The following is a 57,671-nucleotide window of genomic DNA, read 5'->3' as shown; positions in this document are numbered from 1 at the left end:
AAATTTAGTTATTTATGCACTGCAGCTGTTGGTTTAGCTATTTTAAGTAGCGGCGCAGCTTGGCTGGCCATTTTACTTGCCTTTGGATTTTGTTTTCATTTATGGCAAGCATTTGAGCGCAATAATTGGAGTATGATAATTACTAGCTCTACGGCTGGGCTTTTATTTGTTGTGTTATTTTCAGCTCATTTATTATTAGAAGTTCCGTTATTTTGGGTTGTGTTAGCAATACTGTTATTGGCCATTGTAGGTTTTTTAAATGATGAAAGCGCCGATGCACAAGTTGTTATAGAGGCAGAACCTGCAGATGACGCATTTATTGAAGAATCTCCGCTTTCGGTTTTTGCAGATAGAAAACAGTTACGCCAAGGTTACTACGCATGGTGCAATAACAAACAAGTAAGCGCCGCATTAGTCGTTATTCGTCTTGAAGGATTTGAGCAAGTTAACCAGCATATTGGACGCGACTTTGGCGATATACTTTTAGCGCAATCGGCTAACAGAATAAAAGAGCTACTTTCAAGTGACGAAATAGTAACTTTAGTAGGGCAAGAAAAGCTAGCCCACTTAGGGGGACTCAACTTTGCATTTATTTGTAGCTTTGCAAATCAAAAGCACTTACATGAGCTGGTTATAGATCAAATACTTAGCGCGACACTTAAGCCGTTTAATGTTGCTAATTGCACTGTAGAGGTTAAGGCTAGGGCGAGTTATGTTGATTGTAATGAGCAAGATAATAACTTTGATAATTTAATATCGTACGCATACTTAGCACTCGATAGCCATCCAGATCGTAGAGTTGTGCCTTACCATCAACAGATGATGATTGAACTGCGAGAGCAACAAGCACGCTTAAAAGAGCTTGCTAACATTGATTTTGCTAGCGAATTAGAGCTTTATTTTCAACCTATTATCTGTAATGAAAGCGGTCAAATTGAGTTTTTAGAATTACTTCTGCGTTGGCAACATCCTAAACAAGGGATTTTATCGGCTAATCGTTTTATTGATGATATTAGAATTGCAGGGCTTGGTTATCCGCTTGCTAAATTTGTAATAGAGCGAGCCGCTGAGCTTGCAATGGCGCTTAGAGTAGAAGGTATTTCTATACCGCTTAGCATTAACGTATTTGGCCCTGAAATGCTAAATGAAGAGTTTGTAGAATTTGTAGATGTTGTTATAAGCGAGCACCATTTAGAAGCAGGCGACTTAATTGTTGAATGTCCTTTGCATATTTTTGCTGGTTTAGATGACAAAGGCAGAGGTATGATCGCAAGGCTTAATAATATTGGCTTGAAAGTGTGTGTTGATGGACTGGGCGATAATCCTGTATTGCTCTCTAAACTGCCTAGTTTAGCGGTTGAATATATTAAGGTTTCACCTTCACTTACGGCTGATTTTAGTAATCAAAATAATATACGTAGTTTAGTTGGCGGAATGGTCGAAATGCATAACCAACAAAAAACAAAAGTGATTTTTGAAGGGGTAGAAACGCTTGAGCAACTTAAGTTTGTAAAAAGCTTAAAAGGTTATGCAGCCCAGGGTTATTACTTTGGTCACCCGCTAAGTAGCATTGGTTTGATGAGCTGGCTAAAAGAGTGGCGACAAGCGCAGCAGCGTTAGGTGTTTTCTTTGGCTTGTAGGTAACTATTTACAAGCGCACTGATTACTTGCCCTACATGCGTAATACCAGTTTCTACTCCATTAGGATGCTGGCTGGGAGCGGCTTCACACAAGTGTAAATACTTAGCGTGGCGGTTACTTGCAGCTAAATGCACAAAGTGCTCGGTGTCGCTTACACTAAATCCACAGCATGTGTACGCACTAACAGGCATGTAAGTAATACTATCTAAGTCAACTTCAATACCCAGTGGTAAATCGTTAAAATTATTCAGTGCGTTTTCAATTGCCTGCGTAAGCGTTACTTTTCGCTTAACGTGTATTGATTGATAGCTATCAAACTTAAAGTCAGCGTCTTTCATTGCATCTATAATTGCTTGATTGTTTTTTAATTCATGCAAGCCAATAACATGGTAATTACTTAGATGTTGCTCGTTATATGCGTAGCGAAACCCATTACCACTATGGCGCCCTTCACATTCTCTAAAGTCTGCATGGGGGTCAAAGTTAATGGCATTAATAGGCGTGTTTTTTGACTTACTTAGCGCACGAATAATTCCCAAGCAATTATTATGACCCCCGCCAATAACTATTGGCTCAAGGCCTGCTTTAAAAATAAGGCTTAATACTGACTCTACGCGTTCATCAAGTTGTTGGCATAAATCTCGTAGTTGAGTTAACTGCTGGGCTTGTTGATTATCGAGCTGGCTACTTTGGGCCATTAAATCATCAGTATCTACTTCACCCAATAAAAGTACTTTTTGAGTGGCAATAAATTGATTGTGAGGTTGGTTTAAAAAGCGTTTTAAAAAAGCCGACCATGCTTCGTTTGCACCGCCATTCCCTAAGTTTGCCTTGGGGCCAATATCTTCGCAAATACCGAGGAGTACGTAGCGAATACCAAATTGAGCAGCGTCAATGAGTGCTTGTTGCAGGTTTACTTGAGTGTCGAGCAAGGCCATTGCTTGCCATGCTTTTTTCTCATTTGCGCGGGTAGAACAAAGTGCTCTAACCGCGCTTTCATCATATACTTTTAAGTGGGAGGTCACGTTATACTTCTACAACTTCCAACTCTAATTCTTCTGCAGATAAAACAATGCCTGTGCTGTCGGCATAAATAAAGTCGTCATCAAAAAATGATACGCCTGCAAAGTTAACACCTATAGCATCTTCGCCAGCACCTTCGCTGTCGGCTGCAACAGGAATAGAAGCAATTGCTTGAATGCCTAAATCAAGCTCTTCAAGCTCATCAACATGGCGTACTGCGCCATAAACAACAATACCATTCCAGTTGTTTTCAAGGGCTAATTCGGCCAGTTCAATATCGATTAGTGCGCGACGAGTTGAGCCACCACCATCAATAAGAAGTACCAATCCTGTACCATCTTGAGAAAGTAATTCGCGGATCAGTTCATTATTTTCAAAACATTTAACCGTTTTAATGCGGCCACCAAAGCTGTGTCGACCACCAAAGTTGATGAACATTGGTTCTAGCACGTCAACCACGTCAGCAAAGTGGTCGCATAAATCAGAAGTGCTGTAATCCATTATTTTATCCTCAAAAGGTACATTAATTTATAACTCAGTATACCCTCCTTATAAGCAATAACAACGACTTAATCGCAGTAAATTTGGTCAAAACAAGCGTTAGATCATCAATCGCAATAATAGTGTATTAAAAGCGTCACTCAATTGTTATTTACAACACATAAGCTAAATCGGTGTTCATATATTATGCAATAAGGGTAGATGATGGATAATAATATGCTTAAAAAGGTAACTCAGATAGATGAGCAATTATTTTTAACTTTGTTTAATTGCAATTCACCTAGATGGTTTAAAACAATGGCGTTTGGATTATCTAAAAGTGGTGATGGTGGATTGTATGTATTGGTGTGCTTAGCTGTATGGTGGCTTAGTAATAATGAGCAACATCAATTATTGCCAGCAACGATATTAATTGGTTTTGTTATAGAGAGACCTATTTACTTACTGGCCAAAAATAGATTTGCTCGAATTCGTCCATGCGACTGTTTGGTAACAAACGCCTATATAGTTCCCAGTGATAAGTTTAGTTTGCCATCAGGTCACAGTGCAGCTGCTTTTTTAGTCGCTATTATATTAAGCCATTTTTTTCCAGAATATGCATGGCTACTACTTAGTTGGGCAGCCGGTGTGGCTATTTCTCGTGTGGTATTGGGCGTGCACTTTCCTGCAGATATTATTATAGGTTCAACTATTGGTAGTTGTTGTGGCCTATTTGCGTTAGCGATCGTGGTGCCTGCATGAAAATACTGTACGGAGTACAAGGCACTGGTAATGGACATATAACGCGAGCTCGTGTTATGGCAAGTTGTTTTACTAAACTCGGTATTGAGGTTGATTATGTTTTTTCAGGGCGTGCAAATAAAGATTACTTTGATATGCACGAATTTTCAGATTATAAAGCGTTTCGTGGTTTATCGTTTAGTACTGAATGTGGGCAAGTTAAAAATTTAAAAACACTTAAAAATGTACGAGTTTGTAAGCTGGTGAGTGATATAAAATCGCTTGATGTAAAACAGTACGACTTTGTACTTAATGATTTTGAGCCCATTACTGCATGGGCTGCAAAAAAAGCAGACATACCCGTTATTGGCATTAGTCATCAAGCTGCATTTTTGTCAGATAATGTGCCTATGTTTGGTCGTGGTATATTCAGAAAATCGCTCATTAAGCATTACGCACCAGCATCCACTTACTTAGGTGTGCACTGGCAACCATTTGCAAATAACATAATACCGCCTTTTATTGCTCATCATAATCATGAAAACCCTGTTGCAGTAATGAATAAGGTATTGGTGTATTTACCTTTTGAAAACTTAGATAGCGTTGTTGATTATTTAAAAGACTTTCCCGAAAAAGAGTTTTATTGTTATCACCCACATGCCAAAAATCAATCTTTTGGGCATATACATTTGCGAACCCCCTCACGTTCTGATTTTTTAAATGACTTAGCAAATACCAGTGGCGTTATTGGTAATGCAGGGTTTGAGCTTGCCAGTGAAGCGCTAAAGTTAGGTAAAAAGTTACTATTAAAGCCCTTGTATGGGCAGTTTGAGCAAACAGCAAATGCACAAACTTTGTTTGCCATGGGTATGGCGCATGTTATGAACTATTTAAACCCGCAAGCTCTTGATGACTGGAATAGTGCTCCGCAAAATAAGCAAATAAATTACCCAAGCGATCCTGCACCATTAATTAATTGGTTGGTTAAAAAACAATGGAATAATACAGAGTCGTTACACAAAGGCTTATGGAAAAGCGTGAAAAATTAAAGACCTGGCATTATTAATGATTTTTCAGCTTAGTAGGCTCGCTGAAAATTACCAATAAGGTTAAGGAATAAACTTTATTGGTACACTATTTTTGTTTTGTTCGTGCTCAGCCACGCGCGCTAAATACTCATCCCACAATCTATTTTGCTGCTCTTGGAGTTTTGTAAAATACTGCCAACTAAATAATCCGCTGTTATGCGCATCATCAAAATCTAAACGCAGTGCATAGTGCCCAACGGGTACTATGTTTTTAATACTAACTGACTGCTTATTTAAAACCAGTTTCATAGGGCCAGAGCCGTGGCCTTGTACTTCTGCAGAAGGGGAGTGAACGCGTAAAAATTCACAGCTAAAAGTGGCTTGGCTGTCGTCGTCAAAAAAAACGTCTAAGTTTTTACTCACGCTGTGGTAATGCACTTTTGTAACGTGTTTCATTTAATATGTCCCATAAAAAAGCCCCCGTACGGAGGCTTTTAGTATAAAGGGTATCAATTAAAGAATGAAGCGACTTAAGTCTTCATCTTCAACAAGTGCACCTAGATGTTTTTCAACATAAGCGGCGTCAATGACAAGTGACGAACCTGCTTTTTCAGAGGCGTCGTATGAAATTTCTTCCATCAATCTTTCCATCACTGTGTGCAAGCGGCGGGCACCAATGTTTTCGGTCTTCTCGTTAACTTGCCACGCAGCTTTAGCAATACGCTCAATAGCATCATCACTAAACTCAATAGTTACTTGCTCAGTTTTAAGTAGCTCTCGTTGTTGCTCAGTAAGCGATGCATGCGGCTCTGTAAGGATGCGTTTAAAGTCATCTGCAGTTAGTGGCTCAAGTTCTACTCGAATCGGTAAACGACCTTGCAGCTCAGGTATCATGTCTGATGGCTTAGACATTTGGAACGCACCTGAGGCAATAAACAACATGTGGTCAGTTTTAACCATGCCATGTTTAGTATTTACCGTTGAGCCTTCAATTAGCGGTAGTAAATCGCGTTGAACGCCTTCGCGGCTCACATCTGGACCTGAGCTGTCACCGCGTTTACAAATTTTGTCTATTTCATCAATAAACACAATACCGTTTTGTTCTACTGCAAAAATAGCCTGTTCTTTTAGCTCTTCAGGGTTTACTAATTTAGCGGCTTCTTCTTCCGTTAATAGTCTGAAGGCTTCTTTAATTTTTAACTTACGTTTAGTACGTTTATCGCCGCCCATGTTTTGAAACATGCTTTGTAACTGGTTGGTCATATCTTCCATACCAGGAGGGGCCATAATTTCTACGTTTGGTTGAGCCTGTGCTAAGTCTATTTCGATTTCTTTATCGTCTAATTGACCTTCACGTAATTTTTTACGGAATGTTTGGCGAGTAGATGAAGTATCGTCGCGTTGGCTTTCGCCATATTGATCTTTAACAGGTGGTAAAAGTGCATCTAAAATACGCTCTTCTGCTGCTTCCTCGGCGCGATGTTTAAACTTTTTAGTTTGTTGCTCACGTGTCATTTTAATTGAAACATCAACGAGATCACGTATGATCGTATCTACTTCTTTACCAACATAACCAACTTCAGTGAACTTAGTCGCTTCTACTTTAATGAATGGTGCGTTAGCAAGTTTTGCTAAACGGCGGGCAATTTCTGTTTTACCTACACCGGTTGGACCAATCATTAAAATATTTTTTGGTGTTACTTCGCTACGCAAATCTTCATTTAATTGCATGCGGCGCCAGCGATTACGAAGCGCAATAGCGACTGCTTTTTTAGCCTTAGCTTGACCAATAATATGCTGATCTAGTTCGTGAACAATTTCTCTTGGAGTCATATCAGACATAACGGTTCCTATTATAATTCTTCGATTGTTTGGAAGTTATTAGTAAATACGCAGATGTTGCCTGCAATAGTTAAGCTTTTCTCTACTATTTCACGAGCGCTTAAATCTGTATTTTCTAAAAGGGCGGTTGCAGCTGATTGCGCAAAGTTGCCACCACTGCCAATTGCAATTAGGTCGTTTTCTGGCTGAACTACATCACCATTACCGGTAATAATTAAAGAAGCGGTTTCGTCTGCAACAGCGAGTAACGCTTCGAGTTTTCGAAGTGCACGGTCACTTCGCCAATCTTTAGCCATTTCTACTGCGGCTTTAGTTAGGTTACCTTGGTGCATTTCTAATTTGCTTTCAAAACGTTCGAAAAGAGTGAAGGCATCAGCAGTACCGCCGGCAAAACCAGCGATTACTTTGCCATTATAAAGACGTCTAACTTTACGGGCGTTGCCCTTCATTACGGTGTTACCAAGCGAAACTTGGCCATCGCCGCCAATTACAACTTTGTCGCCGCGGCGAACACTTACGATAGTAGTCATGTTATTCCTCATCATCGAGCTGCAGAGGCAACTCGTAAAAAACGATTATGATGAGGTTATATGGGTGAATGGTTTATTTTCAAGTCCAGCCCCAAATTCCGCAGCCGACTATTTTTACACGTTTAAGTTTGTTTTTATCGCTTTCGGCCTGGCGTTTGGTTTTATAAGGGCCTAAACGTACTTTATACCAAGTACCATTGCTGCCTTCAGCCTGTTTTATTTCAGAAATTAGCCCTGCAAATGCGATTTTAGCTTTTAACGATTCAGCTTGTGCATGAGTTCTGAACGAACCGCACTGCATAACATAAGGACCTTTTTGCTCAAGTTCTTTTACTTCAACTTGAATTTCGTGGTTTCTGATTTCTTTAATAAATTCCGGTGTACGTGGAATAACAACTTCTACTTTTGCGGGTGCTGTTGGGTTAGCTTGTTTTTCGACAAGTTTTGGATCGGCATTACTTTTTATAAACCATAATGTGTAGGCAAAACCACCTACGAGTAAGATGGCTATAACGGCTAAAAGAATAGGAAATGGTTTTTTAGCGGGTACGTTTTTTTTACTGTTTCTGCCTGCAGGCTTTTTATTAATATAATCGTGCTGTGCCATGGTGTTATTTTGGCCTTAACCTAAATCATGTCTATAGGGTCTACGTCTAAGCTCCAGCGTACTTTTTGTGCAAGTTTACTGGTACTTAAATAATCAACCATTTGCGCAAGGTACTGATGTAATATGCGACGATCTTGCGCTTGAATATGCAATTGAAAACGATACATACCTGCGACTCTTTCAAGTGGAGCAGGGATCGGACCAAGCAATTGTATACCAGATACCCCATTCACAGGAACCAAATCCGTCAAAAAATCGACGACTAACTTAATACTATGCCCTTGTGCACGGACAATGGCCATATTTGTAATAGGTGGCAAGTCTGCATCATCGCGCTCACTAAGGGCAAAACGGGCAAAATCTTGGTAACCATTATTAACTAAGTCTTGTAAAAGAGGGTGTTCTGGAAAGTGCGTTTGTAATAACACTTGGCCAGGCTCTCCTGAACGCCCAGCACGACCCGCTACTTGGGTAACTAATTGCGCTAAGTGCTCTGTCGCTCTAAAGTCGCACGAGTATAAGCCGCTATCAACGTCCAAAATTATAACAAGGCTTACATCTGCAAAATGATGGCCTTTGGCAAGCATTTGTGTTCCCACTAAAATACGTGCGCCACCTAGGTTTATTTCATCAAGTGCTTTTTCAAGGCTACCTTTACGACGGGTTGAATCGCGGTCTATGCGAGTAACGGGTGTATCAGGGAATTCGGTTGATAAAAACTCTTCAATTTGCTCCGTGCCTTTACCGTTAGGAAATATTTGCGTACTCCCACAGTCAGGGCATTGGTGAGGGACAGGGTACTGGTCGCCACAGTGATGACAGATCATTTGCCCAATCGCTTTATGAAATGTAGCGCTGGTACTGCATCGTTTACACTCGCTCAACCAACCGCACTCATGGCAAATAAGGGTGGGTGAGAAACCTCGGCGATTTAAAAATACCATAACCTGTTTACCGCGATTTAAGTGCTGACGCATAGTAGCAAGGCTTGCATGTGCAATACCTGCTTGGTCGGGCTGACCTTTCATATCGAGTAACTTAAACTGATTGTCAGTCGCTGTTTGCGCACGCTCGGTTAAACTTAATAGCTGGTATTTGTTATTAATTGCTTTGTGAAGTGTTTCAAGCGCGGGTGTGGCGCTGCCTAATATAAGCGGGATTTTATGCTGAAAAGCTCTGTAAGCGGCTAAATCACGAGCATGGTAACGAAGAGTATCTTGTTGTTTAAATGACGAGTCGTGTTCTTCATCAACAACAATCATACCGAGTTTTAAAAATGGTAGAAAAATACTCGAACGCGTGCCAATAACTATCGCGCAACTGCCTTTTTCGCAAAAACGCCATGTTTGTAAACGTTCGTTGTCGGTAAGTGCTGAGTGCCAAAGCATAATGGGTGTATCAGGAAAGCGGCGACGAAAACGATTCACTGTTTGTGGTGTTAGGCCGATTTCGGGCACGAGTACGAGGGCTTGCTCGCCACGTTTGAGTACTTCTTCTAGGCACTGTAAATACACTTCGGTTTTACCGCTGCCCGTTACGCCTTCTAATAAAAAGCTGCTAAAGCCAGTACTTTGATTGATAGCTGTACAGGCAACCGCTTGTTCTTTATTAAGCACTGGTTTACTACCAACCGTTGGCGCAACACTTTGCCATTGGTTATCGTGTTCAATAGTTTGTGTTATGAGTTCTTTATCTATTAGGCTATCTATTGTTTTTTTACTAAAGCCCAATGCTTTTAACTCAGTTAATGATGACTTACCTGATTGCGATAACTGCTTTAATAGGTTGAGCTGTGTTTTAGCTTTTAATGACGGTACTTTTGCACCTTTTTCTGTCAGAGCAACCATATTAATGCTGGTTTTATCTGGTGATTCACCTTGGCGAAGTACAGCGGGTAGCGCTATATGAATCGTTTCGCCTAAGGGGTAGCAGTAGTAGCGAGCAGTAAAGCTAAGTAAGTCTAAATGTTGGGAACTTAAAATAGGGGTATCGTCGATGACTTCTATAATACTTTTTATTTTATTTTCTGGGACATCAGTACTATTTTTGATACTGAGAATTACGGCTACTTTTTTTTGATTACCAAAAGGTACCAAAACCCGCATGCCAGGTAGTAAAGGGCTTGATAAGCCACTGAGCTGTTCTTCTATTTTATAATCAAAGGTGCGTGGAAGCGGAACTTTAATAGCAACTTCAACAAAACTCATAACAACTCAACCCGTAAAATTAATGCTGTAATGTACTAAAAATAACGCTAAAAACCTACTAGCAATAGTACTTGAGAGCGAGATTGTTCACTTTTTTGGCAAAAACATAAATAAATACTTGTGTAGGGGGAGGTTGTTGGATAAAATCCGCCACCAACAAATTTGTTTTAACGACGTATGGTGCCAAACTCCGGGTTTGGAGAGCGATGCGGCCTTAACTAGAGGTTCCTATGAAAGAAGGTATTCACCCTAAGTACGAAGTAATTTCTGCAACATGTTCATGCGGAAACCAATTCGAAACTAGCTCAACTCTTTGTAAAGACATTCACTTAGACGTATGTTCTGCGTGTCACCCGTTTTACACTGGTAAGCAAAAAGTTTTAGACACTGGCGGACGTGTTGATCGTTTCAACAAACGCTTCGGTGCACTTGCCAGCAAGAAATAATTATTGCTGTTTAGTTAAAAAAAGCACTTTAGGGTGCTTTTTTTGTGCCTAAAATTTGTTATTTATTATTTTATTTCGTTGATTTTAGCTATACCCCCTTTTGCATAACTATTTCCTATTCTTATTCTGAGTATGCATAAACCTTTACAGACAAATCGATAGATATTCTCTATATTTTAAATAGTATAATTTTTAACTAGGTTGATAAAAGTAGCTAACGTGGGCTTATCTGTTTTTAAAGTAGAGTAGTAGGCTGTTATTTTAAGTTTATGCTGATACTTTATACATACATTTTATTAATATTTTAATAAGTATAAAAGCACCTCAACACTTACTTTTTAGGTGAATTTCTATTTATGAAATGTTGATATAATCCTGCAAAGTTACTGAAAAACCTCTTAAAATCAAAGGATATAGCATATAACAGGATAGACCTGATATTGCTTGGAATTTAAAAATAATAAGGGTATCGTATCCCAAGACTCCACCTCTCACTTTAACTTAAATTGCAGGATACCATCGCGTTATGTCTGACTTTCGTGAACAAGCACTACATTATCACTCACATCCCGTACCTGGTAAAATTAGCATTGAGCTAACAAAGCCCGCTGAAACGGTTCATGATCTCGCACTTGCGTATAGCCCAGGTGTTGCCGAACCTGTACGTGAAATTGCTGCAGATCCTGCAAATGCATATAAATATACCGGTAAAGGTAATATGGTTGCGGTTATCACTAACGGTACTGCAATTTTAGGACTTGGTAATTTAGGTCCTTTAGCGTCTAAACCAGTGATGGAAGGTAAAGCGTTATTGTTTAAACGTTTTGCAGGACTTGATTCTATCGATATTGAAGTTAAGCACAAAACAACAGAAGACTTTATTAATACGGTTGCCAACATTGCCGACACATTCGGCGGTATCAACCTTGAAGATATTAAAGCCCCAGAGTGTTTCGAAATTGAAAAGGCATTGATTGAACGTTGTAGTATTCCGGTTTTTCATGATGATCAACACGGTACTGCAATTGTAACGGCTGCTGGTATGCTCAACGCGCTAGAAGTACAAGGTAAATCAATTGAAGATGCAATTATTGTATGTTTAGGGGCTGGCGCTGCAGCAGTTGCGTGTATGGAGCTGTTAATTAAGTGTGGTGCACTGCGTGAGCACATTTACATGCTTGACCGTAAAGGTGTTATTCATACTCGTCGCGATGACTTAAACGAATATAAACAGCTTTTTGCTAACAATACGGATAAACGTACGCTGCAAGATGTAATTGCAGATGCGGATGTATTTGTAGGCGTTTCTGGCCCTAACTTATTAGCGGCTGAAGATTTAAAGCTAATGGCAGCAAAACCGGTTGTGTTTGCGTGTTCAAATCCAGATCCTGAGATTGATCCTGCACTTGCGCACGGCGCACGCAACGATTTAATTATGGCAACAGGGCGCTCTGATTACCCTAACCAAGTTAATAATGTTTTATGCTTCCCGTTTATTTTCCGTGGTGCACTTGATGTACGTGCAAGCGCTATTAACGATGAAATGAAAATTGCTGCAGTAGAGGCTATTCGTAGTATTGCCAAAGAACCTGTACCAGCAGAGGTTTTAAAAGCCGCTGGTGTTGATAAACTAGAATTTGGTGCGCAGTATATTATTCCAAAACCAATGGATCCACGTTTACTACCGCGTATAGCAAGAGCTGTTGCACTTGCTGCTGTTGAGTCGGGTGTAGCACAAATTGATTTACCAGAAAATTATATGCAATAAATCTACACAGTAGAGCTATGCAATAAAATTTAGACATAAAAAAACCTCAGTATTAACTGAGGTTTTTTTATGTCTTTGTAATATTTATACCAATTCCAATAAATAGCTGATCTATTTTACTTGCTAAAACAACCCATTTCTTTGTTGTAAATTTCGCAAAGGGAATAACCATTTACATCAATTTACGCCTAGAACTGAATTATTTTTTCGGCGTAAAATTTAGATCACATACTTAATGGAATTGGTATTATTCTTCGTTTAAAACAGGTACTTCTAGACCCATTTCTTGCATTATTTTTTTAACTTCTTCAGGTACTTTTTCTGCGTTATCTTTACGTAGGTCGTCGTCATTTGGTAAAGGTTGGCCAGTAAAAGCATGCAAAAACGCTTCGCATAGCAATTCACTATTTGTAGCATGGCGAAGGTTGTTGATTTGACGACGTGTACGTTCGTCAGTTAATACCTTTAATACATTTAGCGGGATCGAAACGGTGATCTTTTTAACTTGCTCTGATTTTTTCCCGTGTTCTGCGTATGGGTGAATATACTCACCATTCCATTTAGCCATAAGATGTATCGTTGCCTCAGATTATTAATTTCTCACACGGCATAAAAAGCGTGTAAATATGCGTGAAATTCTATCGATTTAAAAAAGATAGTCAAATAATAGATACAGATCTACCTTAATAAGCCTATTGTGAATGTAAATATAGGCGCACTTTAACAAACTTAATTGTGGCGTTAGTTATGGCTATCTTTATTTTTAGCCATCTAGAGCTTTAAAATACTTTGACTTATCAAAATGGATAACTTACTCTTTTAGACGTCTAAACATCCAAATTAATCAGGTGACGAATATGAGCGAAGAAAATAAAGCAACCATTGCTGTGCGTAACGGCGTTGATGCTGATAAACATCATGGAGCGGTAGTACCGCCAATCTATTTATCGACTACGTATTCGTTTGCCGACTTTGATACTAAACGCGAGTATGACTATGGTCGTAGCGGCAATCCTAATCGGGATATTTTAGCTGAAACGCTTGCTAAGCTTGAAGGTGGTGCTCGCGGCATAATTACTGCTACAGGCATGGCTGCCGTACATTTAGCTACTCAGCTACTTAACAGTGACGATACGCTAGTAATTCCACATGATTGTTATGGTGGTAGTTATCGTTTATTTACATCGCTGCAAAAACGCGGCTTACTAAAGCTCGAAATACTCGATTTAACAAAAGCAGAAAGCCTGCAACAAATTTTAGCAATTAAACCTAAGCTTATTTGGATAGAAACCCCAAGTAACCCAGTACTTCGTTTAACTGACATTAAAGCGGTTACCGATGTTGCAAAAAAATGCGGTGCATTGGTGGCTGCAGATAACACGTTTTTGTCACCGGCCTTACAAAATCCTATTAAGTTTGGTGTTGATATTGTGGTGCATTCAACTACTAAATACATTAACGGACACTCAGATGTTGTGGGCGGCGCTGTTATTGCCGCAACACAAGAGCTAGGCGATGAGCTTGCTTGGTGGGCTAATAACATTGGTATTACGGGTGCGCCTTTTGATAGCTATTTAACGCTGCGTGGTTTACGTACTTTAAATGTGCGCCTAAGGCAGCATCAAGAAAATGCACTGGCAATAGCTGAGTACTTAGAAAACTCTGAATTTGTAAGCCAAGTTTATTACCCTGGTCTTAAGTCACATCCTCAACATCAGCTGGCTAAAGCACAACAACTTGGTTTTGGTGGCATGGTTAGTTTTGATATTAAAGGCGATATAAACGACGCTGCGGCATTTTTAACTAGCCTTAAAACGTTTAGTTTAGCTGAGTCACTAGGTGGCGTAGAGAGCTTAATTTGTCATCCTGCAACCATGACGCACGCAGGCATGGATGCAACAGCACGTTTAGAGGCGGGTGTTGGCGATACGCTTATTCGTATTTCGGTAGGTATTGAAGATATACACGATTTAGTCGCTGATTTTGAGCGCGTGTTTGAACTTGTAAAACCAGGGCAAAATAAAAATGTTGGCCGTGTTGGCAAAGGTGCAGGCACTTCTGGTGGTAACGTTAAATTAAGTGCAGCCCGTCCGGCGCTTTGGTAAGTAATACCAATCCACAATAATACCTAATCAATTTGAGGGATTAAACCGGACGCTAACGTCGTTAAAAATTTCTGATATACGACTGCATGGATGCAGGAGGTAGAGCAATGCAGGAGCAATTAGTGATAACAACTAAATAACGAAATTTTTGCCTTGTTATCGGCACGGTTTTCTTACCTCAAAATAGACTACTTAATTAAGCGAATTGGTATAAATATGGTCAATTGTATACATAAATTTGGTGGCTCGAGTTTAAGCTCGAGCGATCGCTATCAAAGTGTAGCAAAAATAATAATTACGCATACTCAACCAGGTGATTGTGTGGTGGTATCGGCTGCGGGTAAGACAACCGATACGCTAGTATTACTTTGGCAAAGTTATCAAAAAGAAGATACTCAAGCAGTCGCCGATATTTTATTGCAGTTAAATAACCATCAAAGTGATTTAATAGAGCAGCTATTAGAAGCCGATTTAAAGCGAATTGCACTTAAAACACTAAGTATCGAGCTTAGCTATATTGCAGAACTTACTCAGGCTGAGCAGCTAAAAGAGGCTGCGTTACTTGCACATGGCGAACTGTGGTCAGCTCGTTTACTAGCCACTTATTTGCAGCAGCTAAATATTGAGGCATGTGCTCAAGATGCTCGCACTCTTTTTACCTTAAGTGATGGCGAATTAATGCACGCAGAAAATGTGCAGCAATGTGGGCAGTTAATTTTACCTAATAAAATAAATGTTGTTACTGGGTTTATTGCCGCTGATATTAAAGGCGAGACAGTAACGCTTGGACGCAATGGTAGTGATTACAGTGCAACACTGCTTGCAAATTATTGTAATGCTAAGCAAGTATGTATTTGGACTGATACGCAAGGAGTGTTTAGTACTGATCCACGTAAAGTGCAAAAAGCGATTAAATACGGCAAAATTTGCCGTGGACAAGCTAATTTACTGGCTCGTTTAGGTAATCCTGTTTTACATGCTAAAACGCTATCGCCTTTAAAAAACACTAATATAAAGCTAGCTGTACGCAGTAGTTTTGACGTTCAAGCAAGTCCAACTCATATTGTTAAAGAAGGCCTGGCTAAGAAAAAACGATTTATAACGACACTACAAAATGTTGACCTATTAATGGTTGAAGGATTAAGTGAGGGAGAAGTTGCAAGTGTTAGTCAGCTTATTCAGCATAGCCTTCATCACTTTAATCACAATGGTGAAGTGTATTTAGTTGTACCGGCAGCACAAACTTATCTGGTTATTAATTATTTTGCGGGTAGGGCAAATATTAGTGAGTCAAATTTAAACGGCTGTGCAATTGTAGCGCCTGAGCAAGACGTTAATATATTAAGCTTACAAGCATTAGATTTATTAAAACTTCACAGTATAAAACCTCGTTTTGTCCATCAAGATACTGAATATGCTTTATTACTTACCGATCAATTTATAGATAGCGATATACAAAGTGCTTTACATGATAAGCTAATTAATAAAGGCCAAGAAATAGCAATTATAGTTGCGGGGCTTGGTAACGTAGGTGATGCTTTTATTAAGCAGTTATCGGCGCAATTTGAGCGTTTATCAGATGACTTTAGCATTAAATTAGTTGCATTAGTACGCTCTCAAGAGATGTTGTTTAATCCAAGTGGAGTTAATCCTCAAACATGGAAAAAACAATGGCAGCTTGAGGCAAAAAAATACCAAAGTAGTGATTTATTAAATGCAATTAGCGAGCTTGATTACGAGCGTAAAGTAGTCATTGATATTACTGCTAGCGAGCAATTTAGCCAGCTTTATACTGGTTTTGTCCAAAGCGATTGTCATTTAATTAGTGCAAATAAATATGCGGGTACAGCGCCTACGCTCTGGTATCAAACTCTTAGAAATAATTTGGCAGAGCGCAACTTACATTGGCGATATAATACAAGTGTCGGCGCTGGTTTGCCTATTAACTTTGCCTTGGCAGATTTGCAAAATAGTGGCGATAAAATAACACGTATAGAAGGCGTATTTTCAGGTACGCTTTCGTGGTTATGTAGTAAATATGATGGTTCTACCGCATTTTCTGAGTTGGTACTAGAAGCACAGAAAATGGGATTCACAGAGCCAGACCCTCGCGAAGATTTATCTGGGCGAGATATGCAGCGTAAGCTACTTATTTTAGCTCGAGAGCTAGGTGTAGAGCTTGAACTTGAACTTGATGATATTAGCTTGTCGGCATTGATGCCAGATGAACTTACGCTGGGAAATTGGGATGACTTTTTAAATAAAAAAGCACAGCTAGATGCGTTCATTGAAGAGCATGCAGCCGCAGCAAAAGTTAAAAATTCAGTACTTAGGTACACTGGGTTATTAGAAATTACAAACGATAAAGTAATTGCTAAAGTGGGAATCGCGTATGTGCCAAATGGTAATGCGTTAGTGAATTTAACACCGGGCGATAATATTTTTGTAATTAATAGTAAGTGGTACAACGACAACGCATTAGTGATTCAAGGACCTGGGGCAGGCAGGGAAGTAACCGCAGCAGGTATTCATTCAGATTTATATTGGCTTGTTCAAAACTTAAAATAGATTTTATATTTACACGAAATAAAACGGCCGCTTAAATAAGCGGCCGTTTTTGTATTACATACATATTATTAAAATAGTTCTTCTTCAGTTTTTGTGTCTTCTTCAAATATATCGTTAGGCTGAGATAGCACATACTTTGTAGGGGCGGTGCCTTTTTCAAAATATTCAAAGCGACTTGTGTAGTCGTTTTTATGACTCAACAGGCCAGTAGCTAAATCAATGCGGATTGAAACAAGCCCTTCAGGCGGTTCAATTGGCGCTTCAGGTGTTCCCTCAAGTGCGGCTTTCATAAACTCAATCCATGCAGGTTGTGCTGTTTTAGCACCCGATTCAGCGCCTGATATTTGGCTACTATCAAGGTTGTTATTGTAAGTTGAGCGACCAAGAGAGTTGCCAGGGTTATCAAACCCAACCCATACAGAAGTCATCACTTTACTGTTAAAACCACTAAACCAAGTATCTACAGAATCGTTTGTTGTGCCTGTTTTCCCCGAAAGGTCGCGACGTTCCAAGGCTTGCGCGCGCCAACCTGTACCACTCCAACCTGTTTTATGAGCCCAGCTTCCGCCGCCCCAAATACCACTGTGCATTGCATCAGCTATTAAAAATGCATTCTGCTTAGATATAATTCTCGGTGCACACTTTTTTGGTTGATCCACTTCAACGTTACTATTGTGTATTGAGAGTTCATTGTATGTTGGTAAAGACTCTTCGTCACAGGCAAGAGCAGGGTTTGCTTCAAATAATACATTGCCGTAGGCATCTTGAATCTCTGAAATAAAGTAAGGTTCAATTAAGTGACCACCATTGGCAAATGTACTCATACCCCTGGCAAGTTCAAGAGGGGTGATAGAAGCACTACCAAGCGCTAGTGATTCACTGCGATTAATGTCAGCGTTTTTAAAGCCAAATTTCAGTAAGTGATCGGCTGTACGTTGTAATCCTACACCGCGTAGCAAACGCACCGAAATAACATTTTTAGACTGTGCTAAAGCACGGCGAATTCGAATAGGTCCATTGTATACAGCAGGGCTGTTTTTAGGGCGCCATGCTACGCCTTGGCTTTTATCCCATTGGTTTATAGGTGCGTCGTTTAATATAGACGCAAGCGTATAACCTTTTTCAAGTGCTGCTGAGTATATAAACGGTTTTATATTAGAACCAACTTGACGCTTAGCTTGTACCGCGCGGTTGTATTGGCTTTGCTCAAAGCTGTAACCCCCTACAATAGCTCTAATTCTACCGTCCTGTGGATCGAGTGAAACAATGGCACTTGATGCTTCTGGTATTTGGCTTAGTAAGTAGCTGTCATCATCATTTTTACGCACCCATATTTGCATTCCTGGCGTTAAAATATCAGTCGCAGCTTTTGGAGCAAAGCTTTGGCGGTAGCGAGTAATATATTTACGCGCCCATTTTAAGCTATCCCAAGTCAGCGTTGTTTGCTCACCGTTTTTAAGCAGTACCGTTGCTGTTTTATCATTAACGCTAAGCACAGCAGCTGCTTTTAAAGTGCCTAACTCATTTGCGCTCTGTAATTTATTGAGTATTTGCTCTTTGGTTAAAGCCGGTTGTGTTTCAGGATTCCATAAAACATCAGTAGGCCCTCTAAAACCGTGGCGCATATCATAATTATGTAAGTTATTTACAAGTGCGTTTTGCGCTGCTTTTTGAACCTTTGACTCTACTGAGGTGAATATTTTAAAACCTGAGTTATATGCTTTATCAATTCCATAACGCGAAACCATTTCGGCGCGTACCATTTCAGAAATATACGGTGCGTATAAGTTTATTTCTGCACCATGAAAATAAGCGGTTATAGGTTGGCTTGTTGCTTCGTTATATTGTTCTTGTGTTATGTAATCTTCGGTTAGTAAGCGGCCTAAAACAACATTTCGACGTGCTTTTGCACGAGTCGGGTTACGAATTGGATTTAAAGCCGAAGGTGCCTTAGGCAAACCTGCAATCATCGCCATTTGGGCAAGTGTTAAATCTTTTAATTCTTTGCCGTAATATACTTGCGCTGCCGCACCAATACCAAAAGCACGATTACCTAATTCTATTTTATTAAGATAAAGCTCTAAAATTTCGTCTTTTGTTAATACATCTTCGATATGCAGTGCTATAAATATTTCTTTAACTTTACGAATATAGGCTTTTTCGCGTGTCAAAAAGAAATTACGAGCAAGCTGCATGGTAATAGTACTTGCGCCTTGTTTTTTCTCGCCGGTAGATATAAGAACAAGGGCTGAGCGTACAATACCTATAGGGTCTATGCCTATGTGGTCGTAAAAACGATTATCTTCCGTCGCTAAGAACGCATTAATTAACGTTTGAGGAATTTCATCAATAGTCACAGGAATACGGCGTTTTTCACCAAATTGATTGATTAAAAGCCCATCTTTAGTGAAAACTTGCATAGGAGTTTGTAATTGCACGTCTTTTAAAACTTGCACACTGGGGATATCAGGTTTAACGTAGTAATAAAGGCTGACCAAAGTGATCAGACCAATTAACACACAAATGATAAAAAATTGTAAAGTTCGTTTTAATAAAATCACTTATATTTCCCTAAATGGACTCCCAATTGCGAGTTTTGACTGCTAGTATATATTGATTAAAAAATGAATAATATTTTTTCATATAAAAATTATAACTTGTTTATTATTAAAACAAAGGCCAAGTTGAAACATGCTAAGTCAACTATTTCAAAAACCGTCCCCGATGATGGTAGGAATTGATATTGGATCGCACTCTATTAAGGCTGTGCTTTTACGTGAAATTGAAACAGGATTTCGACTAGAAGCACTTGCAATTGAGCCAATGCCAAAAGGCGCAATGAGTGAGCGCACAATTCAAGATATCGAAGCGATTGGTAACGTAATTTCAAAATTAAGAAAAAAATTACCAAAATCATTAAAATCTGCAGCAGTAGCTGTTTCAGGCCAAACAGTCATTACTAAAGTGATCTTCATGGATGTATCGTTAACTGATGCTGAACTTGAATCACAAATTGAAATTGAAGCCGATAGTTTAATCCCATACCCACTTGATGAGGTAAGCCTTGATTTTGAGAGGCTTTCGACGAATGAGGCAGATCCTAGTAAAATGAATGTTTTGCTTTCTGCTGCTCGTACTGAAAGTGTAGAAGCGCGTGTTGGCGCTTTAGAAGCGGCAAACTTAGAAGCTAAAATAGTTGATGTAGAAAGCTATGCATTAAGTCGTGCAATGGATGTTTACTACCAACAGCTACCTAGCGACGCATTTAATAAATGTGTAGCGGTGGTTGATATTGGTGCAGTTTTAATGCTTGTAAGCGTAGTACAAGCAGGTGAGACAATTTATACACGTGATCAGGTTTTTGGCGGCGATCAATATACAAATAGTATTGTGGCTTATTATAATAAAGGCTTTGATGAAGCCGAAATTGGTAAAACATCAGGTGATTTACCACCAAACTATACTTTTGAAGTATTGGCCCCTTTTCAAACCTCGTTACTTCAACAGGTGCGACGTGCAGTACAAATGTTTTTAACAACCAGTGGTAAAGAACAAATTGACTATATTGTATTAACGGGTGGGACATCGATGATAAAAGGTATTGACCGATTGCTCATCGAAGAGCTCGGTATTCACTCTGTCGTAGCTGAGCCTTTTGAGAATATGGAAATTTCACCTAAAGTAGATCGTAATGTGATGCAGCGTCACAAAACACAGTTTGCAATTGCGACTGGGTTGGCATTAAGGAGTTTTTCAACATGCCATATATAAATCTACTGCCTTGGCGCGAATTACAACGCGAAGAATCGAAAAAGAAATTTGTAACTATACTTGTTGGTGTCGTTATAATTTGTTTTGCGAGTATGTATTTATTGAGCTCTTTTTATGGTGCTTTAAAAGATGGGCAAAACTTAAAGAATAACTATTTAAGCTTAGAAATTAGCATGTTAGATAAAAAAATAAGTGAAATAAGAAGCTTAGATAAAAGAAAAGAAAACTTACAGCAGCGTATGAGGCTTATTGAAGAATTACAAAGTAGTCGTAACCTGGGTACGCAAATAATGGATGAAGTTGCCAAAATAGTGCCCGGTGGCGTTTATTTAACAAAACTAGAGCGCAGAGGCAGCCAAATACATGTGTTAGGACGTAGTGAGTCTAATAACCGTTTATCGACAATGCTGCGCGAAGTACAAAGTTCATATTTACTAGAGAATCCTTCAATGCAGGGCATTGTTGCAGGCGATCAATCGTCGCGTTTACTAAGTGATTTTAATATGGAATTTTATGTAAAACCATTTGATAAAATTGGTGAGGTTAGCGATGAACCTTGATTTTAAAGCACTGAGTGAAATTGATTGGAATGAAATAGAGCTTGATAACATTGGCGATTGGCCTATTGCTGTTAAAGCAATTTGTTGTGCGTTTGTTGCTGGGCTTGTATTGTTTTTTAGTTACAGCCTATTAGTTTCTGATGAAATTGATAGCTACCATAGTGCGGTTGCTAAAGAAGTTGAATTACGTACTACTTATCGTACTAAATATGCAGTAGCGAGTCGGATCGATGTTTATCGTCAGCAAATGATTGACATGGAAGGTAAATTTTCACAGCTATTAAAACGTCTACCTACTTCGAACGAAACTCCTGGCTTACTCGATGATTTGTCGTATGTTGGGACAACGAGTGGCCTGACTTTTTTAAAAATAGGTTGGTTGCCAGAGGTTGAAAAAGAATTTTATACCGAGCTGCCGATTAAAATTGAAGTGATAGGCACCTATCATGAGTTTGGTGAGTTTGTAGGTAAAGTGGCCCAGTTACCACGAATTGTGAGCTTGCATGACTTTTCTATTTTATCATCGGGCGATAAACAGTTAACATTCAGTGTTGTTGCAAAAACATATCGTTATGAAGAAGGGGTTAAAAAATGAAACTCCTTCGCGTAGTACCTTTAGCGATAGCCTTTGTTTTAGCTGGTTGTAATGATGACACTTCTGAGCAAAAAGAATTCATTGATCAGGTAAAAGCAAGTACAACGCCAAGGGTTGAGTCAATCCCTGAACTGACAAAGTTTGAAATATTTGAATACAGTGCAGGCCAGCTACGCAGTCCGTTTGTAGCGCCTCAGCCTGAAATAATTCAAAATAAATTAACGCAAGTAAAAAACTGTTTGCACCCAGATCAAGAGCGTCGCCGCGAACCGTTAGAAAAATACCCGCTAGATAACTTAGCAATGAAAGGCACAATTGGTTCTAGTGGACAAATATGGGCATTAATAACAGCAGCAGATGACACTTTACACCGCGTAACGGTAGGGAATTACCTTGGTAGTTATGATGGAAAAGTAAAAACAGTAAGTAACGACTATATAGAGTTAGTGGAATTAATCCCTGATGGGTCTGGCTGTTGGAAAGAGCGCCTGACTAAATTAGAAATGTTAGAGGCGGCAACAGATGGCGCAAATTAATAATAAAAAAGGTAAAAATAGCATGTATAAGGACGTACTTTGGCTTCATCGTATTTCACGAGTATTATTGGTTGCTGTTGCTTTAGTCACTGTAAATACAGCCGTTGCAGGGCCATTACTATACGATGTTCGTTATAACCCATTACTTAAAGGCGAGACTGAATTACAGCTTGTTTTTGATGAAGAGTTAACGCTTGAGCCAAAAGTTCAGGTGTTTAATAGCCCAGCCAGAATCGAAATGTTTTTTGATACCGCTGAATTAGAAGTTGGTTTAAATGATGTTGCAGTTAATCAAGCTGGGATTAGCAATGTAACCAATGTTTTAACTGATAGTGGTTTAAAAGTAACAGTAAACCTAGATAGATTAAAAATTTATGAAACCGAAGTTCATAATAATTTAGTATCAATACGCGTATCGGACAACCCACTTACAGAATCTGAAAACGAAGATGTAGTGATGGATTCAGGTGATGTAAGCGGAAATTATATTAATCGTATTCAGTCAATTGATTTTAGACGTGGTGAAAAGGGCGAAGCTAAAGTACTCGTATTCTTACAAGATACTCAAGCTGCAATTGAAGTGCACGAAAGTGGCGGGAAAATTTATGCAGACTTTCACCATACCGATATTTTAGATGACCTACTTTATGAATTAGATGTATTAGATTTTGGTACTGTTGTAAGTAATATCGAGACATTTAAAGAAGATGGATTAAGTCGTGTCGTTATTGAGCCAAACGCTCAGTTCACGTTTACGTACCAGCAAATAGATAATATTTTAACGCTGACAGTAGAAAAAGATGAAACGCAAAATGCCTATTTAGATGGTGGTGTGGAGTATCAAGGTCGACCTATGACCTTAAATTTTCAAGATATTTCTGTACGCGCAGCACTACAAATTATTGCGGGCTACAACGACTTTAACTTAGTAACTAGTGATTCAGTCACGGGCAATATAACACTACGCTTAGATGGCGTACCGTGGGATCAAGCGCTTGATGTAGTACTGCGTATTAAAGGGCTAGATAAGCGCATGGATGGCTCTATTTTAATGGTAGCACCTGCAGAAGAACTAGCTGCACGTGAAGCTAAAGATTTAAAAGCTAAACAGCAAGTTGAAGACTTAGAGCCTCTGTACAGTGAATACATTCGATTAAACTATGCTAAGGCCGAAGATTTTGCTGATTTATTAAAAACAGATAGAAACAGCATTATAACAGCCCGTGGTAGTGTATCGGTTGATCAGCGTACAAATACCTTATTAGTAAAAGATACGGTAAAGAGTATAGAAAATATCCGCCGCATGATTGAAACACTCGATATTCCAGTACAGCAGGTTGTAATAGAATCTCGTATGGTAACTGTGCGTGATAATGTTACTGAGGACTTAGGCGTACGCTGGGGCTTTAGTGACCAAGGTAGTAGTGTTGGTATTTCAGGCTCACTTGAAGGCGCAGAAGGCATTTATAACGCGACATCAACTTCAAATGCGCCAAGTATTTCAGATCGATTAAATGTAAATTTACCTACATCAAACCCTGCAGCAAGTATTGGCTTACACATAGCAAAACTGGCTAATGGTACGTTAATTGATTTAGAGCTAAGTGCGCTTGAAAAAGAGAACAAAGGTGAGATCATTGCAAGCCCGCGCATTATTGCAGCAAACCAGCAAAAAGCGCGAATAGAGCAAGGTACTGAAATTCCTTACACTGAGTCAGCTTCAAGTGGTGCTACTACCGTAAGCTTTAAAAAAGCGGTACTGAGTTTAGAAGTAACGCCTCATATAACCCCGGATAATAAAGTAATACTAGACTTAGTGATTACTCAAGATACACGTGGTGATACCGTACAAACGGGTACAGGTGAAGCTGTGTCTATTGATACTCAAGAGATCCAAACACAAGTGTTAGTTGAAAATGGCCAAACCGTCGTACTCGGTGGTATTTTCCAGCAGCAAATCATTAATACTACAAGTAAAGTACCAATTTTAGGTGATATTCCTTATGTAGGAAGACTATTTAAAAGCACAAGTGAGTTTAATGAAAAGCGTGAATTGCTTATTTTCGTGACACCAAAAATACAAATTGATTAAAATACAGTGGTTTTATGTTAACCAATGGGTGATTATTTAGATTAATTGCTCGTTATATGGCTTTTTATCCTAATTGACTTGAAATACCCCTGCAATTACTGAGATAATCCCCTCCTTAATTTTGGGGCCAGGTCGTTAGGCGGGGTTTTATTTCAAATTTTAGAGTTTGTTTGTACTAAAAGATATGGCTGAGAAACGTAATATATTTCTAGTTGGCCCCATGGGGGCTGGCAAAAGCACGATTGGTCGTCACATCGCTGACCAATTACACCTTGAATTTGTTGATTCTGATCAAGAAATCGAACGCCGAACAGGTGCAGATATTGCATGGGTATTCGATCTTGAAGGTGAAGAAGGCTTTAGACTTCGAGAAGAGTCTGTTATTGGCGATTTAACCGAGATGCAAGGTATTGTACTTGCTACCGGTGGTGGTTCAGTAATGAGCAAAGAAGTTCGAAACAAGCTTTCGGCTCGAGGTATCGTTGTATACCTAGAGACACCTATAGAAAAGCAAGTTGCACGCACGCAACGCGACAAGCGTCGCCCATTACTGCAAACTGAAGAGGCACCTCGTAACACGTTAGAGCGCTTAGCAGAAGAACGCGAGCCACTATACAAAGAAGTTGCTGATTTTGTTGTACGTACCGATGAGCAAAGCGCTAAAGTTGTTGCTAACCAAATCATCGAGAAATTAGATTTTTAAAAACCAATAATAAGGGAATAACCAAGCATGCTTAAATTAACTGTTAATTTGGACGAGCGAAGTTATCCTATTTATATTGGGGAATCTGCACTTCAAGATAATGGCCGCCTGGTTCACCACATTGGTGATTGTCGGCCTATCATCATTACTAATGACACAATAGCGCCTTTATATTTACAAAGGTTACTTGATTCATTAGCTGATCTAAATCCGCTATATTTTATTATTCCTGACGGTGAGCAATATAAATCACTTGAATGGTTTGAAAAAATATCAGCATTTTTACTACAAAATAACTGTGGCCGAGATACATGCTTAATTGCATTAGGTGGCGGTGTTGTAGGTGATCTAACTGGTTTTGTTGCGGCTTGTTATCAGCGTGGCGTACCGTTTATTCAAATACCAACGACAGTGCTTTCACAGGTTGATTCATCGGTAGGTGGTAAAACGGCAGTAAATCATCCTTTGGGTAAAAATATGATAGGGGCATTTTATCAGCCTCAAGCTGTTTTTATTGATACGCAGACATTACACACTCTACCTGAACGAGAGTTTGCAGCAGGTATGGCTGAGGTAATTAAGTATGGTCTGATTTACGATACCGAACTATTTGCTTATTTAGAGCAAAATGTAGCTAATTTACAACAACTCGATGAAGCATGTTTACAGCATATTATTTTTAGATGTTGTGAAATAAAAGCGCTTATAGTTGCTCAAGATGAAAAAGAACATGGCCTGCGAGCTTTGTTAAACTTAGGTCATACATTTGCCCATGCAATTGAGGCGCAGATGGGTTATGGCGTTTGGTTACATGGTGAAGCTGTTGCAACGGGAATGGTATTAGCAGCTAAACTTGCGTGCACACGCCAAGATTTAAGCGCAGATGAAGTTGAGCGAATTATTAAGCTGCTTGAGCTATATAATTTACCAACAGAAATTCCAAAGCAAATGACTAGCGAGCAGTTTTTAACGCATATGCGTAAAGACAAAAAGAATAAAAAAGGCACTATCCGCTTTATTCTACCTACCCAATTTGGCCAGTGTGCATTAGTTGATAATGTATCTGATGATCAAGTTAGAGACTTAATCGAGCAGTAAATGCAGTCACAAATTTTACCAAGCCGTGCGGCTTTGGTGGATAGAATCGCACTGCAATTTGAGTACGGGCAAAATTTAATTGTTTTACTTGGCACTTCTGGGCTAGGTAAAAGTTACATGCTCGAAACCTTCATTACAGATAAATACAACGACTTTAATAAAGCCTTCGTGCAAGTAAGTGCGCAAATGACTGATGCTCAGCTAATGAGTGAGTTATTAGAGCAAAGCTTTAACTCTCCCCTGATTGATCATAACTTAAGTTTACCTGAAAACTATTACCAATTACTGCAGCAGCAACCATGCGGGCCATGTTTATGGGTACTTGATGGCGGTAGGCAATTATCTGATGAGATGTTAATTGAGCTTGAGTTACTTTCTAAAAACAGCCCAAATACGCTATATATTATAATAGCTTCACAGTCCAAACTGGCTTTAAATAACGCTGTTGAAATTTATCTGGAGCCGCTAACGCTTCGAGAAAGCAAGATGTTATTGCAGTGGTACTTTACAGACTTACCCTATGATGAAGACCCTGTATTTAGTACTTTTTTAGCTGAGGCTCATGGTAATCCAAGCTTATTGCTTGCTTGGCAACCTAGTGAGCACATAGCCGATATTATTGTTAAAGACAAAGTGTCTTGGCGATTACACTTATTGATTTTGATGTTGCTGATTATGCTTTTAATTATTGGTCTGCTTTATAAGTCGGATATGACGCAGTGGTGGCAACAGTACTACCAGCAAGAAGAGACCCAGGTAATTAATACAGCAATACCAATAGAGCAAGTAAGTGCGCCGGTTATAAAGAAAAATGACTCAATAGTTAGCTTAAATGAATCAAAGGTAGTTGAGTCACCTATTAAGTCAGAACGTGTACATACCAATGATGTGCCCGCTATAATGCTAAGCCTTACTGAGCCTGCCAACACTGTTAATGTATTAGACAATGATGTTGATGACAGTGCTAAAAACAAAAGCAGTATAGTAAGTGACGTTAAATCTAAAGTTCTTAAAATAAAGAAAGTAGATACTGTAAAGCAAACTCAGGCCAACCAGGATAATATATGGTATATGCAGCAGCCAGATACAAATAGTGTTATTCAATTATTAGCTGTAACTCAGCAGGAAGTGAGTGATAATTTTATTGCTCAATTTAATCTACAGCAGCAAACTCATACGTATCGAACCAAACGAAATAATAAAATGTGGTGGGTTGTCACATTTGGCAGTTTTGAAAGTATAAAAGAAGCAAAGTCAGCAATGGATACTTTACCTGCTGGGGTTAGAAAAAATAAACCTTTCTATAAAAAAATTAGTAAAATAAAGCAAGAAATAGCACTCGTTGATCAGTAAAACACACTGCTTTAGTGTAAAATCGCGCAACACCAGATTGAAGTAAAGAGCCAATGCAGCAAAAGAGTAGAGCCTTCCTTAAATGGGCCGGCGGAAAATACAGCCTAGTTGAGAACATTAATGCGCGATTAAACCAAGCTAGCAAGCATGCAGATACGTTGGTTGAACCTTTTGTTGGTGCAGGTTCTGTGTTTTTAAATAGTGACTTTAAACACTATATTCTTAACGATATAAATGCAGACTTAATTAACTTATACAAAGAGCTTAAAAGCTCTCCAGATGAGCTGATTAGTGACGCTAAAAAGTTATTTGTAGATTTGAATAATCACGCAGATGCTTATTACGAATATCGTGTGCAGTTTAATCAAAGTCGTGATGTATATGAACGTTCAATATTGTTTTTATACATGAACCGCCATGGTTACAACGGACTCTGTAGGTATAATTTAAAAGGTATTTTTAATGTGCCTTTTGGTAAATATAAAAAGCCTTACTTTCCTGAAAAAGAAATGTATTTTTTTGCTGAAAAAGCACAAAAAGCAACCTTCACCTGTTTAGACTACGATGACGTTTTTAAGTTAGTACCTAACAATGCTGTTATTTATTGCGACCCACCTTATGTACCATTAAGTAAAACGGCTTCGTTTACCTCTTACGCTAAGGGCGGGTTTAATTTAGATGATCAGGCTAATCTGGCTAATCTGGCTGAGAAGGCGGCGTTTGAAAACAATACGCCAGTGCTTATCTCTAATCACGATACCGTATGGACCCGAAAAATTTATAGCCAAGCATCACTTGATCAAATACAAGTAAAGCGCACTATTAGCCCTAAAGGGGGCTCTCGTAATAAAGTAGACGAGTTAATGGCTATGTATTTAGCACCCAAGCAACCACTGCATAAATTGCGATAACAAACGCAATAAATAGTGTAATCGCAATTAAAATAATAGACGTAGGAGAGTGTTGTTTAAAATCAGCTTGGCGTTTATTTTCAGACTGAACACCAAAAAATGCTGCTAGTACACTTTGCAACGCACTAAAAAATTGCAGCATTATTTAAAATAAGGGTTTTAAAGAAGGAGTATTTTTAGAATCATCAGAACTAGTAAGTAGTTCTAGCAAATCGAGGTAATGAAACTGAGCACTACGGCTATCGCCAGTTAACCACGAAAACCACGATGACTCTTCTTCAATTTTAATACACGTAGGTAATGTGCTGTTAGCACTTACAGTTTGTGTATTATGGCAATTATTAACCGAGCTTAATTCTTGCTCAGAGCTTGGACCAAAGCTAAACGCCCCGATAAGCAGTAATGCCGACGCAATTAATATCCCAGTTTTAAATGCACGCATGGTAAAATCCAATAATTTATTACTTTTTTAATCATAGCAAATATTGGTTAAATATCAAACTTAAAGTTACCTGAAATAGGGGCTATTACGCCATATTACTTGGGTAACATCTTCAATTAAGTTACATTAACTAAATACACTATTTATTGATGGAGTTAATCATGTTTAACCCAGAGCAAAAATATTTAATTGCCCCTTCTATTTTGTCTGCTGACTTTGCAAAGCTAGGCGAAGATGTTGATAAAGTACTCGCTGCGGGTGCAGATGTGGTTCATTTTGATGTAATGGATAATCACTATGTACCTAATCTAACAATTGGCCCAATGGTGTGTAAAGCACTTAGAGATTACGGCGTAACAGCGCCTATCGACGTGCATTTAATGGTTAAGCCTGTTGATAGCCTTATTCCATTGTTTGCAGAGGCTGGGGCATCAATTATTACTTTTCATCCAGAAGCTAGCGAGCACATCGATCGTACAATACAGCTGATTAAAGATCACGGCTGTAAAGCAGGCTTAGTGTTTAACCCTGCAACAAGTCTAAGTTATTTAGATCATGTTATTGATAAGCTCGATACCATTTTACTTATGTCGGTTAACCCAGGTTTTGGCGGGCAAAGTTTTATCCCTCATACGCTTGAAAAATTACGCCAAACAAAACAGCGTATTATTGAATCAGGTCGAGATATTCGCTTAGAGGTTGATGGGGGTATTAAAGTCGATAACATTGCAGCAGCGGCTCAAGCGGGTGCAGATATGTTTGTTGCAGGTTCTGCTATTTTTAACCAACCAGATTACAAAGTTGTGATTGATCAAATGCGTGAACAGCTTGGAAGTGTAAAATAATGAAGTACGATATCGCCTTATTTGATTTAGATGGTACCTTGGTTGATAGCGTTTACGATTTATATATAGCAATAAACCTCACATTAACTGACCTAGCATTCCCGATAGTAAGTCAACGCTTGGTTGAAAGCTGGGTAGGTAATGGTGTTGAAGTGCTAGTTAAACGTGCCTTGAGTGGCGATATGCAAGTGAGTGAACATTTAGATGAATCACTCAGCAGCAAAGCTATTACGCAGTTTTATAAACATTATGAGCAACATGTGGGTGAATATAGTGTGTTGTACCAACATGTAGAAACTGGGCTTGCAGCACTTCGCGGTATGCCCAAAGCATTAATCACTAATAAGTCTCGTGTGTTTACAGAGAAGTTGCTTGATAAACTAGCACTAGCGAGCCATTTTGATGTGATTATATGTGGTGACGACATGGCAAAAAAACCATCTCCAGAGCCTTTACTATTCGCCTGTAAAACGCTAAATGTTGAACCTAATAAAGCAATAATGATAGGTGATTCTAAAAGCGATATACTTGCAGCTAAAGCCGCTAACATAGACGTAATTGCACTTAATTACGGCTATAACCAAGGTGAAAACCTTGCAGATTATAATCCGCAGTACCTATGCGATAACTTCTTAGATATAATACCTGTTCTAACGCAGCGTTAAATATTATTAATTAAGCTAAATAAAGGAAAATCATGAGTAAACCAGTAGTATTAAGTGGCATGCAGCCAACCGGTGGTATGACAATAGGCAACTATGTTGGCGCTATTAACCAGTGGGTTAAGCTACAGGAAGAATATGATAGCTACTTTATGCTTGCAGATTTGCATGCGATTACGGTACGCCAAGACCCAGAATTACTTCGCGCTCGCGTATTGGACGGAGTTGCACTATATACAGCATGTGGTATCAATCCAGAAAAAGCAGCGCTATTTGTACAATCTCAAGTGCCTGAACATGCTCAACTAGGTTGGGTTTTAAACTGTTATGCGCAAATGGGTGAATTAAATCGTATGACGCAGTTTAAAGATAAGTCAGCAACGCACGCTAATAATATTAACGTGGGTTTATTTGCTTATCCAGCTTTGCAAGCGGCGGATATTTTATTGTATCAAGCAGATAAAGTACCTGTAGGAGATGATCAAAAGCAGCATTTAGAGCTGACTCGCGATATTGCTACGCGCTTTAATAATGTATATGGTGATATTTTTACGCTACCAGAACCGTATATTCCTGAATTTGGTGCTCGCGTAATGAGCCTACAAGATCCACTTAAAAAGATGTCAAAGTCAGATGAAAACCCAAATGGTTTTATCATGATGCTAGACGAGCCTAAAAAGATTGAGAAAAAACTTAAAAAAGCAGTAACAGACTCAGACGAACAAGCGCGTATCTACTTTGATCGCAAAGAAAAGCCAGGCGTATCAAACTTGCTTACTTTATTAAGCGTTGCAACTAAGCGCTCAATTGAAGAGCTAGTGCCAGAATACGAAGATAAAATGTATGGCCATTTGAAGAAAGATACCGCTGATGCTGTTGTAAGTATGATTGAACCTATTCAGGCTCGCTTTAAAGAGATTAGAGAAGATCAAACGCTTCTTAACAACATTATGAAAAAGGGCGCTGAAAAAGCGAGTGCTCGAGCTGAGGTTACATTAAAAGCGGCTTATGATGCGGTTGGATTTATTCCACGTCCATAAGGTAGCTTTACCACTTATGTAAAAATGCCGCTTACTTCAAATAAGCGGCATTTTTTATATAATACTAATTAACATTAAAAAACCAAATATAAATAATAACGACATTGCTTGTTTGTCTGTCTTGTCCATTATTCAGCGTCTTTAGTTGTTATTTTAACGCTCTCTTCAACATCAACTAGAGAAACTTTATAGCCCTTGTTTTCAAGTAAGGTAAGTAAACTATCTTGTCCTGCAAGGTGGCCAACTCCAACAAGTACAAACTCATTTTTGTCGTTGTTAAACATGGCTTCTACTTTTGGTAACCAATCATTATTTCTATCTGTAATGAGTTGTTTATAGCTATTCGGATCATTTTTCTGCATACCTTCAAGTGCCACTTTATTCAGTGTGCCTGTATCACCTTTGCGCCAGGCAGCTAAAAGTCCTTTAAACATATCGCCATAGTTGTGAAGCTCAGCTAAGTTACGTTTAATGAAATCGTTTTCGTTGCCTTGACCCATTGTTTTATAAAGCTCTAACTGAAATTCCATTGTTTCTAAGTAATTTTTTGTTTTGTTATCTTCAGTCGCTTTTTTAGTAAAGTAAGCATCAACCCCTTCACCCATTAAGTTTTGCTTTTGAAGTTCCATCGACATTAAAACAATACTAACCATAGCAGGGCGAAAACCATCTAACTTAGCTAGGTTAGCGCCAAACTCGCTAAGCTTATTTTCAAGTGAAGCTTTAACCTGGGGTTCTAGCTTTTGACTCAACGTTTCGTTATTTGTATACGATAGCGCACCTAACATTTGCATTTGTGCATTGGTGTTGGCTGGGTCAGGTAACGGTGCTTCTAAAATAATTGTATCTGCTTGTTCATAAGCATGGTTAAACTCGGCGGGTAGTGGCATTTCAGCTTTAGGTAGTATGTGAACTGTACCGCCAATAAATAGTGAGTCATTGCCATTACTTACTTGCCATACAGAGCTTTGAGCCTGTGCTGTATTTGCTAAAAGGCTACAACTAAGTAATACGCTAGCAGACACTAATTTTTTTGTGAATTTTTTCATGATCATTCCTTAATATAGCTTTTAATTTGATTTTTTTAGTTCGATAACACATTGCTGAAATATGCAGTTATTGACGATGTTACCTTTGAAAGATTTTTATCAATTTGCGAGTTTATTTTGCTCATTGAAGAGTCAAGCTCAGCTGATATTTTTTCATCTATTGAAGAAAGTAATGTTTGCTTATCAACATTACTTTTTAAAGGCTTAGAAGCGTCTATTTTGATTGTGTTTTGTAGCTCTTGATTAACAGGGTTAATTGCCTCTATGCTTTCACCAATCATGCATTTCTCAAAATTATTTTGAACGGTATCTTGTTTAGCGTCAGCTGCAATAACTGAAGTAGTATTAAAAGCCGTTGCTAGTAGTAAAGCTGGTAGTACTTTTTTCATTGTGTTGTTCATAATTAAACCTTTTATATTTTTTAAATGCAGCCAATTTAGAATGACAAATGATTTTTACTAAGCTGCTTGTTGATGACGGTTTAAAGAATATCGCTGAATTTATTAAGAGTCGCTTATCTAGTTATGAGCAATTAATAGATAAGGTTTTAAATATAAAAAATTGTTAAAATTTAGTGTGTTAGCTTTAAACCTTATAATGCTAATATAAGGTTTAAAATGCTTTTTCTATAAAATAAAGTGTAGATGTGATACGGTTTATAAAAATAAAAATACGTAAAGACTATGAATTATCAAATCGGACCTTGGCAATTTATTAGTAATCGCTGTGTGATTACTTCAAACCATTTAGAAAGGGAATTAGATCCACTTTTAGTAAAGTTATTACTCCACTTTATAGGTAAGCCTCAACAAATCGTTTCCCGGCAAGAGCTTATTGAGAGTGTGTGGCAACAGAGCTTTGTTGATGATAATGCGATTAACCGTGCAATCTCAGAGTTAAGAAAGCAGCTTGCCCACCCAATTGAAAAAGCACCGCTTTTAAAAACGCATTACCGTAAAGGATATAGCCTAACAGTAATACCTGAGCGTTTAACGCAAGCAAACGTTTCGAAAGAGCCTGCAAATATTTTGCCTGACTCACCGGGTATTTCTGCCAAAAATGAAGAAATAGCTAGTGCAACTATTTTGCAACCAGTTCAAAAAAAGAATAGTAAAAAGTTTTTGATTTATTCTTTACTCGTCATTATCTGCCTCTGCTTTTTAGTATGGTTTGGGTTGTTTTTTATTAATACACCTTCTAGTGAAAAGATTAAACAGATCACGGTTAATAAGGTAGCAAGCACGTGGAATATAGGCAGTGAGGTTCACCCTGAGATGTCCTCAGATAAACAATATTTAGCTTATACAAATGTTGAACCTGAAAATGACGTAATGCATGCATTTGTAAAGCGACTATCTGATCAAAGGGAAGTTGAAATTACCTATCCTGGCTTTCAAGTATCCATTTTATCGTGGCAGTTAAATCAGCGCTCTGTGTTGTTACAAGCTACCAACTTAAAGCAGCAAAAGTGTGAAATGGTACTCGTTGATTTAAGCCAGTTTCCTGTTATAGGAGAGGCTACTTTAATTAAAAAGTGTGACCTTAGATACACTGGTTATGCGCAAGTAGACGAAAGTGGTGAGCATATTTATTACACCGAATATAAAAATGAGCATGAGGGTTCAGGTTTATATAAATATGATTTAGAACTTAAGAAAGAATTCATAGTGATTCCACCACCAGGCGTCATGTATGGCGTAATCATGCCTCGTTTATCTCATTCTGGTAGTAAAATAGCATATGTACTTAGTCAAAAGGGTAAGCCTTTTTCTGTATTTAGCTACAATTTTGAGACCCATGAAACCAAGCGGTTATTTAAAGCAAAGAAAAGCATAATTAGCTTCGCGTTTGACTGGCTTGCAGACGATAAAGGCGTGATTGTTTTTGAAGACTCTGAGCTTTCAACCATTGTGTTTGATGAAAATAATATCATTAAACGCACACTAACGGTTACCCCAGCAATTTCACCTTATTATATTGCAGTTCAATCTGCTAATAGCCTTTTTTACTCAGCAAATAAAACACAAGCATTTTCGTTAATTAAAGCGACTAATCTTTTTAGCGATGTTCCTGAGTATGAAGCACTCTACAAAAGTGATGAAGACGACTACAACATTGTAGAAGTCATTAATGAGAAAGGGCCAGCGCATATTTTTGTATCCGAGCGCTCTGGCAGCAGTCAGTTGTGGTTATCTCAAAATGGACTTACAAAGCAACTTAGTAACTTTACTTATGAAGGGAAATCTAACTTTGCTATTGGCGGACTAAGAGTATCGAGTAAGCAAGATCGTGTTTTATTAAGAATTAATAATGATATTGCATTTTTTGACGTTATGTCGAACAAGCTCTATACCATAGCTGAGTTTAAAGGGCGAAAAATACTAAACTATGTATGGTCTAAAAATAATGAAAGTATAATTTATTTAGAGCGAAGTGGTTCAGAAAATCTATTTGCTCAGTTTAATTTATTAACGCGAGACACAACTATATTAGAGGGTGTTAAAGCTAACAAATTAATTTCAGACGTTGACGGCACTAATTATGCGATTACAAATAATCAGTTAATTAAACTATCAGATAAACAGAATTGGGAATTGCCTAAAGACGCGCGACAAGCGCAACTTTTTGCCATTAATGGTAATTACCTTTATTACTCAGATGCTATTTCAAGAGTTGCTCAGCTTAATTTAGAAGATAAAACAGTACAAGATGTACATGTAGATTTTAAACCCATCGCATTTTTTATTAGTGATAACAATCAGATTTTCTTTACAGAATCAAAATATAAAGACATGCAAATAATACAGATAAGTTGGAACGACTAGGGCGTGTCTATCTTTTTAGATTAAGTTTACGTTGTTTTTCTCTAATAGCATTTTCGATTTTTATGTTGATAAAAGAAAAGTTAGAACAAAAAATAGCGAGAAGTGATTCTTCTCGCTATTTTTAGTTAAATGTAATCTCGGCAGTTAAATAACTTTAATGCCGATTGATTTTCTATAGCTAGACCTCTATTTACTTAATAGAGCTTTTAGGTAATGCCCAGTATGTGAACGCTCACATTCAGCAACTTCTTCTGGTGTGCCTGCAATGAGTATTTCACCACCGCCAGCACCGCCTTCAGGACCTAAATCGATAACCCAGTCTGCTGTTTTAATCACATCGAGGTTATGCTCAATAACAACAATAGTATTGCCGTGATCGCGCAAACGATGAAGCACTACAAGCAGCTGTTCTATATCAGCAAAGTGTAAGCCTGTTGTTGGCTCATCTAATATGTAAAGTGTTTTACCTGTATCGCGCTTTGACAGCTCGCGCGCTAGTTTTACACGTTGCGCCTCACCACCAGAGAGAGTAGTAGCCGCTTGACCTAAACGCACGTACGATAAACCAACGTCCATCAATGTTTTAAGTTTACGGGCAATAGCCGGTATTTTATCAAAGTAATCATGAGCGTCTTCAACGGTCATTTCGAGCACTTGGTGTATGTTTTTACCTTTGTATTGTACTTCGAGCGTTTCACGGTTATAGCGCTTACTCTTACATACATCACACGGTACATACACGTCTGGTAAAAAGTGCATTTCAACTTTAATTAAGCCGTCACCTTGGCACGCTTCACAGCGTCCGCCTTTAACGTTAAAGCTAAAGCGACCTACTTTGTAGCCACGTGAGCGTGCTTCTTGTGTGCCTGCAAATAATTCACGAATACCGGTAAATATACCAGTGTAGGTTGCTGGGTTTGAACGTGGAGTTCGGCCAATCGGGCTTTGATCAATATCGATTACTTTATCGAAATGATCTAAACCGCTAATTGATTTATACGGTGCCGCTTCGGCAGTTGTTGCGCCATTTAGCTCTGTATGAGCAAGTTTAAATAATGTGTCGTTTATTAACGTTGATTTACCTGAGCCCGATACACCTGTCACACAGGTCATTAAGCCAAATGGAATTTTTAAATCCACATTTTTAAGGTTATTACCCGTTGCGCCAAATAGCTCTAGCCATTTGTCGTTAGTTGGGTGACGTTCTTTTGGTATTTCTATTCTACGCACACCTGATAAAAACTGGCCTGTAACCGACTCTTTGCTTGCTAAAATATCGTCGCGCGTACCTTGAGCAATAATATGCCCACCATGAACACCTGCACCAGGGCCAATATCAATAATATGGTCAGCGGCACGAATAGCATCTTCGTCATGCTCAACCACAATAACGGTGTTACCTAAGTCGCGCAAATGGACAAGTGTTTGTAGTAAGCGGTCGTTATCGCGTTGATGTAATCCAATAGATGGCTCATCTAGTACGTACATTACACCTACAAGGCCTGCACCAATTTGGCTCGCTAAGCGAATACGCTGAGCTTCACCACCTGATAGTGTGTCGGCGCTGCGCTCAAGTGATAAGTAATTTAGGCCAACGTTAATTAAAAACGATAAACGGTCGCGAATTTCTTTTAGTATTTTTTCAGCTATTTGGCCTTTTTGTCCGGTGAGCGTTAACCCTTCAAAAAACTCCATAGCTTCACCAATACTCATGCACGTGATTGCAGGTAAGTTGGTTTTTCCAATAAATACATTTCGAGATTCTTCACGCAAACGTGAGCCATTACAGCTAGGACATGCTTGGCTTGTTTGGTATTTAGCAAGCTCTTCACGTACTGAGTTTGACTCAGTTTCGCGGTAGCGGCGATTCATGTTGTTTAACACGCCTTCAAACTCATGATTACGTGTAATTAAATCGCCACGGTCGTTGCGGTAATTAAACGCAATTTTAGTGCTACCAGAGCCATCTAAAATAATTTTTTTCGAGTCGTTGTCTAAATCTTGATAAGGCACATTTAAATCAAAACTATAATGCTCAGCAACGGCTTGTAGCATTTGATAGTAATAAAAGCTGCGTTTATCCCAGCCCTTAATTGCACCGCCGGCAAGGCTTAACTCAGGATTATGCACCACACGGTTAGGATCAAAATATTGGCGTATGCCTAATCCATCACACGTTTGACACGCACCCGCAGGGTTATTAAACGAAAACAAACGCGGCTCAAGTTCAGTCATTGCATAGCCACAAGTAGGGCAGGCAAAGTTTGCTGAGAAGAGAATTTCTTCAGCGCTGCTATCGTCCATATATGCAACATGTGCAACGCCATTAGACATTTCAAGTGCGGTTTCGAACGACTCTGCTAAGCGTTGTTGTAAGCCATCTTTTACTTTAAAGCGGTCTACAACAACTTCTATTGTATGTTTTTTATGAAGCTCAAGCGTTGGTGGATCAGACAAGTCACATACTTCACCGTCTATACGGGCGCGAATATAACCTTGGCTCGATAGCTGCTCTAATAACTTAACATGCTCACCTTTACGCTCTTTTACTATTGGCGCAAGCAGCATTAACTTACTGCCTTCAGGCAGTGCTAAAACGGTGTCTACCATTTGGCTCACTGTTTGCGCAGCAAGTGGTAAATCATGTGTAGGACATCGTGGTTCGCCAACGCGGGCAAACATAAGTCGTAAATAATCGTAAATTTCGGTAATAGTACCCACAGTTGATCGTGGGTTATGAGACGTTGATTTTTGCTCAATCGAAATGGCAGGAGAGAGGCCTTCGATGTGATCTACATCAGGCTTTTCCATGAGCGATAAAAATTGTCTTGCATACGCAGAGAGTGATTCAACATACCGGCGTTGCCCTTCTGCATAAAGTGTATCAAATGCAAGTGATGACTTCCCCGAACCAGATAGACCAGTAATAACTATTAATTTATCACGTGGAATGGTTAGGCTGATGTCTTTTAAATTGTGCGTGCGGGCGCCTCGGACTTCAATGTTTTCCATGCTATCTCGTTTATTACCAAAATTATTTACTCAGTATCGCATAATACGAAGCAATATTAATCCTTGATCAATGAAAAATCCTTACTTATAGGCGATTAATTATTGCTAAGCTTATGGTAGAATCCCAACCTCAATTTTTCATACTGTAAGATCACATAGATAATGACTGCATCTTCACTTAATTCACGAGAAAAACGCGCCGCAGTATCGCTGGCGAGTGTGTTTGCATTTAGAATGCTCGGCTTGTTTATGCTGATGCCTGTATTGGCTATTTATGGACAATCGCTTGAAGGTTTTTCGCCTATTTGGATTGGTTTTGCCATTGGTGCGTATGGTTTAACGCAAGCAGTACTGCAAATACCTATGGGCCGATTATCAGATAAAATTGGTCGTAAAAAAGTTATTGTGGGTGGCTTAGTTGTATTTGCCATTGGCTCTGTAGTGGCTGCATTAGCTGACTCTATTCAAATGGTTACTGTAGGGCGTGCTCTACAAGGTATGGGCGCAATAGCCAGCGCATTGTTAGCGTTTGCTTCAGATTTAAGTCGTGATGAACAGCGACCAAAAGTAATGGCCGTTATTGGCATGAGTATAGGAATGAGCTTTGCCTTTGCTATGTTACTTGGGCCAATTGTTGCAGCCTCATGGGGTATTGCAGGCGTATTTTGGTTAACGGCTGTTTTAGCTGTTGTAGGCATATTTATTGTTACGTTATTGGTTCCTAAAGCAGTTAATAAAGCGCCTAAAGGCGATACATTAGCAAGCTTTAGCGACATTAAAAAACTAATTAAGCATCCGCAGTTAGCACGATTAAATGCCGGTGTATTGTTACTTCATTTAACGCTAACCACTATTTTTGTTGTACTGCCGAGCCAGCTAATTAAAGATGGCTTAGTTGCCGACCATCACTGGTATTTATATATTCCAGTGCTATTTTTAGCATTTTTATTAATGGTACCAATAATGATTGTGGCCATTAAAAAAGAGAAAGAAAAACAAGCGTTTATTGGCTCTGTAGCTCTGTTAACTATTAGTATGTTAGCGATGTCGTTATGGGTTAATAGCGTAGTTGGTATTGCTGTGTGTATGCTGCTTTATTTTGTGGCATTTAACTTTTTAGAAGCCACAATGCCAGCACTTGTATCGCGTATAGCACCAGCAAGTCAAAAAGGTTCAGCAATGGGCGGCTACTCATCTAGCCAGTTTTTAGGCGCCTTTTTAGGCGGTATGTTAGGTGGCTATGTAGCACAAACAACAACGACACAAGCTGTGTTTGCGGCAGCAGCACTTGTTGGGTTAATATGGCTTATTATTGCGTGGAAAATGCAAGTCCCACCCAAAAGTAAAGTTATTAGTTTAATGACCAAATTAGATTCTGAAGAGCATGCTCAAGTGCTTGCTTCTCAGTTAGTTGCTTTACCAGGCGTAATAGAAGCAACAGTGGTTCGCGATGAAAGTCGCAGCTATTTAAAGATTAATGATAAAGAATTTGACCTAGACCAAGCACGTAAAGTAGCTGGTTTAATCTAACATTTATAGGAGATGGTTCCATGGCACGCGGTGTGAACAAAGTAATTTTGGTTGGTAATTTAGGGCAAGATCCTGAAGTTCGTTACATGCCTAACGGCAATGGTGTAGCAAATATTACCTTAGCAACTTCGGATAGCTATAAAGATAAAAACACTGGCCAAATGGTTGATAAAACTGAGTGGCACCGTGTTGTGTTTTTTGGCAAATTAGCTGAAATTGTTGGTGAATATTGTCGTAAAGGTTCACAAATTTATGTTGAAGGTAAACTTCAAACACGTAAGTGGACAGATCAACAAGGCCAAGAAAAATACACTACAGAAATAGTTGTAGATGGCTTTACAGGTCAAATGCAAATGTTAGGCGCACGTGGTGGCGATCAACAAAGTGGTGGTTACCAAGGTAATCAATCACAAGGTGGACAACAAAGTGGTGGTTATCAAAATAATCAATCACAAGGTGGCCAGCAAAGTGGTGGTTACGGTCAAAATAATCAAGGCCAAAATAACCAACAGCAAGGTGGTTATACTCCACAGCAGCAAGCAGCACCTGCAGCGCAGCCTCAATCAGCGCCTGCGCCACAGCAAAATAATCAATACCAACAACCGCAAAGCGGCTTTGCACCACAGCAAAACAGTGCACCGCAGCAGCAAGGTGGTTTCGCTCCTAAACCACAAAATGCTCCGCAAGGTGGCGCATCAAACCCAATGGAACCAACCATTGATTTTGACGACGATATCCCGTTTTGACCTAAGACAAAATGTTGAAAACATCTTTTAAAGCCGCTAAATAGCGGCTTTTTGTTTTTATGAGGCTTGTATTAGTTGATATATAAATGATTGCAATCTATCCTCTACAGACTTTTTTTGAACGAATCTATGAGAAATATGAAAACCTATTTAGTGACTGTATTTCTTTTTTTTCAGCTACTGAGCCTTAATGTACAAGCGCTCACAAATATTTCAGATACAATTGCTTCAAAAAAAATAATTCAAAAAAAAATCTCTTCAAAAAATACAACCCAAGTTTTACTAATAAACTCTCTAAACCAAGATTCTCCATGGCAGCAAAGTGTCGAGAGGGGATTACGTTCTGAATTATTAGAGCGCAATGCCGGTTTTGATCTTTTTATTGAAAATATGGACGTTGGTCGATTCAATGAAATGCGACAAAAGCGATTGATGAAGGCTTATTTACAACAGAAATATTACGATAAAAGAATAGATATAATTATTAGTCGAGGCGTTCCTGCTGCCTCATTATTATCTGAATTTGACACTTTATTTACAGGGATACCAATAATATACCTAACACCGGGTGGTAAGTTTAAAGTACCAAAAAATGAAAATGGAATTATTATTCGACCCAAACTAAATTATAAGCAAGGGGTAATAAACGCTGTTAACTTAACAAACCCTAAAAAGTTAATTGTTATCCTGGATAGAAAAAGTGGTATAGGGTCTAATTTTTACCAACATCTTATGCCGATTATTAATAGAGACTTTTCGCATTTAAAGTTAGAAAAGTGGTTTGATTTACCTGCCGATGAGTTAATAAACAAAGTAAATAATGCGCCCGCTGATTCAATAATACTATTTACGCCGATTTTTAGACGTTATAACGATACGGTGCTTAGCCCATTTCAATTTGTGGAGCGACTAACAAGTAACAGCTCTGTTCCTATTTTTAGTTATTGGCATTCACTGTTAGGTTCGGGGATTGTTGGAGGATATTTGCTATCGGGTGAAAAAATAGGCGCTCGAGTTGCCGAATCAATAGTTTTTTTTGATAATAATAAATATTTAGAACCGGTCGATAGCGATCAGTTAAGTACTTACTATTATGATTTTAAACAATTAAAAAAGTTTGAGATAGCCCCCAAAAACCTGCCTGAACATTCTATTATTATTAATAATCAACCCTCATATTTTGAACAAAATAAAATGCTTATTTATAGCGCAATTGCAGTAATCACAATATTGAGTGGTTTTTTAGCTTTTGTACTACTTTTAAATAGTAAGCGAGTTCAATTATTAAAGGAGCTTGATAGCGAAAAACTTAAATTAGAATATAGAGTTGAGCAGCGAACGGAAGAGTTGTTAATTGCAAAAAATGAAGCCGAACATTCAGCGTCAATAAAGTCAGACTTTTTAGCTAATATGAGTCATGAAATAAGAACTCCAATGAATGGTGTTATTGGACTTACTAATATTTTATTAGACAGCAATTTACCACCAGAGCAAAAACAGTATTTAGATAAAATAAAATATTCTTCTGACCAGTTGCTCATTGTAATTAATGATATTTTAGACTTTTCAAAAATTGAGTCTGGAAACATCAACCTTGAGGAGTTTCCTTTTTCTGTAAATTCGGTTGTTGACTACATCAAAGCAACTTTTGATGAGCTAGCTCAAAGCAAAGGGATCACATTTGATATTGTTATTGATAAGGAAGTTAAACTCGATTTAATCGGTGATGTAGTTCGAATAAACCAAGTACTGCTAAATTTATGCTCTAACGCAATTAAATTTACTACACACGGCTTTGTATCTGTATTAATAGAATCAAAAAGATCGTTAGCTGATCCTAAGAGCGTTTGTTTGTATTTCATTGTTAAGGATTCCGGTATTGGGATTGCTGAGCAAAGCCTTACCGATTTATTTGAATCTTTTACTCAAGCTGACAGCTCTACAACCAGGAAGTTTGGCGGCACAGGTTTAGGTTTAACTATAAGTAAGCGTTTATGCCAATCGATGGGTGGGGATATAACGGTAAAAAGTACTCAAGGTGTAGGTAGTGAATTTATAGCTTCGATTAAGGTGAAATTGAATAACCAAGCGTTGATTGATAACACTCCCGACCTAACTTTTACTGATCCGTTTGAAGTCTTAATTATTGATGATAATAAAGATGACCTTGAGGTAATTGGGAGTCAACTTAGTGCTATGGGGTTAGTGTGTACAAGTTGTTGCTCAGTTAAGCAAGCTATTGATATTATTGAGCAGAATAAAGAAAAATTTAAAGCCATTATTGTTGACTGGGCAATGCCAGCGATGAGTTGCGAAACCTTTTTAATACGTATTCATAGTATTAGCCCCCAGCTTTATAGCAAGATTATCGTACTTACAATGAGTGATGAAAGTTTAATTAATGATGCAGGCAAGAAAGTCAGTATACAAACTATTTTGCATAAACCTGTATATACGAGTGTTTTGTATGAGGCGATTGAACGTAAAGTGTTGGGCTCTATAAATAAAGCTCCTGTAGCCAATATCGTCAGTGAAAAGTCACTGGCGGGTATCAAAATATTAGTTGTGGAAGATAACTCGATCAACAGAATAATCGTTACAAATATACTTGAAAATGCTGGTGCCCAAATTCATTTGGTCGACAATGGATTGGAATGTATTCAAATAGTAAAATCGGAAGCGTTTGATATTATTTTGATGGATATTCATATGCCTATAATGGATGGTGTTGAGGCGAGTCAAATTATTCGTAGTGATAATGACGAAACTATCGCAAACATCCCAATAATCGCCTTAACAGCTAACGTTATGAAAGATGATATTACACGATACTTATCTATTGGCATGAATGCCCATGTTGCAAAACCAATTAAAGCGCAAAAATTACGTGAAACTATAATCCACTGCTTGAGTAAATAGTTGAACCATTAAAATTATTTATATCAGATATCTACCATAATACCTCCCATTGTCTTGAGCTAATTTTAAATAACTTAAAAGTAAATTTTATAAAATAGAGTTTGACTCATAGATCTTTATGTGTGAAATTCCATATATACGATTTTTCATATGCTTGTTTTTATCAAAGGTTGAGTTATCAATGTCAGAAGTTAATGGGTTACCAAATACAAATAAAGCACACAGTGTTGTTCCACTCACATCAAATTTTAACGTTAGTTTTTCTGAGCATAAACCTAAAATTTTATTGTTATATGGCTCATTAAGAGCGCGTTCTTATAGCAAGTTAGTTATAGAGGAGAGCGCTCGTTTATTAACGCATTTTGGTGCTGAGGTTAAAATTTTTAACCCTGAAGGTTTACCTCAAACCGATAGTGAAGATGAATCACACCCTAAAGTACAAGAGTTGCGAGATTTAATGCTTTGGTCAGAAGGGCAGGTATGGTGCTCACCAGAACGTCATGGCTCAATGACGAGTATATTCAAAAATCAAATTGATTGGATCCCTCTTAATTTAGGAGGTGTAAGGCCAACGCAAGGTAAAACATTAGCTGTGTTGCAAGTTAGTGGCGGTTCGCAATCATTCAATGTGGTGAACCAACTACGAGTATTAGGGCGTTGGATGCGGATGGTAACAATACCTAATCAGTCGTCAGTGCCACAAGCGCACTTAGAGTTTGAAGAAAATGGACGGATGAAACCCTCTGCGCTCTACAATCGGATTGTTGATGTTATGGAAGAGCTGATTAAATTCACTTTATTATTGCGAGATCAAAAAGATTACTTTGTAGATCGCTATTCTGAACGAGTGGAATCTGCAGAAGATCTTAGCCAACGCGTTAATCAACGCTCTATTTAGGGGAGATAAATGGGATTATTTGAGCGGTATCTTTCTGTTTGGGTAGCCTTAGCAATCGCTGTTGGTATTTTTACAGGCTCAATAATACCAGAGCTATTTATACTCATAGCAGGCTTTGAATATGCGCATGTAAATATAGTAATAGCGGTACTTATTTGGCTAATGATTTACCCAATGATGGTTCAAATTGATTTTTCATCTATTAAAGACGTGGGTAAAAACCCAAAAGGACTATTACTAACCGTTGTACTTAATTGGCTTATTAAACCATTTACAATGGCGTTTTTAGGTTGGCTATTTTTTAAGGGTATATTTGCAGACTGGGTCGACCCAAAAACTGCAACTGAATATATTGCAGGCATGATTTTACTGGGTGTTGCGCCATGTACGGCTATGGTTTTTATTTGGAGCCAATTAACCAAAGGCGATGCTAACTATACGCTAGTGCAGGTATCTATTAACGATATTATTATGATATTTGCATTTGCACCTATAGCGGGTTTATTGCTGGGTGTAACCGATATAACAGTGCCATGGGATACGTTATTTTTATCTGTGGTGTTATATGTACTTATACCGTTAATTTTAGGTGCGGTTACGCGTAAAAAATTTGATAAAGCCGAGGAACATTCTCGACTCAATCAGTTTTTGAGCATTATGAAACCCTATTCAATTATGGGGTTATTAGCGACAGTCGCTTTATTATTTGGTTTTCAGTCACAAACTATTTTAGCCAACCCCGAAGCGATTGTACTTATAGCTATTCCGCTACTGATTCAAACCTATGGTATTTTTGCTATTGCTTATTTTGCCGCAAAAAAAATGAAGCTAGAGCACAATATAGCTGCGCCAGCGTGCATGATCGCAACATCTAATTTTTTTGAGTTAGCAGTTGCAGTGGCTATTTCATTGTTTGGTTTACACTCTGGTGCTGCACTTGCAACCGTAGTAGGTGTGTTAGTTGAAGTACCTGTAATGCTAAGTTTAGTTTGGTTCGCAAATAAAACGCGCCATTGGTTTAACTAGGGCTAGAGCATGATTGCTATACTGCATGGTTTCAATTGCGAAACATCTAATATTAACTTAAGCCTGGGGAGCTAGATTTAATCTAACTATAAAATAAAGGGCATAGCTGTTTGTTTTGTAAGTTCTCGTTTATCTGGAGCTTTTTTGTTTAGCGCTATTAATAAACATTTAAACTTAGTGTAGAGCCTTGTACTTCTATAGATCTTGAACAACACTTTAGTTAATAATTTAACGAGTGGCAGGCTATGCAAAAGACTAAACACTGGCTTTTAAAAAACTTCAAGGGTATCTCTTTTGTTTTATTTTTGATGATGGTTATTAGTTTTAATTTCATTTTGAATGATGCATTACATCAAAAAGTGCATGTTTCTGGGCAGCAGTTTGTTAAACAGGTTTTTGAATTAAATTTATCTCCCTCTATAAATAATGATGTGCTGATCGCATTAGCTAAAAGTGAAGGCTTTATGCTGGAAGTGCAAAAATCTGTAGAGCATTTTAGGTTCTTAGTAAATTTAGAACGCGAAGTTTTTACTTATAAAACGCTAAGTTTGAGCCTCTATCATTACCCTGCATGGGTAACACAAAGTTACTTATTTATATTATTAAATTTGATCATATTAGGTGCTGTTAACTGGTCTTATCGCTGGTGGAGGTTACTAAAAGTAAACCATAAAGTAGCATTTAAAAATCAAGTTATACAACCCACTAAAACGACTCAACAAAAACAGAAAAAAACTCAGCTAATTAAACAAGTGAAAAGCTGCGAGCTAAGCTCTTTATATGGGGCTAATGCAGTATCACATAGTTTATTTTTACTTATTGAGTGTGATTGTAGTTTTGATAAAAAAACGGATAAAGAAGCCAGTTTTAAAGTATTAATTACTAAAAAATTGACCGAACTTAAAGGTGCGTCAGTAAAAGAACTAAATTCTAGTTACTTAGCTGTCACCTTACCAAATATCCCTATTAATGAATTAGATAGCTATATAGAAAAGCTCCATAAAAATTTGTTTTTAATATGTCAAAATCATCAAAAAAATATTACCCATAAAGATATTAAAATAGGGGCGTGTGATTATCAAATAGGCGCTGACCAAGTTACAGTTTATCAGTTAGCAAAATCAGCACTCGTGTTATCGCAAAGCAATTTATTACAGCACTGTCATCGCTTAGCGTTAAATCATTGCCAAGAAAAACTACTCTCTAGTAAGCAAGTTATCGAAAACATTAAAAAAAATAAGTTTATATTATTCTTCCAGCCTTTATTTGAGCTCTCTAGCGGTGAAATTTTACAGCATGAAGCTCTTATCAGGGTTAGGCATAGCCAACTTGGTTTACTGGCTGCTCGTTATTTTATTAAGCAAGTTTATAGTAATCAAGACGCTTTAATATTAGATAAAGCTGTAATAACACAAGTTAAAAAGCTTATGCTGAGTGAGCCTTCAGCTTTGACCGTTAGTATAAATCTACATCCTAAAAATTGGTTTAATAATGCATTTTGGGAATGGGTAACTAATCAAATAGCAGAGCTTAAATTAAATGCTAAATTACAATTTGAAATAAGTGAAATAGAATTTTTTACTCATAGAGAGTTGCTAACTAATGCGCTTAATATAATCAAAAAAGGCCATTCACACATTATAATTGATAATATAAAAAGTAGTGAAAAAGTAGCCATGTTAGTTGGTTATAGCCAAGTGTGTGGGCTTAAATTATCATACGAACTTGTTCATTTATTAAATGAAAACACTCAAAATCAAAAGAAAATAAAAAAAATAGTAGAAGCTGCAAATCTTTTAAATCTACCCGTATATGCGGTTGGTGTAGAGACTCAAAAAGAGCTATTTACCCTTGATAAATTGGGAGTCGTAGGGGCTCAAGGTTTTTACTTTTCAGAACCCCTTCAAGAGTTTACGCAAGCGGTATTTAATTAATTTCTAGATTAGGCCTCTGTATTTTAAGCCATTTAAGCCTTGAAGCCCGCCGGTATGAACGGCTATAATTTGACTCCCGGATGGGAAATAATCTTGCTCAATAAGTTGCCATAATGCATACATCATTTTTCCACTATAAATAGGCTCAAGCGGTAAATTATAAGTGCGGCCCATATCTTGGCAAAACTGCCATAACTCAGGTGAAAACTTACCATAGCCACCACCATGAAACTCTGTGAGTAACTGCCAATTATTTTGGTTTTTAGCTTTGTTACTTAGCTTTTTAATTTCTTCATTTAAATAATCAGCTTGTTTTAATACAGCAACGCCTATTACTTTTGTTGTTGGAGCGCTACCTTCGATTAATCCAGCAAGCGTGCCGCCACTGCCAGTGGGGCAAACTAAGTAGTTATGCTCAGGTAAGCTTTGTACTAACTCTTTACACCCTAATAAGGCGTGCTCATTTGTACCGCCTTCAGGAATTATATAAGCATTGGGGAAGCGCTCTTGTAAAGTATTAAGGTAATCGGTGTCGTGGCGTTTTCGATATTCTATACGGTTAACAACATGTAGGTGCATATCGCATTGCTTAGCAAATTGAATTGTTGGATTGTTGTTATCAAGTTCTGGTCCGCGAATAATTGCATGTGTTTTAATACCAAATTCTTTTCCTGCTGCTGCGCAGGCGTGAATATGGTTTGAGAACGCGCCACCAAAAGTAAGTAGTTCTGTTTTATTTATCTTTTGCATATGCGCTAAATTATATTTTAATTTACGCCATTTGTTACCACTTATTAGCGGATGTAATAGATCGTCACGTTTTACACCTAAATAAATATTTCTCTTTTTTAGAAACGTTGTATCTATTTGTTGAATATGGTTATTTTCGTTTATTTTGAATGATTGATGCATTTTTTATTAGTTTTCAACTTGGCAAAGTAATTAAAATGTACGACACTTGGTTAATACATAATTAACAATAGTAGCTATATGAAAGAAAAGCTGTTTTCTTGGTTAAATCGTAGTTTAGATCCTAATACAGCTATTGGTGTTGCTGCTTATGCAGATACTGTTAACGCAGTATGTTTAAAAAAACAACACGACCAATGGATTGTTCACAGTTCTCACAGTGTAAATGTATCTGAGCAAACCGATTATACCGCTGCTATTGTTGCTTGCACAAATCAAGTTTCTAACGACGTGTGTGCAGTAAATTTAGTTATACCACACTATTTTTATCAAATAGTGCAAATGGATAAACCAAACCTTAGTGATGAAGAGATAATACAGTCACTCCCTTGGACTACAAAAGATTTAGTTGATATAGCTCCTGAGAATATTGTGGCTGACTTTATTGATTACCCAATAACGTTGCCAATGCAAAGCAGCAAAATGAATGTATTTATTACTAACAAACTGCAACTACTTCCGTTTATAGATAGTTTTGAACAAACAAAACCTGTTTTACGTGCAATGACCTCCGAAGAGATGATTTTAGTTACCTTGTTTGGCGCGTATAAAGAAGCGCATATGTTGATTGTGCAACATGCCAATCATGAGCCTAGAATATTAATTATCCGTGATGGGCAATTAGTATTAGCTAGACGCTTAAACGGTTTTTTAGGTATTTCTGATAAAGACCAAAACCAAGAACTAGTAGAAGCCTTAGGATTAGAAATTCAGCGTTCTATGGACTTTTTTGAAAGCCAGCTCAAGCAACCGCCAATTCGAAGTATTCAGCTACAGTGCGATGATTTATCGTCACTCACACTAAGGGCTGGTCTTGCAGAGTTTTTACAAGTAAAAGTTGTAGATTTTGCGCCTAATTTAGAATTAGCAAAGCAATTAGAACCTAACTTCTATTACGCACTCGGTGCAGCCTATCAATTAACAGATCCGGAGTCTGTGCTATGAAAACCCGGATTAACTTTTATCAAAAAACCTTACGCGTTCGGCGAGATCCAGTCCCTTTGTCGGGAATGATTACACTGTGGTTAGGTGCGCTATTAATTATTGCAATCACGTGGGCTTTTTATAGTTATAAAGCCTATTCAAGTGAGCTTGATTTAGAACAAAACAGGCAATACCTCAAGCAAGGAAAAGCTCAGTTAGAAGTTGTAAAACAACAGCTAGCAGAGAAACAAAATAAAACACTATTCATTAATGAGTTAAAAGCACTCCAGCAAGAGGTTTTACACAAACAGCAAATATTTAGCTATTTAGAACAAAGCTCAGATCAATCTGCCACCGATTACGCTCAAGTAATGCAAGATTTAGCAAAGTATCACGAACCTAGTATTTGGCTTACGCATATCAAATTTGTAGGGCAAAGTGTAACTCTTCAAGGACAAACGTCTCAGTCAAAATTTTTACCTATGTGGTTTAATAATTTAAAGCAATCATCTTTTTTTATTGATAAAGAATTTTCAGTTTTAGAACTGTCAACAAAAGATGGTTTGAGTGAATTTAATGTGGCGACCGACCTTACTGATAAAGGCGCTAAACCATGAACAACAAAAAAAATAGCCAAAGTAAAAAGAACAAAGGCTGGTCTATGTGGGCTAAGTATCAAGCGCAATTTGCATCGCTGCAAAAGCGTGAGAAGTATTCAACAGTATTTGTTGGCTTATTTATAGTGATTTATTTAGGACTATGGTTTGTTATTTTTCCACAGCAAGATGAAGTTGCTCATATTCGTTCTGAACAAAATGCAGCGCTGCAGGAGTTGCAGCAAATAAATGCTCAACTCTCTATGTTAGATCAAGCACTTAATCACGATTACACTAAAGTGTTACGCGGTCAAATAGCACAGACAAGAAATAAGCTAGAGGATATAAATAATCAGCTTAATAGTTTTAGCCAAGGCTTTGTTGCTGCTAAAAATGTACCTGCTGTTTTAAAAGATTTACTCGTAGATACTAGCGATGTGAAAGTCAGTAGATTTAATGTAAAACCTGCGCAGGCTATAGATGTTGAAAAACTGGGTGAGCATGATACGCAAACATTATTTTTTGAGCATCAGATGGTGGTTACTTTGGAAGGTAGTTATTTTAGCTTACAAAAATATTTAGCAGCATTAAGAAATAATCAAGAAAAATTGTTAATACAAGAGTTTAGTTATCAGGTACTAACGTACCCACAAGCTGAGCTAACTTTACAAATTGCTACAGTGAGCGCTAATGAAAAATTTATCGCATTATAATTTATGTTTTTTATTACTTTTTTTCACTTTCGCACCCAGTGTATTAGCGCAATTACGTGATCCTACACAACCAAATATGTATGTGAATAACAACAAGAGTATAACTCAAAACACAGAACTTAAATTGCAATCTATTATTAAAAACAGTACCGCATTTAAGGCTATTATTTCTGGCCATATTTATCGAGTGGGTGATGCTGTCGAGGATTTTCGGGTGCTAAGCATAAACTCAAAAAAGGTTGTGCTAGCAAATGACGATAAACAAATAAAATTAGAATTATATGACTATGAAATTAAAAAATAATTTATCTCACCCGTGGCTTGTTCTCCTATTATTGCCTACATTTTTAACGGCTTGCCATAGCTTTAAACCTGGTAAAGAGGTTAAAACGCATATAGAGCAAGAGTTAGCAGTAAAACCATCAGAGGCTAAAGTAATTGCGCCTCTACAAATGCCAAGTGAACTTACACAAAGCTTGTTGTCATCTATAAATAATGAGCAAACAATAAGTGATGATTTATCAATCAAGCGTTTTGATGTAGCTGCAAATGACGTTGAAATAGGTGCTTTTTTTGCAGGTTTAACAGACGATACGCCTTTCAGTGTGGCTGTACACCCAGAGGTAAATGGCACCATTAGTTTAAAGCTTAAAAGCGTGACATTTAATGAAGTGATTGCGGTTATTAAACGTATGTACCCTTTAGATATAGTTAACGAAGGGCGTATTGTACAGGTGCTACCAGCCAAAATGCGCACAGAAACAATACCTGTAAATTATTTAATGATGCAGCGCCATGGCCAGTCCACAGTGAGTGTTGTTGCTGGTGGGGTTAGTCAATTTGCGCAAAGCGGCAGTGGCTCAAGTGGTTCTAGTTCAAGTAGTAGCAATCAGCAAAATAGTGAGTTTGGCGGCGATAATCAAAGCTTAGATTTAAATGGTTCTCGAATCCAAACAATTAATAAAAACGATTTTTGGAAGGAATTAGAAGTCGCCCTTAAGTCGTTAATTGGTGCAAGTGAAGGGCGCTATGTTGTTGCCAGCCCACAAGCAAGTTTGGTAACGGTTAATGCATTACCAAGTGAGATTAGTCAGCTAAAAGAATTTTTACGACAAAGCCAAGAGAACCTGCAACGCCAAGTTATTCTTGAAGCCAAAATAATAGAAGTAACTTTAAAAGACGAGTACCAGCAGGGTGTTAACTGGGAGCGTATAGCGAGTGGTTTAGAAGGCGGTATTTCGTTTGCTACAACAGCGGGTTCTACTATTAGTAATAGTATTTCAGCTGCAATTGGTGGAGCGTCATCGCTAACTATTCAAAAAGGAGACTTTAACGGGGTTATTAATTTGCTAGAAACGCAAGGTGATGTGCAAATGCTATCTAATCCTCGGGTAACCGCAACAAACAATCAAAAAGCTGTTATAAAAGTAGGACAAGATGAATACTTTGTAACGAATGTATCGAGCACAACAGTGACAGGTACTTCAACAACAACATCGCCAGAGATTGATTTAACGCCTTTCTTTTCGGGTATTGCACTAGATGTAACGCCACAAATTGATAAGTACGGTTCAGTAATTTTACATGTTCACCCTTCAGTAACTGAAACAGAAGAACAGCTAAAAGTAATCACATTAGACGATCAACGTTTTGAGTTGCCTCTAGCACAAAGTAACATTCGAGAATCAGATACTGTTATTCGCGCTCAAAGTGGTGAAATAGTTGTTATTGGTGGTTTGATGCAAACATCAACACAAGATGAAGAATCGAAAACCCCCGTGCTAGGTGATATCCCAATTTTTGGCAACTTATTTAAAAGTATACGTAAGCGCCAAGAGAAAAAAGAACTAATTATTTTAATTAAACCAACCGTTGTTATGCCCGATACTTGGAAAAAACAACAAGGCGAAACTCGCAGACTTTTAAATACTTGGTATGAAAATTAACTATGTATTTGCGCTTTTTCAGTTTAAGTGAAATGCCTTTCACGTTAACCCCAAATACGGAGTTTTTTTGTGCGCTTGAACCTCATCACGAAGCTATGCAGGTACTTACAACCGCAATAGAAATGGGTGAAGGGTTTATTAAAGTCACAGGTGAAGTTGGCACAGGTAAAACGCTACTTTGTAGAAAGCTATTAAACCAGCTTGAGCCAGATTACATTGTTGCTTATTTACCTAATTCTTATTTAAGTCCTGAAGAGCTTAGATGGGCCATTGCAATAGAGCTTGGTATGGATGTAGATAAAGCATTAGATCAGCAAGCACTTGGGCAGCTTATAAATCATCATTTATTGGATTTACAAGAAGATAATGAGCGTGTAGTCCTTTTGATAGATGAAGCGCAATGCTTGAGTTGGGAGACTCTAGAAGCACTGCGATTATTTACAAACTTAGAGACAGAAAGTGAAAAGCTAATTCAAGTTGTGTTATTTGGGCAACCTGAACTTGATGAAAAGCTAGCTAATAATAAAGTAAGGCAATTACGCCAACGTATTAGTTTCTCTTATAAATTAAGGGCTATGACTGGTGCTGAGGTTATTTATTATATAAATCACCGCTTACAAGTTGCAGGGTTTAATAGACCTCCTTTATTTAATAATAGTATGGGGCTTAAAATTGCCAGAGCAAGCCGTGGTATTCCTCGGTTAGTTAATATTTTATGCCATAAAGCACTATTACAAGCGTATGGTGAAGGGCTAAATAAAATAACCAATCGCCATATTCAGCTTGCTATAAAAGATACTGAAGACTGCGCAAAATACCGAACAGGTCAGTATTGGAGCTACAGTGCTTTAATGTTTAGTATTTTAGCTATTGCTGCCATCTGGGTATGGAGGCAGTGGTTATGAGCGTTATAAATAATATGCTTAAAAATATTGAACAACGAGAAGCTAAGCAAGTAAATGTTCAAGAAGGCATAAATGTAAAACCAATATATGACTTAAGGAATATTGCATTTAAAGTTGTAATTGTACTTATTATGCTAAGCGTCATTTTTTTAGCGTACTTGTATTTACCGAATGCTGACAAACAAGAAACTCAACGTCAGCCTGCTTTGCTACCGCAAAAAATGGTTGCGGTTATAACCTCTAATTTATCTGACTCTGAAGATGGTGAAAATACTGTAGAGCCTTCAGTTGGACAAGACGCTGTGAAAAAGGTTGTGCAAGTTGAGCCGGTAAATCAAGTAGATAATGATTTGGTTGAGCCTAAGTTGGATGAAGCTACATTGTTAGCTTCTCAGCCAATAGAAGATCCGATTGTAATTGCCCAAGTTAAACAAAGCCCTGAACTAGATAATGATAATGAATTGGCAGCTAGTGAGTTAACTGTTAGCAAGCCAAAAATAACTCCAGTAGCTAAAGCTAAGCCTCAAAATACGATGACTAAAAGTGCGCCAGAAGCCAAGTCGCCACAGGATTTATTAATTGAGCAATTAGCTGCAGCTAAACAAGCAATACAGTTTGGTTTATACAACGAAGCCATTAGTGATTTAAACGCTATTTTAGCGCAATCGCCTTTACACGTAGAAGCCCGAAATTTACTGGCTGCAACCTATTTTAAACAACAAGATATAAATTCTGCGCAGCAGGTTTTACAGGCAGGTATTCGTCAAAGCCCTAACGTACTGGAATGGCGTGTAATGCTAAGCAAAATACTCATTATGCAACAGGAGTATGAAGGCGTATTACTGCTTTTAACTGATGAATTTGAATCTCAAGCGAATCTTGATTTTTGGGTGCTGCAGGGAACTGCTGCTCAAAGTGCGAGTAAGCACCATAAAGCACTTGAAAGCTTTAAACATCTTACACAGCTACAGCCTAGTCAAGCTAAGTGGTGGCTGGCACTTGCAACATCAAAGGATGCATTAGGAGAATATCTTGATGCTAAGCAGCTTTATAAGGTTGCTCTAGATTTAGGTGGATTAAATACAGCTATGACCCAGCATGCATTACAGCGTTTAGTTGCGCTAAAGGAGGCCGTATGAGACCTAGTTTAAAGATGCGCTTAGGCGATTTACTTGTTCACGAGCACATGATCACCGAAGCGCAACTTAGTGAAGCACTAAATGTTCAAGCGGCAACAGGTCGTAAATTAGGTTCGACGCTTATTACACTTGAGTTTATCAGTGAACCACAACTATTGCGTTTTTTAGCGCAACAATTACAAGTGCCTTTTTTAGATATATCACAGCGAAAAATATCACACGATGTATCTAAGCTTTTATCTGAGGTTTATGCGCGTCGTTATAGAGCATTAGTTATTGAAGATAATGGCGACTCTGTTTTGGTTGGGATGAGCGACCCTGCTGATTTAAGAGGGCTTGATCAGCTTGCAACTATGCTTGCTCCTAAACGAATAGACTTAGCCGTTGTACAAGAAAGTCAGATAATGGCTGCGTTTGACAACGTATATCGTCGTACAGATGAAATTACTAACTTTGCAGAACAACTTCATGAAGAATACCAAGATGTAGAAGAGTTTGATTTAAATTCTTTAGGTGACGAAACATCGGATGCAACTGTTGTAAAGTTACTGCAATCTATATTTGAGGATGCTGTACAAGTTCGTGCATCCGATATTCACATAGAGCCAGATGAAGGCTTATTGCGTATTCGCCAACGTGTAGATGGCATATTACAAGAGCATACTCTTAACCAAGTAAAAATAGCATCGGCATTAGTATTACGTTTAAAGCTTATGTCGGGATTAGATATATCTGAAAAACGCCTTCCTCAAGATGGTCGCTTTAATATAAAAGTACGCAGTCATAGCATTGACGTACGCCTATCTACCATGCCTATTCAGCATGGTGAATCAGTTGTAATGCGTTTGCTTGATCAATCTGCAGGATTATTATCGTTAGATGAAACAGGCATGCCAGTACACATATTAAAGCGTGTACGCAGTATTATAAAACGTCCACATGGTATGGTTTTAGTTACTGGACCAACAGGTTCGGGCAAAACAACTACACTTTATGGCGCATTAAGTGAGTTAAACCAACAAGAAAGTAAAATTATTACCGTAGAGGATCCGGTTGAGTATCGTATTGGCCGTATTAACCAAGTACAAATAAATAATAAAATAGGGTTGAGCTTTTCAAGTATTTTACGCACAGCATTAAGGCAAGATCCCGACATTATAATGGTTGGTGAAATGCGGGACCAAGAAACGGTCGATATTGGATTAAGGGCCGCTTTAACAGGTCACCTCGTACTATCAACGTTACATACCAATGATGCAATTACCAGCGCTATGCGCTTAATAGACATGGGCGCACCTGCTTACTTAGTGGCAAGCTCCCTGCGGGCTATTATTGCCCAGCGATTAGTAAGGCGAGTATGCAATGACTGTAAAGTACCTTACCTGCCAGATCGCCAAGAACTAAGCTGGTTAAAATACTTAGGCGAAAATGTTACTGACGCTCAATTTTCTAAAGGGCAAGGTTGCACAGCATGTAATCACAGCGGCTATAAAGGACGTGTAGGTATTTTTGAGTTACTCGAAATGGATGATGCGATGATGGATGCATTGCGCGCTAACGATACACAAGGCTTTGCAAAAGCAGCCAAAAATAGTGCTAACTTTTCACCACTTTCAACAATGGCATTAAATTACGCTAAACAAGGTATCACCTCGTTAGATGAAGTATTTAAAGTGGCTGAGTATATCCCAGAAATAGTAGGGGATATTGATGCAGCTATATAGCTATAAGGCGAAAGACAGCAAAGGTGTATTGGTTAAAGGCCAATTAGAAGCAAACAACCAAGCTGGCGTAGCTGATAGTTTAATAAAACGTCAATTTATACCCATATCAATTTCATTAGTTGAAACAAAAAATAATATTAAAATTTTCGATAACTTGTTTGTCGAAAAAATAACGCTAGACGACATGATTATGTTTTCTAGGCAAATGTATTCGCTACTAAAAGCAGGGATTCCAATTATACGAGCAATGATTGGGCTGGCAGATACAACACAAAATAAAGAATTTAAAAATGTCTTGATGGAAGTTACTCGACAGCTTGAACAAGGCCGTGACTTATCCAGTGCGATGGCGATACATAATGAAGTGTTTAGCCGATTAACAGTGTCAATGGTAATGGTTGGTGAAGGTTCTGGCCGGTTAGAGGATGCTTTTTACCAACTCGCTATTTATTTTGAAAAAGAACAGGAAACCCGAAAACGTATAAAAGCAGCAATGCGCTATCCCACTTTTGTCATTTTGGCTTTAGTAGGAGCCATGATTATTTTGAATATTTTTGTAATTCCTACCTTTGCGAGCATGTTTGCCAAATTTGATGCCGAATTGCCGTTAATGACACGAATATTAATTGGCACCAGTAGTTTTTTTGTTAACTATTGGTGGTTGCTGTTAGTTATGGGGATTGGTGCGGTATTTGCGTGGAAACGTTATTTAAATACAAATGCTGGACGCTTCAAGTGGGATCAATATAAATTAAAAATCCCCTTTATTGGCGATATTTTAAAACGTACGTTGCTTGCACGTTACAGTCAAAGTTTAGCTATGGTATTGCGCTCTGGTGTACCAATGACCACGGGATTATCGCTAACAGCGCATGCTGTAGATAATAGCTATATGGAAAAAGCGATTATAACTATGCGCCAAGATATAGAAAAGGGCGATAGTTTACTTAGAGCGTCAAAAAGCTCTGAGCTGTTTTCTCAGCTTGTGTTACAGATGGTTGCGGTGGGTGAAGAAACAGGTCGGGTTGATGAGTTACTTCAAGAGGCTGCCGATTATTATGAGCGTGAAGTTGATTACGACCTACGTAGTTTAACCGCAAAAATAGAACCTATTTTAACTGTGTTTGTTGCCATTATGGTGCTGATTTTAGCGTTGGGTATTTTTATGCCGATGTGGAACATGATGTCAGCGATTAAAGGTAATTAACCAAGTGATAGCATC

Annotated in this window: 51 protein-coding genes (2 of these 51 cut by a window edge); 36 read left to right on the top strand and 15 right to left on the bottom strand. The window is 38.2% G+C overall.

The features are described 5' to 3' along the window. On the top strand, positions 1 to 1,620 hold the 3' portion of the coding sequence (locus I6F53_RS00735) for an EAL domain-containing protein (RefSeq protein ID WP_166419944.1). Its footprint begins 45 nt before the window's first position; the window shows 1,620 of its 1,665 coding nt (coding positions 46–1,665); the start codon falls outside the window, past its left edge; its stop codon occupies positions 1,618 to 1,620. On the opposite strand, the gene I6F53_RS00730 is transcribed toward I6F53_RS00735, so the two are convergent. Continuing rightward, entirely contained in the window at positions 1,617 to 2,666 is a 1,050-nt protein-coding gene (locus I6F53_RS00730; RefSeq protein WP_197181214.1) for a formimidoylglutamase, read from the bottom strand. The two genes, I6F53_RS00735 and I6F53_RS00730, sit on opposite strands and share 4 nt — an antisense overlap. A 1-nt stretch (position 2,667) precedes the next feature. After that, a complete protein-coding gene (gene rraA, locus I6F53_RS00725; RefSeq protein ID WP_008169908.1) occupies positions 2,668 to 3,165 on the bottom strand; it encodes a ribonuclease E activity regulator RraA in 498 nt (165 codons plus the stop codon). Between the two features lie 201 nt (positions 3,166 to 3,366). On the opposite strand from rraA, the gene I6F53_RS00720 reads away from it, so the two are divergent. Then, positions 3,367 to 3,906, top strand: coding sequence for a phosphatase PAP2 family protein (locus I6F53_RS00720; RefSeq protein ID WP_197181215.1), 540 nt, complete (start codon positions 3,367 to 3,369; stop codon positions 3,904 to 3,906). Continuing rightward, positions 3,903 to 4,934: an MJ1255/VC2487 family glycosyltransferase gene (locus tag I6F53_RS00715; protein ID WP_197238199.1), complete on the top strand. Its 1,032-nt coding sequence runs from the start codon at positions 3,903 to 3,905 to the stop codon at positions 4,932 to 4,934. The genes I6F53_RS00720 and I6F53_RS00715 overlap by 4 nt, the downstream gene beginning before the upstream one ends. Positions 4,935 to 4,994: 60 nt before the next feature. Here I6F53_RS00715 and I6F53_RS00710 read toward each other — a convergent pair whose 3' ends face one another. The 5 genes from I6F53_RS00710 to priA all read right to left on the bottom strand — a co-directional run bounded on the left by I6F53_RS00710 (position 4,995) and on the right by priA (position 10,099). Then, the gene (locus I6F53_RS00710; RefSeq protein WP_197181217.1) at positions 4,995 to 5,369 is read right to left on the bottom strand and encodes a gamma-butyrobetaine hydroxylase-like domain-containing protein; all 375 of its coding nucleotides are present in this window, start codon (positions 5,367 to 5,369) and stop codon (positions 4,995 to 4,997) included. A gap of 57 nt (positions 5,370 to 5,426) precedes the next feature. After that, complete coding sequence (gene hslU / locus I6F53_RS00705; RefSeq protein WP_197238198.1) at positions 5,427 to 6,755, bottom strand: HslU--HslV peptidase ATPase subunit; 1,329 nt, start codon at positions 6,753 to 6,755, stop codon at positions 5,427 to 5,429. An 11-nt stretch (positions 6,756 to 6,766) separates the two neighbouring features. Continuing rightward, complete coding sequence (hslV, locus tag I6F53_RS00700; protein ID WP_002958366.1) at positions 6,767 to 7,285, bottom strand: ATP-dependent protease subunit HslV; 519 nt, start codon at positions 7,283 to 7,285, stop codon at positions 6,767 to 6,769. 79 nt (positions 7,286 to 7,364) lie between these two features. After that, complete coding sequence (locus I6F53_RS00695) at positions 7,365 to 7,892, bottom strand: SPOR domain-containing protein (protein WP_197238197.1); 528 nt, start codon at positions 7,890 to 7,892, stop codon at positions 7,365 to 7,367. Positions 7,893 to 7,912: 20 nt separating this feature from the next. Then, entirely contained in the window at positions 7,913 to 10,099 is a 2,187-nt protein-coding gene (gene priA / locus I6F53_RS00690) for a primosomal protein N' (RefSeq protein ID WP_197238196.1), read from the bottom strand. A 230-nt stretch (positions 10,100 to 10,329) separates the two neighbouring features. On the opposite strand from priA, the gene rpmE reads away from it, so the two are divergent. Both rpmE and I6F53_RS00680 read left to right on the top strand, forming a co-directional pair. Beyond that, complete coding sequence (rpmE, locus tag I6F53_RS00685; RefSeq protein ID WP_076925367.1) at positions 10,330 to 10,545, top strand: 50S ribosomal protein L31; 216 nt, start codon at positions 10,330 to 10,332, stop codon at positions 10,543 to 10,545. A 526-nt stretch (positions 10,546 to 11,071) separates the two neighbouring features. Further along, on the top strand, positions 11,072 to 12,313 hold the full coding sequence (locus tag I6F53_RS00680) for a malic enzyme-like NAD(P)-binding protein (protein WP_197238195.1): 1,242 nt from the start codon (positions 11,072 to 11,074) through the stop codon (positions 12,311 to 12,313). Positions 12,314 to 12,560: 247 nt separating this feature from the next. Here the strand turns inward: I6F53_RS00680 and metJ are convergent, their stop codons facing one another. Next, positions 12,561 to 12,881, bottom strand: coding sequence for a met regulon transcriptional regulator MetJ (metJ, locus tag I6F53_RS00675; protein WP_007586263.1), 321 nt, complete (start codon positions 12,879 to 12,881; stop codon positions 12,561 to 12,563). A gap of 289 nt (positions 12,882 to 13,170) precedes the next feature. Here metJ and metB point away from each other — a divergent pair, with 289 nt between their 5' ends. Further along, complete coding sequence (gene metB / locus I6F53_RS00670) at positions 13,171 to 14,418, top strand: cystathionine gamma-synthase (protein ID WP_197238194.1); 1,248 nt, start codon at positions 13,171 to 13,173, stop codon at positions 14,416 to 14,418. Positions 14,419 to 14,634: 216 nt separating this feature from the next. Next, the gene (gene metL, locus I6F53_RS00665) at positions 14,635 to 16,986 is read left to right on the top strand and encodes a bifunctional aspartate kinase/homoserine dehydrogenase II (RefSeq protein WP_197238193.1); all 2,352 of its coding nucleotides are present in this window, start codon (positions 14,635 to 14,637) and stop codon (positions 16,984 to 16,986) included. 68 nt (positions 16,987 to 17,054) lie between these two features. Here metL and I6F53_RS00660 read toward each other — a convergent pair whose 3' ends face one another. Further along, positions 17,055 to 19,547, bottom strand: a complete 2,493-nt coding sequence (locus I6F53_RS00660) for a penicillin-binding protein 1A (RefSeq protein ID WP_197181224.1) — start codon at positions 19,545 to 19,547, stop codon at positions 17,055 to 17,057. Positions 19,548 to 19,677: 130 nt separating this feature from the next. Between I6F53_RS00660 and I6F53_RS00655 the strand changes: the two genes are divergently transcribed. The 9 genes from I6F53_RS00655 (at position 19,678) to I6F53_RS00615 (ending at position 28,605) form a co-directional block, all read left to right on the top strand. Further along, positions 19,678 to 20,757 (top strand): pilus assembly protein PilM, encoded by a 1,080-nt coding sequence (locus I6F53_RS00655; protein WP_197181225.1) that lies wholly within the window; start codon positions 19,678 to 19,680, stop codon positions 20,755 to 20,757. Continuing rightward, complete coding sequence (locus tag I6F53_RS00650) at positions 20,745 to 21,317, top strand: PilN domain-containing protein (RefSeq protein ID WP_197238192.1); 573 nt, start codon at positions 20,745 to 20,747, stop codon at positions 21,315 to 21,317. Before I6F53_RS00655 ends, I6F53_RS00650 begins: the two co-directional genes overlap by 13 nt. Next, on the top strand, positions 21,307 to 21,912 hold the full coding sequence (locus I6F53_RS00645; RefSeq protein WP_166419928.1) for a type 4a pilus biogenesis protein PilO: 606 nt from the start codon (positions 21,307 to 21,309) through the stop codon (positions 21,910 to 21,912). The genes I6F53_RS00650 and I6F53_RS00645 overlap by 11 nt, the downstream gene beginning before the upstream one ends. Further along, complete coding sequence (locus tag I6F53_RS00640; RefSeq protein WP_197238191.1) at positions 21,909 to 22,448, top strand: pilus assembly protein PilP; 540 nt, start codon at positions 21,909 to 21,911, stop codon at positions 22,446 to 22,448. The genes I6F53_RS00645 and I6F53_RS00640 overlap by 4 nt, the downstream gene beginning before the upstream one ends. Continuing rightward, positions 22,435 to 24,540, top strand: coding sequence for a type IV pilus secretin PilQ (locus tag I6F53_RS00635; protein ID WP_197238190.1), 2,106 nt, complete (start codon positions 22,435 to 22,437; stop codon positions 24,538 to 24,540). Before I6F53_RS00640 ends, I6F53_RS00635 begins: the two co-directional genes overlap by 14 nt. A gap of 184 nt (positions 24,541 to 24,724) precedes the next feature. Beyond that, the gene (gene aroK, locus I6F53_RS00630) at positions 24,725 to 25,243 is read left to right on the top strand and encodes a shikimate kinase AroK (protein WP_197238189.1); all 519 of its coding nucleotides are present in this window, start codon (positions 24,725 to 24,727) and stop codon (positions 25,241 to 25,243) included. Between the two features lie 27 nt (positions 25,244 to 25,270). After that, positions 25,271 to 26,341 (top strand): 3-dehydroquinate synthase, encoded by a 1,071-nt coding sequence (gene aroB, locus I6F53_RS00625; RefSeq protein WP_197238188.1) that lies wholly within the window; start codon positions 25,271 to 25,273, stop codon positions 26,339 to 26,341. Next, entirely contained in the window at positions 26,342 to 27,694 is a 1,353-nt protein-coding gene (locus I6F53_RS00620; RefSeq protein WP_197238187.1) for an AAA family ATPase, read from the top strand. A gap of 53 nt (positions 27,695 to 27,747) precedes the next feature. After that, positions 27,748 to 28,605, top strand: coding sequence for a Dam family site-specific DNA-(adenine-N6)-methyltransferase (locus tag I6F53_RS00615; RefSeq protein ID WP_165740603.1), 858 nt, complete (start codon positions 27,748 to 27,750; stop codon positions 28,603 to 28,605). Here the strand turns inward: I6F53_RS00615 and I6F53_RS00610 are convergent. After that, positions 28,562 to 28,747 carry a DUF2970 domain-containing protein gene (locus tag I6F53_RS00610; protein WP_197175818.1) on the bottom strand — a complete coding sequence of 62 codons (186 nt, stop codon included), beginning with the start codon at positions 28,745 to 28,747 and terminating at the stop codon, positions 28,562 to 28,564. The two genes, I6F53_RS00615 and I6F53_RS00610, sit on opposite strands and share 44 nt — an antisense overlap. Positions 28,748 to 28,750: 3 nt before the next feature. Further along, a complete protein-coding gene (locus I6F53_RS00605; protein ID WP_197238186.1) occupies positions 28,751 to 29,047 on the bottom strand; it encodes a hypothetical protein in 297 nt (98 codons plus the stop codon). A gap of 161 nt (positions 29,048 to 29,208) precedes the next feature. On the opposite strand from I6F53_RS00605, the gene rpe reads away from it, so the two are divergent. From rpe to trpS, 3 genes are read left to right on the top strand one after another with little or no spacing between them, the layout of a single operon-like run. Further along, on the top strand, positions 29,209 to 29,892 hold the full coding sequence (gene rpe, locus I6F53_RS00600) for a ribulose-phosphate 3-epimerase (RefSeq protein WP_197238185.1): 684 nt from the start codon (positions 29,209 to 29,211) through the stop codon (positions 29,890 to 29,892). Continuing rightward, entirely contained in the window at positions 29,892 to 30,557 is a 666-nt protein-coding gene (locus I6F53_RS00595) for a phosphoglycolate phosphatase (RefSeq protein WP_197175815.1), read from the top strand. Before rpe ends, I6F53_RS00595 begins: the two co-directional genes overlap by 1 nt. 32 nt (positions 30,558 to 30,589) lie before the next feature. Further along, positions 30,590 to 31,594: a tryptophan--tRNA ligase gene (gene trpS / locus I6F53_RS00590; protein ID WP_166419936.1), complete on the top strand. Its 1,005-nt coding sequence runs from the start codon at positions 30,590 to 30,592 to the stop codon at positions 31,592 to 31,594. Between the two features lie 128 nt (positions 31,595 to 31,722). On the opposite strand, the gene I6F53_RS00585 is transcribed toward trpS, so the two are convergent. Then, positions 31,723 to 32,643 carry a TraB/GumN family protein gene (locus tag I6F53_RS00585; protein WP_197238184.1) on the bottom strand — a complete coding sequence of 307 codons (921 nt, stop codon included), beginning with the start codon at positions 32,641 to 32,643 and terminating at the stop codon, positions 31,723 to 31,725. Between the two features lie 35 nt (positions 32,644 to 32,678). Further along, positions 32,679 to 33,044 (bottom strand): hypothetical protein, encoded by a 366-nt coding sequence (locus I6F53_RS00580; protein ID WP_197175804.1) that lies wholly within the window; start codon positions 33,042 to 33,044, stop codon positions 32,679 to 32,681. A gap of 282 nt (positions 33,045 to 33,326) precedes the next feature. Here I6F53_RS00580 and I6F53_RS00575 point away from each other — a divergent pair, with 282 nt between their 5' ends. Continuing rightward, on the top strand, positions 33,327 to 35,468 hold the full coding sequence (locus I6F53_RS00575; protein ID WP_197238183.1) for a transcriptional regulator: 2,142 nt from the start codon (positions 33,327 to 33,329) through the stop codon (positions 35,466 to 35,468). Positions 35,469 to 35,654: 186 nt separating this feature from the next. Here the strand turns inward: I6F53_RS00575 and uvrA are convergent, their stop codons facing one another. Continuing rightward, positions 35,655 to 38,480 carry an excinuclease ABC subunit UvrA gene (gene uvrA / locus I6F53_RS00570; RefSeq protein ID WP_197238182.1) on the bottom strand — a complete coding sequence of 942 codons (2,826 nt, stop codon included), beginning with the start codon at positions 38,478 to 38,480 and terminating at the stop codon, positions 35,655 to 35,657. Between the two features lie 162 nt (positions 38,481 to 38,642). Here uvrA and I6F53_RS00565 point away from each other — a divergent pair, with 162 nt between their 5' ends. The 6 genes from I6F53_RS00565 (at position 38,643) to I6F53_RS00540 (ending at position 47,533) form a co-directional block, all read left to right on the top strand. Further along, positions 38,643 to 40,010 carry an MFS transporter gene (locus I6F53_RS00565; protein WP_166419941.1) on the top strand — a complete coding sequence of 456 codons (1,368 nt, stop codon included), beginning with the start codon at positions 38,643 to 38,645 and terminating at the stop codon, positions 40,008 to 40,010. A 20-nt stretch (positions 40,011 to 40,030) separates the two neighbouring features. Continuing rightward, positions 40,031 to 40,756 carry a single-stranded DNA-binding protein gene (gene ssb / locus I6F53_RS00560; protein ID WP_166419942.1) on the top strand — a complete coding sequence of 242 codons (726 nt, stop codon included), beginning with the start codon at positions 40,031 to 40,033 and terminating at the stop codon, positions 40,754 to 40,756. 138 nt (positions 40,757 to 40,894) lie between these two features. Next, positions 40,895 to 43,675, top strand: coding sequence for a response regulator (locus I6F53_RS00555; protein ID WP_197238181.1), 2,781 nt, complete (start codon positions 40,895 to 40,897; stop codon positions 43,673 to 43,675). A 181-nt stretch (positions 43,676 to 43,856) separates the two neighbouring features. Then, positions 43,857 to 44,573, top strand: a complete 717-nt coding sequence (gene arsH / locus I6F53_RS00550) for an arsenical resistance protein ArsH (protein WP_197238180.1) — start codon at positions 43,857 to 43,859, stop codon at positions 44,571 to 44,573. Between the two features lie 9 nt (positions 44,574 to 44,582). After that, on the top strand, positions 44,583 to 45,599 hold the full coding sequence (gene arsB, locus I6F53_RS00545) for an ACR3 family arsenite efflux transporter (RefSeq protein ID WP_197238179.1): 1,017 nt from the start codon (positions 44,583 to 44,585) through the stop codon (positions 45,597 to 45,599). Between the two features lie 245 nt (positions 45,600 to 45,844). Beyond that, positions 45,845 to 47,533, top strand: coding sequence for an EAL domain-containing protein (locus tag I6F53_RS00540; RefSeq protein WP_197238178.1), 1,689 nt, complete (start codon positions 45,845 to 45,847; stop codon positions 47,531 to 47,533). A 3-nt stretch (positions 47,534 to 47,536) separates the two neighbouring features. Here I6F53_RS00540 and I6F53_RS00535 read toward each other — a convergent pair whose 3' ends face one another. Further along, positions 47,537 to 48,445, bottom strand: coding sequence for a 1-aminocyclopropane-1-carboxylate deaminase/D-cysteine desulfhydrase (locus I6F53_RS00535; protein WP_197238177.1), 909 nt, complete (start codon positions 48,443 to 48,445; stop codon positions 47,537 to 47,539). Between the two features lie 78 nt (positions 48,446 to 48,523). Between I6F53_RS00535 and I6F53_RS00530 the strand changes: the two genes are divergently transcribed. The 10 genes in view from I6F53_RS00530 to I6F53_RS00485 are tightly spaced (at most 4 nt apart) and all read left to right on the top strand, a layout consistent with a single transcriptional unit that may run on beyond the window. After that, on the top strand, positions 48,524 to 49,447 hold the full coding sequence (locus I6F53_RS00530) for an MSHA biogenesis protein MshI (RefSeq protein ID WP_197238176.1): 924 nt from the start codon (positions 48,524 to 48,526) through the stop codon (positions 49,445 to 49,447). Continuing rightward, a complete protein-coding gene (locus I6F53_RS00525) occupies positions 49,444 to 50,043 on the top strand; it encodes a PilN domain-containing protein (protein WP_231616499.1) in 600 nt (199 codons plus the stop codon). The genes I6F53_RS00530 and I6F53_RS00525 overlap by 4 nt, the downstream gene beginning before the upstream one ends. Next, complete coding sequence (locus tag I6F53_RS00520) at positions 50,040 to 50,735, top strand: agglutinin biogenesis protein MshJ (protein WP_197238175.1); 696 nt, start codon at positions 50,040 to 50,042, stop codon at positions 50,733 to 50,735. The genes I6F53_RS00525 and I6F53_RS00520 overlap by 4 nt, the downstream gene beginning before the upstream one ends. Next, entirely contained in the window at positions 50,713 to 51,039 is a 327-nt protein-coding gene (locus I6F53_RS00515) for an agglutinin biogenesis protein MshK (RefSeq protein WP_197238174.1), read from the top strand. Before I6F53_RS00520 ends, I6F53_RS00515 begins: the two co-directional genes overlap by 23 nt. Then, on the top strand, positions 51,023 to 52,681 hold the full coding sequence (gene mshL, locus I6F53_RS00510; protein ID WP_197238204.1) for a pilus (MSHA type) biogenesis protein MshL: 1,659 nt from the start codon (positions 51,023 to 51,025) through the stop codon (positions 52,679 to 52,681). The genes I6F53_RS00515 and mshL overlap by 17 nt, the downstream gene beginning before the upstream one ends. Before the next feature lie 2 nt (positions 52,682 to 52,683). Then, positions 52,684 to 53,586, top strand: a complete 903-nt coding sequence (locus tag I6F53_RS00505) for an ExeA family protein (protein WP_166419742.1) — start codon at positions 52,684 to 52,686, stop codon at positions 53,584 to 53,586. Then, positions 53,583 to 54,725, top strand: coding sequence for a tetratricopeptide repeat protein (locus I6F53_RS00500; protein WP_197238173.1), 1,143 nt, complete (start codon positions 53,583 to 53,585; stop codon positions 54,723 to 54,725). Before I6F53_RS00505 ends, I6F53_RS00500 begins: the two co-directional genes overlap by 4 nt. Further along, the gene (locus I6F53_RS00495; RefSeq protein ID WP_197238172.1) at positions 54,722 to 56,449 is read left to right on the top strand and encodes a GspE/PulE family protein; all 1,728 of its coding nucleotides are present in this window, start codon (positions 54,722 to 54,724) and stop codon (positions 56,447 to 56,449) included. The genes I6F53_RS00500 and I6F53_RS00495 overlap by 4 nt, the downstream gene beginning before the upstream one ends. Further along, complete coding sequence (locus I6F53_RS00490; protein ID WP_197238171.1) at positions 56,436 to 57,656, top strand: type II secretion system F family protein; 1,221 nt, start codon at positions 56,436 to 56,438, stop codon at positions 57,654 to 57,656. The genes I6F53_RS00495 and I6F53_RS00490 overlap by 14 nt, the downstream gene beginning before the upstream one ends. A gap of 4 nt (positions 57,657 to 57,660) precedes the next feature. Next, positions 57,661 to 57,671: the 5' end (the start) of a pilus assembly FimT family protein gene (locus tag I6F53_RS00485; RefSeq protein ID WP_197238170.1), read on the top strand. It continues 574 nt past the right edge of the window; 11 of the gene's 585 nt are visible here — the first part of the coding sequence; its start codon is at positions 57,661 to 57,663; its stop codon lies off the right edge, out of view.

Source organism: Pseudoalteromonas sp. SWN29 (assembly GCF_015864465.1).
Classification (GTDB): domain Bacteria; phylum Pseudomonadota; class Gammaproteobacteria; order Enterobacterales; family Alteromonadaceae; genus Pseudoalteromonas.
Note: the sequence above shows the minus strand (reverse complement) of the source record. Positions and strands in the feature narration are given on the sequence as shown.

Excerpts from the sequence above, each read along its gene's own strand:
- I6F53_RS00490 (WP_197238171.1), top strand. The coding sequence starts at position 56,436 with ATGCAGCTATATAGCTATAAGGCGAAAGACAGCAAAGGTGTATTGGTT.
- I6F53_RS00710 (WP_197181217.1), bottom strand. The coding sequence starts at position 5,369 with ATGAAACACGTTACAAAAGTGCATTACCACAGCGTGAGTAAAAACTTA.
- I6F53_RS00695 (WP_197238197.1), bottom strand. The coding sequence starts at position 7,892 with ATGGCACAGCACGATTATATTAATAAAAAGCCTGCAGGCAGAAACAGT.
- I6F53_RS00515 (WP_197238174.1), top strand. The coding sequence starts at position 50,713 with ATGAAAAATTTATCGCATTATAATTTATGTTTTTTATTACTTTTTTTC.
- I6F53_RS00655 (WP_197181225.1), top strand. The coding sequence starts at position 19,678 with ATGCTAAGTCAACTATTTCAAAAACCGTCCCCGATGATGGTAGGAATT.
- I6F53_RS00525 (WP_231616499.1), top strand. The coding sequence starts at position 49,444 with ATGAAAACCCGGATTAACTTTTATCAAAAAACCTTACGCGTTCGGCGA.
- I6F53_RS00505 (WP_166419742.1), top strand. The coding sequence starts at position 52,684 with ATGTATTTGCGCTTTTTCAGTTTAAGTGAAATGCCTTTCACGTTAACC.
- I6F53_RS00635 (WP_197238190.1), top strand. The coding sequence starts at position 22,435 with ATGGCGCAAATTAATAATAAAAAAGGTAAAAATAGCATGTATAAGGAC.
- I6F53_RS00585 (WP_197238184.1), bottom strand. The coding sequence starts at position 32,643 with ATGAAAAAATTCACAAAAAAATTAGTGTCTGCTAGCGTATTACTTAGT.
- rraA (WP_008169908.1), bottom strand. The coding sequence starts at position 3,165 with ATGGATTACAGCACTTCTGATTTATGCGACCACTTTGCTGACGTGGTT.
- aroB (WP_197238188.1), top strand. The coding sequence starts at position 25,271 with ATGCTTAAATTAACTGTTAATTTGGACGAGCGAAGTTATCCTATTTAT.
- I6F53_RS00580 (WP_197175804.1), bottom strand. The coding sequence starts at position 33,044 with ATGAACAACACAATGAAAAAAGTACTACCAGCTTTACTACTAGCAACG.
- I6F53_RS00540 (WP_197238178.1), top strand. The coding sequence starts at position 45,845 with ATGCAAAAGACTAAACACTGGCTTTTAAAAAACTTCAAGGGTATCTCT.
- ssb (WP_166419942.1), top strand. The coding sequence starts at position 40,031 with ATGGCACGCGGTGTGAACAAAGTAATTTTGGTTGGTAATTTAGGGCAA.
- priA (WP_197238196.1), bottom strand. The coding sequence starts at position 10,099 with ATGAGTTTTGTTGAAGTTGCTATTAAAGTTCCGCTTCCACGCACCTTT.
- I6F53_RS00535 (WP_197238177.1), bottom strand. The coding sequence starts at position 48,445 with ATGCATCAATCATTCAAAATAAACGAAAATAACCATATTCAACAAATA.
- I6F53_RS00565 (WP_166419941.1), top strand. The coding sequence starts at position 38,643 with ATGACTGCATCTTCACTTAATTCACGAGAAAAACGCGCCGCAGTATCG.
- I6F53_RS00605 (WP_197238186.1), bottom strand. The coding sequence starts at position 29,047 with ATGCGTGCATTTAAAACTGGGATATTAATTGCGTCGGCATTACTGCTT.
- I6F53_RS00530 (WP_197238176.1), top strand. The coding sequence starts at position 48,524 with ATGAAAGAAAAGCTGTTTTCTTGGTTAAATCGTAGTTTAGATCCTAAT.
- arsB (WP_197238179.1), top strand. The coding sequence starts at position 44,583 with ATGGGATTATTTGAGCGGTATCTTTCTGTTTGGGTAGCCTTAGCAATC.
- I6F53_RS00520 (WP_197238175.1), top strand. The coding sequence starts at position 50,040 with ATGAACAACAAAAAAAATAGCCAAAGTAAAAAGAACAAAGGCTGGTCT.
- I6F53_RS00650 (WP_197238192.1), top strand. The coding sequence starts at position 20,745 with ATGCCATATATAAATCTACTGCCTTGGCGCGAATTACAACGCGAAGAA.
- I6F53_RS00555 (WP_197238181.1), top strand. The coding sequence starts at position 40,895 with ATGAAAACCTATTTAGTGACTGTATTTCTTTTTTTTCAGCTACTGAGC.
- I6F53_RS00610 (WP_197175818.1), bottom strand. The coding sequence starts at position 28,747 with ATGCTGCAATTTTTTAGTGCGTTGCAAAGTGTACTAGCAGCATTTTTT.
- I6F53_RS00575 (WP_197238183.1), top strand. The coding sequence starts at position 33,327 with ATGAATTATCAAATCGGACCTTGGCAATTTATTAGTAATCGCTGTGTG.
- I6F53_RS00620 (WP_197238187.1), top strand. The coding sequence starts at position 26,342 with ATGCAGTCACAAATTTTACCAAGCCGTGCGGCTTTGGTGGATAGAATC.
- hslV (WP_002958366.1), bottom strand. The coding sequence starts at position 7,285 with ATGACTACTATCGTAAGTGTTCGCCGCGGCGACAAAGTTGTAATTGGC.
- trpS (WP_166419936.1), top strand. The coding sequence starts at position 30,590 with ATGAGTAAACCAGTAGTATTAAGTGGCATGCAGCCAACCGGTGGTATG.
- arsH (WP_197238180.1), top strand. The coding sequence starts at position 43,857 with ATGTCAGAAGTTAATGGGTTACCAAATACAAATAAAGCACACAGTGTT.
- I6F53_RS00595 (WP_197175815.1), top strand. The coding sequence starts at position 29,892 with ATGAAGTACGATATCGCCTTATTTGATTTAGATGGTACCTTGGTTGAT.
- hslU (WP_197238198.1), bottom strand. The coding sequence starts at position 6,755 with ATGTCTGATATGACTCCAAGAGAAATTGTTCACGAACTAGATCAGCAT.
- uvrA (WP_197238182.1), bottom strand. The coding sequence starts at position 38,480 with ATGGAAAACATTGAAGTCCGAGGCGCCCGCACGCACAATTTAAAAGAC.
- rpmE (WP_076925367.1), top strand. The coding sequence starts at position 10,330 with ATGAAAGAAGGTATTCACCCTAAGTACGAAGTAATTTCTGCAACATGT.
- I6F53_RS00720 (WP_197181215.1), top strand. The coding sequence starts at position 3,367 with ATGATGGATAATAATATGCTTAAAAAGGTAACTCAGATAGATGAGCAA.
- rpe (WP_197238185.1), top strand. The coding sequence starts at position 29,209 with ATGTTTAACCCAGAGCAAAAATATTTAATTGCCCCTTCTATTTTGTCT.
- metL (WP_197238193.1), top strand. The coding sequence starts at position 14,635 with ATGGTCAATTGTATACATAAATTTGGTGGCTCGAGTTTAAGCTCGAGC.
- aroK (WP_197238189.1), top strand. The coding sequence starts at position 24,725 with ATGGCTGAGAAACGTAATATATTTCTAGTTGGCCCCATGGGGGCTGGC.
- metJ (WP_007586263.1), bottom strand. The coding sequence starts at position 12,881 with ATGGCTAAATGGAATGGTGAGTATATTCACCCATACGCAGAACACGGG.
- I6F53_RS00715 (WP_197238199.1), top strand. The coding sequence starts at position 3,903 with ATGAAAATACTGTACGGAGTACAAGGCACTGGTAATGGACATATAACG.
- I6F53_RS00500 (WP_197238173.1), top strand. The coding sequence starts at position 53,583 with ATGAGCGTTATAAATAATATGCTTAAAAATATTGAACAACGAGAAGCT.
- I6F53_RS00645 (WP_166419928.1), top strand. The coding sequence starts at position 21,307 with ATGAACCTTGATTTTAAAGCACTGAGTGAAATTGATTGGAATGAAATA.
- I6F53_RS00615 (WP_165740603.1), top strand. The coding sequence starts at position 27,748 with ATGCAGCAAAAGAGTAGAGCCTTCCTTAAATGGGCCGGCGGAAAATAC.
- I6F53_RS00680 (WP_197238195.1), top strand. The coding sequence starts at position 11,072 with ATGTCTGACTTTCGTGAACAAGCACTACATTATCACTCACATCCCGTA.
- metB (WP_197238194.1), top strand. The coding sequence starts at position 13,171 with ATGAGCGAAGAAAATAAAGCAACCATTGCTGTGCGTAACGGCGTTGAT.
- I6F53_RS00495 (WP_197238172.1), top strand. The coding sequence starts at position 54,722 with ATGAGACCTAGTTTAAAGATGCGCTTAGGCGATTTACTTGTTCACGAG.
- I6F53_RS00640 (WP_197238191.1), top strand. The coding sequence starts at position 21,909 with ATGAAACTCCTTCGCGTAGTACCTTTAGCGATAGCCTTTGTTTTAGCT.
- mshL (WP_197238204.1), top strand. The coding sequence starts at position 51,023 with ATGAAATTAAAAAATAATTTATCTCACCCGTGGCTTGTTCTCCTATTA.